Annotated in this window: 46 protein-coding genes and 1 pseudogene (1 of these 47 only partly in view); 31 read left to right on the forward strand and 16 right to left on the reverse strand. The window is 57.5% G+C overall.

Features of this window, described 5'->3' with window-relative positions:
• Positions 1-1,391, reverse strand: a 1,391-nt coding sequence (locus UW3_RS26900; protein WP_010222695.1) for an MFS transporter, incomplete at its 3' end; no start/stop codon positions are given.
• 100 nt (positions 1,392-1,491) lie between these two features.
• Positions 1,492-3,141 (reverse strand): GMC family oxidoreductase, encoded by a 1,650-nt coding sequence (locus UW3_RS0111920; protein WP_010222696.1) that lies wholly within the window; start codon positions 3,139-3,141, stop codon positions 1,492-1,494.
• Positions 3,142-3,278: 137 nt separating this feature from the next.
• Between UW3_RS0111920 and UW3_RS0111925 the strand changes: the two genes are divergently transcribed.
• The gene (locus tag UW3_RS0111925; protein ID WP_010222697.1) at positions 3,279-4,166 is read left to right on the forward strand and encodes a LysR family transcriptional regulator; all 888 of its coding nucleotides are present in this window, start codon (positions 3,279-3,281) and stop codon (positions 4,164-4,166) included.
• A gap of 4 nt (positions 4,167-4,170) precedes the next feature.
• On the opposite strand, the gene UW3_RS0111930 is transcribed toward UW3_RS0111925, so the two are convergent.
• Genes UW3_RS0111930 through UW3_RS0111940 form a run of 3 tightly spaced genes read right to left on the reverse strand, consistent with a single transcriptional unit; the run spans position 4,171 to position 7,184 of the window.
• A complete protein-coding gene (locus UW3_RS0111930; protein WP_010222698.1) occupies positions 4,171-4,989 on the reverse strand; it encodes a sulfite exporter TauE/SafE family protein in 819 nt (272 codons plus the stop codon).
• Positions 4,986-6,263: an NAD(P)/FAD-dependent oxidoreductase gene (locus UW3_RS0111935; protein ID WP_010222699.1), complete on the reverse strand. Its 1,278-nt coding sequence runs from the start codon at positions 6,261-6,263 to the stop codon at positions 4,986-4,988. The genes UW3_RS0111930 and UW3_RS0111935 overlap by 4 nt, the downstream gene beginning before the upstream one ends.
• Positions 6,264-6,299: 36 nt before the next feature.
• A complete protein-coding gene (locus tag UW3_RS0111940) occupies positions 6,300-7,184 on the reverse strand; it encodes an MBL fold metallo-hydrolase (RefSeq protein ID WP_010222700.1) in 885 nt (294 codons plus the stop codon).
• 254 nt (positions 7,185-7,438) lie between these two features.
• Here UW3_RS0111940 and UW3_RS0111945 point away from each other — a divergent pair, with 254 nt between their 5' ends.
• From UW3_RS0111945 to UW3_RS0111955, 3 genes are all read left to right on the forward strand, one after another.
• Positions 7,439-8,752: a sigma-54 interaction domain-containing protein gene (locus UW3_RS0111945; protein ID WP_010222701.1), complete on the forward strand. Its 1,314-nt coding sequence runs from the start codon at positions 7,439-7,441 to the stop codon at positions 8,750-8,752.
• Between the two features lie 155 nt (positions 8,753-8,907).
• A complete protein-coding gene (locus UW3_RS0111950) occupies positions 8,908-10,431 on the forward strand; it encodes a DUF3300 domain-containing protein (RefSeq protein ID WP_010222702.1) in 1,524 nt (507 codons plus the stop codon).
• Between the two features lie 14 nt (positions 10,432-10,445).
• Complete coding sequence (locus UW3_RS0111955) at positions 10,446-11,336, forward strand: DUF2950 domain-containing protein (protein ID WP_010222703.1); 891 nt, start codon at positions 10,446-10,448, stop codon at positions 11,334-11,336.
• Positions 11,337-11,424: 88 nt separating this feature from the next.
• Here UW3_RS0111955 and gyrB read toward each other — a convergent pair whose 3' ends face one another.
• Genes gyrB through dnaA form a run of 4 tightly spaced genes read right to left on the reverse strand, consistent with a single transcriptional unit; the run spans position 11,425 to position 17,631 of the window.
• On the reverse strand, positions 11,425-13,842 hold the full coding sequence (gene gyrB, locus UW3_RS0111960) for a DNA topoisomerase (ATP-hydrolyzing) subunit B (RefSeq protein WP_010222706.1): 2,418 nt from the start codon (positions 13,840-13,842) through the stop codon (positions 11,425-11,427).
• Between the two features lie 4 nt (positions 13,843-13,846).
• Positions 13,847-14,950: a DNA replication/repair protein RecF gene (recF, locus tag UW3_RS0111965; protein WP_010222707.1), complete on the reverse strand. Its 1,104-nt coding sequence runs from the start codon at positions 14,948-14,950 to the stop codon at positions 13,847-13,849.
• Positions 14,951-14,969: 19 nt separating this feature from the next.
• On the reverse strand, positions 14,970-16,073 hold the full coding sequence (gene dnaN / locus UW3_RS0111970; protein ID WP_010222708.1) for a DNA polymerase III subunit beta: 1,104 nt from the start codon (positions 16,071-16,073) through the stop codon (positions 14,970-14,972).
• A gap of 40 nt (positions 16,074-16,113) precedes the next feature.
• Positions 16,114-17,631: a chromosomal replication initiator protein DnaA gene (dnaA, locus tag UW3_RS0111975; RefSeq protein ID WP_010222709.1), complete on the reverse strand. Its 1,518-nt coding sequence runs from the start codon at positions 17,629-17,631 to the stop codon at positions 16,114-16,116.
• A 592-nt stretch (positions 17,632-18,223) separates the two neighbouring features.
• Between dnaA and rpmH the strand changes: the two genes are divergently transcribed.
• The 22 genes from rpmH to UW3_RS30225 all read left to right on the forward strand — a co-directional run bounded on the left by rpmH (position 18,224) and on the right by UW3_RS30225 (position 40,102).
• Positions 18,224-18,358 carry a 50S ribosomal protein L34 gene (rpmH, locus tag UW3_RS28190; RefSeq protein WP_002551315.1) on the forward strand — a complete coding sequence of 45 codons (135 nt, stop codon included), beginning with the start codon at positions 18,224-18,226 and terminating at the stop codon, positions 18,356-18,358.
• A 13-nt stretch (positions 18,359-18,371) separates the two neighbouring features.
• Positions 18,372-18,776 carry a ribonuclease P protein component gene (rnpA, locus tag UW3_RS0111980; RefSeq protein WP_010222710.1) on the forward strand — a complete coding sequence of 135 codons (405 nt, stop codon included), beginning with the start codon at positions 18,372-18,374 and terminating at the stop codon, positions 18,774-18,776.
• A complete protein-coding gene (gene yidD, locus UW3_RS28195; RefSeq protein ID WP_010222711.1) occupies positions 18,769-19,014 on the forward strand; it encodes a membrane protein insertion efficiency factor YidD in 246 nt (81 codons plus the stop codon). Before rnpA ends, yidD begins: the two co-directional genes overlap by 8 nt.
• Positions 19,015-19,016: 2 nt before the next feature.
• Entirely contained in the window at positions 19,017-20,699 is a 1,683-nt protein-coding gene (gene yidC, locus UW3_RS0111985; RefSeq protein WP_010222712.1) for a membrane protein insertase YidC, read from the forward strand.
• A gap of 83 nt (positions 20,700-20,782) precedes the next feature.
• Positions 20,783-22,153: a tRNA uridine-5-carboxymethylaminomethyl(34) synthesis GTPase MnmE gene (gene mnmE, locus UW3_RS0111990; protein WP_010222713.1), complete on the forward strand. Its 1,371-nt coding sequence runs from the start codon at positions 20,783-20,785 to the stop codon at positions 22,151-22,153.
• A 517-nt stretch (positions 22,154-22,670) separates the two neighbouring features.
• Complete coding sequence (gene mnmG / locus UW3_RS0111995; protein ID WP_010222714.1) at positions 22,671-24,563, forward strand: tRNA uridine-5-carboxymethylaminomethyl(34) synthesis enzyme MnmG; 1,893 nt, start codon at positions 22,671-22,673, stop codon at positions 24,561-24,563.
• On the forward strand, positions 24,560-25,204 hold the full coding sequence (rsmG, locus tag UW3_RS0112000; protein ID WP_010222716.1) for a 16S rRNA (guanine(527)-N(7))-methyltransferase RsmG: 645 nt from the start codon (positions 24,560-24,562) through the stop codon (positions 25,202-25,204). The genes mnmG and rsmG overlap by 4 nt, the downstream gene beginning before the upstream one ends.
• A gap of 18 nt (positions 25,205-25,222) precedes the next feature.
• Positions 25,223-26,014 carry a ParA family protein gene (locus UW3_RS0112005; protein WP_010222720.1) on the forward strand — a complete coding sequence of 264 codons (792 nt, stop codon included), beginning with the start codon at positions 25,223-25,225 and terminating at the stop codon, positions 26,012-26,014.
• 9 nt (positions 26,015-26,023) lie between these two features.
• Entirely contained in the window at positions 26,024-26,896 is an 873-nt protein-coding gene (locus UW3_RS0112010; protein WP_010222721.1) for a ParB/RepB/Spo0J family partition protein, read from the forward strand.
• A gap of 149 nt (positions 26,897-27,045) precedes the next feature.
• Complete coding sequence (locus UW3_RS0112015) at positions 27,046-27,453, forward strand: F0F1 ATP synthase subunit I (protein WP_010222722.1); 408 nt, start codon at positions 27,046-27,048, stop codon at positions 27,451-27,453.
• Positions 27,454-27,469: 16 nt separating this feature from the next.
• The gene (gene atpB / locus UW3_RS0112020) at positions 27,470-28,339 is read left to right on the forward strand and encodes a F0F1 ATP synthase subunit A (protein ID WP_010222723.1); all 870 of its coding nucleotides are present in this window, start codon (positions 27,470-27,472) and stop codon (positions 28,337-28,339) included.
• Positions 28,340-28,482: 143 nt separating this feature from the next.
• Entirely contained in the window at positions 28,483-28,740 is a 258-nt protein-coding gene (gene atpE / locus UW3_RS28200; RefSeq protein WP_003097235.1) for a F0F1 ATP synthase subunit C, read from the forward strand.
• 57 nt (positions 28,741-28,797) lie between these two features.
• Entirely contained in the window at positions 28,798-29,268 is a 471-nt protein-coding gene (locus UW3_RS0112030) for a F0F1 ATP synthase subunit B (RefSeq protein WP_010222733.1), read from the forward strand.
• A 12-nt stretch (positions 29,269-29,280) separates the two neighbouring features.
• On the forward strand, positions 29,281-29,817 hold the full coding sequence (locus UW3_RS0112035; RefSeq protein WP_010222734.1) for a F0F1 ATP synthase subunit delta: 537 nt from the start codon (positions 29,281-29,283) through the stop codon (positions 29,815-29,817).
• A gap of 21 nt (positions 29,818-29,838) precedes the next feature.
• Positions 29,839-31,383: a F0F1 ATP synthase subunit alpha gene (gene atpA, locus UW3_RS0112040; RefSeq protein WP_010222735.1), complete on the forward strand. Its 1,545-nt coding sequence runs from the start codon at positions 29,839-29,841 to the stop codon at positions 31,381-31,383.
• A 50-nt stretch (positions 31,384-31,433) separates the two neighbouring features.
• The gene (atpG, locus tag UW3_RS0112045; RefSeq protein ID WP_010222736.1) at positions 31,434-32,294 is read left to right on the forward strand and encodes a F0F1 ATP synthase subunit gamma; all 861 of its coding nucleotides are present in this window, start codon (positions 31,434-31,436) and stop codon (positions 32,292-32,294) included.
• 27 nt (positions 32,295-32,321) lie between these two features.
• Entirely contained in the window at positions 32,322-33,698 is a 1,377-nt protein-coding gene (atpD, locus tag UW3_RS0112050; RefSeq protein ID WP_010222737.1) for a F0F1 ATP synthase subunit beta, read from the forward strand.
• Between the two features lie 44 nt (positions 33,699-33,742).
• The gene (locus tag UW3_RS0112055; protein WP_010222738.1) at positions 33,743-34,162 is read left to right on the forward strand and encodes a F0F1 ATP synthase subunit epsilon; all 420 of its coding nucleotides are present in this window, start codon (positions 33,743-33,745) and stop codon (positions 34,160-34,162) included.
• Between the two features lie 123 nt (positions 34,163-34,285).
• Positions 34,286-35,653 carry a bifunctional UDP-N-acetylglucosamine diphosphorylase/glucosamine-1-phosphate N-acetyltransferase GlmU gene (glmU, locus tag UW3_RS0112060; RefSeq protein ID WP_010222739.1) on the forward strand — a complete coding sequence of 456 codons (1,368 nt, stop codon included), beginning with the start codon at positions 34,286-34,288 and terminating at the stop codon, positions 35,651-35,653.
• Between the two features lie 187 nt (positions 35,654-35,840).
• Positions 35,841-36,620: a DeoR/GlpR family DNA-binding transcription regulator gene (locus UW3_RS0112065; RefSeq protein WP_010222740.1), complete on the forward strand. Its 780-nt coding sequence runs from the start codon at positions 35,841-35,843 to the stop codon at positions 36,618-36,620.
• Positions 36,620-38,455 (forward strand): glutamine--fructose-6-phosphate transaminase (isomerizing), encoded by a 1,836-nt coding sequence (gene glmS, locus UW3_RS0112070; RefSeq protein WP_010222741.1) that lies wholly within the window; start codon positions 36,620-36,622, stop codon positions 38,453-38,455. The genes UW3_RS0112065 and glmS overlap by 1 nt, the downstream gene beginning before the upstream one ends.
• 1,383 nt (positions 38,456-39,838) lie before the next feature.
• Positions 39,839-40,102, forward strand: a complete 264-nt coding sequence (locus UW3_RS30225) for an antitoxin Xre/MbcA/ParS toxin-binding domain-containing protein (RefSeq protein ID WP_026001289.1) — start codon at positions 39,839-39,841, stop codon at positions 40,100-40,102.
• Between the two features lie 294 nt (positions 40,103-40,396).
• Here UW3_RS30225 and UW3_RS28205 read toward each other — a convergent pair whose 3' ends face one another.
• Positions 40,397-41,992, reverse strand: coding sequence for a TnsD family Tn7-like transposition protein (locus UW3_RS28205; RefSeq protein ID WP_081492789.1), 1,596 nt, complete (start codon positions 41,990-41,992; stop codon positions 40,397-40,399).
• A 678-nt stretch (positions 41,993-42,670) separates the two neighbouring features.
• Here UW3_RS28205 and UW3_RS0112080 point away from each other — a divergent pair.
• Genes UW3_RS0112080 through UW3_RS0112090 form a run of 3 tightly spaced genes read left to right on the forward strand, consistent with a single transcriptional unit; the run spans position 42,671 to position 46,982 of the window.
• The gene (locus tag UW3_RS0112080; RefSeq protein ID WP_010222742.1) at positions 42,671-43,630 is read left to right on the forward strand and encodes a PDDEXK family nuclease; all 960 of its coding nucleotides are present in this window, start codon (positions 42,671-42,673) and stop codon (positions 43,628-43,630) included.
• Positions 43,627-45,639, forward strand: a complete 2,013-nt coding sequence (locus tag UW3_RS29475) for a hypothetical protein (RefSeq protein WP_010222743.1) — start codon at positions 43,627-43,629, stop codon at positions 45,637-45,639. The genes UW3_RS0112080 and UW3_RS29475 overlap by 4 nt, the downstream gene beginning before the upstream one ends.
• Positions 45,636-46,982: a TniB family NTP-binding protein gene (locus tag UW3_RS0112090; protein ID WP_010222744.1), complete on the forward strand. Its 1,347-nt coding sequence runs from the start codon at positions 45,636-45,638 to the stop codon at positions 46,980-46,982. The genes UW3_RS29475 and UW3_RS0112090 overlap by 4 nt, the downstream gene beginning before the upstream one ends.
• Before the next feature lie 23 nt (positions 46,983-47,005).
• Here the strand turns inward: UW3_RS0112090 and UW3_RS0112095 are convergent.
• From UW3_RS0112095 to UW3_RS0112110, 4 genes and pseudogenes are all read right to left on the reverse strand, one after another.
• Positions 47,006-47,312, reverse strand: a pseudogene (locus tag UW3_RS0112095) (hypothetical protein).
• Between the two features lie 42 nt (positions 47,313-47,354).
• Positions 47,355-47,585 carry a type II toxin-antitoxin system Phd/YefM family antitoxin gene (locus tag UW3_RS26910; protein WP_050990009.1) on the reverse strand — a complete coding sequence of 77 codons (231 nt, stop codon included), beginning with the start codon at positions 47,583-47,585 and terminating at the stop codon, positions 47,355-47,357.
• A gap of 248 nt (positions 47,586-47,833) precedes the next feature.
• Positions 47,834-49,090 carry a hypothetical protein gene (locus UW3_RS0112105; RefSeq protein ID WP_010222747.1) on the reverse strand — a complete coding sequence of 419 codons (1,257 nt, stop codon included), beginning with the start codon at positions 49,088-49,090 and terminating at the stop codon, positions 47,834-47,836.
• Between the two features lie 3 nt (positions 49,091-49,093).
• Complete coding sequence (locus UW3_RS0112110) at positions 49,094-50,227, reverse strand: nucleoid-associated protein (protein ID WP_010222748.1); 1,134 nt, start codon at positions 50,225-50,227, stop codon at positions 49,094-49,096.
• Positions 50,228-50,779: 552 nt separating this feature from the next.
• On the opposite strand from UW3_RS0112110, the gene UW3_RS0112120 reads away from it, so the two are divergent.
• Both UW3_RS0112120 and UW3_RS0112125 read left to right on the forward strand, forming a co-directional pair.
• Positions 50,780-51,961 (forward strand): Fic family protein, encoded by a 1,182-nt coding sequence (locus UW3_RS0112120; protein WP_010222749.1) that lies wholly within the window; start codon positions 50,780-50,782, stop codon positions 51,959-51,961.
• Positions 51,962-52,233: 272 nt separating this feature from the next.
• Entirely contained in the window at positions 52,234-53,352 is a 1,119-nt protein-coding gene (locus UW3_RS0112125) for a hypothetical protein (RefSeq protein ID WP_010222750.1), read from the forward strand.
• A 463-nt stretch (positions 53,353-53,815) separates the two neighbouring features.
• Here the strand turns inward: UW3_RS0112125 and UW3_RS0112130 are convergent, their stop codons facing one another.
• Both UW3_RS0112130 and UW3_RS0112135 read right to left on the reverse strand, forming a co-directional pair.
• Entirely contained in the window at positions 53,816-56,896 is a 3,081-nt protein-coding gene (locus UW3_RS0112130) for an AAA family ATPase (RefSeq protein ID WP_010222751.1), read from the reverse strand.
• Positions 56,893-57,671 carry the final stretch of a hypothetical protein gene (locus UW3_RS0112135; RefSeq protein WP_237716748.1) on the reverse strand. The gene runs 1,042 nt beyond the window's last position, so 779 of the gene's 1,821 nt are visible here — the last part of the coding sequence; the start codon falls outside the window, past its right edge; it ends in the stop codon at positions 56,893-56,895. Before UW3_RS0112135 ends, UW3_RS0112130 begins: the two co-directional genes overlap by 4 nt.

A 57,671-nucleotide genomic window follows, 5' to 3' on the forward strand; every position in this document is an offset into this window, starting at 1 on the left:
CCCGCCGCCAGCGGGCCGTAGGTCATGGTCGCGATCAGGATCATCGCCACGATCAGCACCACCACCATCGGCTGGTTGACGCTGGCAGGATCCGCCTTGGCCGGGTAGCCGGCCTTGTCGATGGCCGCGCGCATGGCCGCTTCGTCGAAGCCGCTGATTTTCCGCTCGCCAATGCTCACCACTACCTCGGTGCCGGCAGCCGCCTCAGCCGAGCTGTAAGGCAGGCCCTGTTTGACCAGGAAGGTCTTGACCTTGTCGCACGGGCTGTCAAAACGCGCCTTGCCCACCGGGTCGAACTGGAAGGTGCAGCCCTGCGGGTCGGCCATCACCACGATCGGCGCCTGACGGCTGGCGGCGTCGATCTGCGGGTTGGCGTAGTGGCTCAGGGCCTTGAACAGCGGGAAGTACAGCACCGTGGCCAGCAGCAGGCCAAGCATCAGGATCGGCTTGCGCCCAACCCGGTCCGACAGCCAGCCGAAGAACACGAAGAACGGCGCGCCGATCACCACGCTGATGATCAGCAGGGTGTTGGCCTGGGCCGGGTCCATCTTGAGCATCTGGGTAAGGAAGAACAGCACATAGAACTGTGCGGTGTAGAAGGTCACCGCCTGGCCGGCGTTGATACTGAACAGTGCCGTGAGCACCACCTTGAGGTTGGGCCAGGAGCCGAACGACTCGCGGATTGGCGCTTTACTGGCCTTGCCCTGGGCCTTCATTTTTACGAAGGCTGGCGACTCATGCATGCTCATGCGGATCCAGGTGGAAATCCCCAGCAGCACGATCGACAGCAGGAACGGCAGGCGCCAGCCCCAGACTTCGAACTGGTCACCACTGATGTAGCGGCTACCGAGTACCACCAGCAACGACAACAGCAAGCCGAGGGTTGCGGTGGACTGGATAAAACCGGTGTGGAAACCGCGTTTGCCGGGCGGTGCATGTTCGGCAACATAAGTGGCCGCGCCACCGTACTCACCGCCCAGAGCCAGGCCCTGCAGCATGCGCAACCCCACCAGGATGATCGGTGCGGCAATGCCGATGCTGGCGTAGGTCGGCAACAGGCCAACGGCAAAGGTCGACAGGCCCATCAGCACGATGGTCACCAGGAAGGTGTACTTGCGCCCGATCATGTCGCCCAGGCGGCCGAACACCAGCGCGCCGAAGGGCCGCACCAGAAAACCGGCGGCGAAGGCCATCAAGGCGAAGATAAAGGCAGTGGTGTCGTTCACCCCGGCAAAAAACTGCTTGCTGATGACCGCCGCCAGCGCCCCATAAAGAAAAAAGTCATACCACTCGAAAACCGTCCCGAGGGATGACGCGAAAATGATCTTGCGTTCTTCCCGGCGGCTGTTGCTCACCGTTGCAGCGCCCTGCTCTTGAATGTAATCCGACATCGTTGCTGTCCTCGGCCTGCAGGCCCCAGTGATTATTCTTGTTGTTCCACTGTCGACGCCGGCAGACTGCGTCCGGCGTCGTTGTTGCTACGCACCCTGGTCAGGGCGTCGGTACTGCGGTGTTTTCGTCGATGCTGGTTGTGGATAACGTCCCCTGGCGAATCAGTTGCGCGGCCTTTTCGGCAATCATCAGGGTAGGGGAGCAGGTATTGCCAGAGACGATTTGCGGCATGATCGAGGCATCGGCGATGCGCAGCCCCGGCACACCGTGCACGCGCAGCTGATTGTCGACCACATCCAGTGGCCCGTTGCCCATGCGGCAGGTGCCCACAGGGTGGAAGATCGTAGTGCCGATCTGCCCGGCGGCTTCATGCAATTGCTCTTCGCTTTGCAGGTCCGGGCCCGGCAGGTATTCGCGCGGGCTGAAGGCAGCCAGGGCAGGGGCCTGAACGATCTTGCGGGTCAGGCGAATGGCCTGGGCGGCAACGCGCAGGTCTTCAGGCTCGCTCAGGTAGTTGGGATCGATCAGCGGCGCATCGTCCGGGTTGGCCGAACGGATATCGATACGCCCGCGGCTGGCCGGGCGCAGGTTGCACACCGAAGCGGTAAAAGCCGGGAAGCGGTGCAGTGGCTCGCCGAAGCGTTCCAGCGACAAGGGCTGCACGTGGTATTGCAGGTTGGCTGAAGCCTGTTCCAGCCCGGAACGAACAAAAGCGCCCAATTGGCTCGGCGCCATCGCCAGCGGTCCACTGCGGTCGTACAGGTAACGCAGGCCCATGCCAAGCTTGCCCCAGGGGCTGTTGGCGACCTGGTTGAGGGTTCGCGCCTGGGTAACCTGATAGATCAAACGCAATTGCAGATGGTCCTGCAGGTTGCCACCAACGCCGGGCAGCTCGTGACGAACAGTTATCCCCAGGCTCTCGAGCAAGCCGCGCGGGCCGATGCCGGAGCGCTGCAGGATCCCGGGCGAACCCACGGAGCCTGCACACAGGATAATCTCCCGGCGTGCGCTGAAGTGCTGCCAATTGCCCTGCCAGCGGGCACGTACCGCGCACGCGCGGCCATCTTCCAGCAACACCTGATCAACCAGCACATCGGTCAGCACGGTCAGGTTGGGACGATTGCGGATCGGGCGCAGAAAGGCTTTGGCCGAGTTCCAGCGAATGCCGGCGCGCTGGTTGACCTGAAAGTATCCACAGCCCTGGTTATCCCCGGTGTTGAAGTCAGCAACGCTGGCAATGCCGCTCTGCGCCGCCGCTTCGCGGAACGCATCGAGGATCGGCCAGGCGTAGCGCTGTTGCTCGACCCGCCACTCGCCTTGATTGCCATGCGCTTCGCTGGCGCCGCCGAAGTGGTGCTCGCTGGCCTTGAACAGTGGCAGCACGTCCTTCCAGGCCCAACCGGCATTGCCCTGCTCGGCCCAGCGATCGTAATCGCCAGCCTGGCCGCGCATGTAGATCATGCCGTTGATGGAGGAACAGCCCCCGAGCACCTTGCCTCGCGGATAACCCAGGGTGCGGCCATTGAGGCCGGGTTGCACTTCGGTCTTGAAGCACCAGTCGGTACGCGGATTGCCGATGCAGTAGAGGTAGCCCACCGGAATGTGAATCCAGGGGTAGTTGTCGCGCCCACCGGCTTCGAGCAGCAGCACCCGGCAGCCTGGGTCGGCAGATAAGCGGTTGGCCAATAGGCATCCGGCAGGGCCGGCACCCACCACCACATAGTCGTAGACAGGATCGGCTGATGGCATGGGCAACCTCGCGCCTGATTATTATTCTTGTCCCAGCCCATGTTATTGATTAATTTCGGGATGAAAACGTTAGATTTCACTCAAGTGCTGTGCGTTTTAACACAACGTCCGTGAACACCTGATTCACAAGGAAAAGCATGTTCGACTGGAATGATCTGCGGTTTTTTCTCGAGTTGCAGCGTAGCGGCCGCCTGCTGACCGCGGCCAAACGCCTCAACACCACCCACAGCACCGTGGCCCGGCACATCGACAATATCGAGCAGAGCCTGGGCACCGCGCTGTTCGTTCAACATGCCCAGGGCTACGAATTGACGCCGTCCGGGCAGGCCCTGCTCAAGCACGCCGAAGCGATGGAAAACGTCGCCCTGCTGGCCCAGGAAGAGATCACCCAGGCCATCACCCCGCTGGGCAAGATTCGCCTGGGGGTGACCGAAGGCATCGGCATCATGTTCTTCACCCCGCGCATGGGCAGCCTGTTCGAACGCTATCCGGGCCTTGAGGTAGAGCTGGTGGCGGTGCCGCGCTTTGTCAGCATTCTCAACCGCGAAGCGGAGATCAGCATCCACCTGGAGCGGCCGAACGCCGACCTGTTGATAACTCGCAAACTCACCGACTACCGCCTGGCGCTGTACGCCAGCCCCGAATACCTGGCCCAGGCGCCGGCCCTCAATTACCGTGAAGACCTGGCCAAGCACAGCTGGATCGGCTACGTCGACGACCTGCTGTTCAGCCAGGAATTACTGTTTTTGAACAGCTTCTGCCGCGCACCCAATGTGGTGTTTCGCAGCACCAGCGTGATCGCCCAGCAACAGGCCGCTCGCGCCGGCCTGGGCATCGCCGTGCTACCCAACTACATGGCCCGCCACGATCCGGCGTTGGTGCGGGTATTGCCCAGCGAAACCATCCAGCGCAGCTACTGGATCTGTACCCGCCGCGAGCTGCACAAATCAGTACGCCTGCGCGTGGTCTGGGATTTTCTCCTGGCCCTGTGCGCGCAGGAGCAGGATGCCTTGCTGGCGGAGTAGGGCGTCAGCTGCCCAAGGTTTTGACCGCCAGCAGCAAGGCTGCGCAGATCCCCACACCTGCAAACATTTGCTGCAAGCGCGGCCCGGCCAGCTTGCTGGCGAGCTGACGCGCCAGCAGCAGCCCGAGCACCGCGCCGCCGGCAAACGGCGCGCCCACCGCCCAATGCATGACGCCGCCGACTGTCGCGCTGACCACACTGCCAGTCGACACCAGGGCGATCACCGCCAGCGAAGTGGCAACGATGCTCTTCATGTCAAGGTTGGTGTAGCGGCTCAGCGCCGGGATGATCACGAAGCCACCACCGACACCGAGCAATCCCGAAAGCAAACCCGACAGTACACCGGTAAAGGCCAGGGCGCGGGCACAGGGCAGGGTCCAGCGCAGTCGCCCCTGCAAGGGGTTGAGCACGCAGGGCATGACGTGGCGCGGGCCCAGTGGCGGCTCGCCGCGAAGCTCCCGGCGAGCCTTGAGCAGCATGCGCGCACAGGCATAGACCAGCACCAGGGCAAAGCTCAGGGCCAATGGCCCGTTCGGCAGACGATGGGCAAGCATCAGCCCGAAGGGTGCGATAGCGATGCCAATCAACGCCACGAACAGCGCCGCGCGATAACGCACCAGGCCCTGGCGCAATCCCAGCAGGGCACCTACCGCCGCCGCCATGCCGACGGCCAGCAAGCCGACTGGCGCCGCCTCGACCATCGACAACCCCAAGCCAAACACCAGCAAGGGCACGGCCAGAATGCCGCCGCCAGCGCCGGTCAGCGCCAGCACCGCACCAATAATCGCCCCTAAACCTGCCGCCAGAAATTGATGCTCGATCACCGCAGGCCCTCGGCGGCAACCCGGGGTTTGGCCAGCCATTCGCGGCCCTTGAGCATGCAGCGCCAGTACAACGGCGGCAGGATCTGCGCCTTCAGCAGCCAGGCCAGGCGCGTCGGCCGGCGGCCGTCGAGCAGCCAGCGCGGGAAGCTCGGCGCCAGCTTGCCGCCGTAGGTGAACTCGGCGAGGACGATCTTGCCGCGCTCGACGGTCAGCGGGCAGGAGCCATAGCCATCATAGTGGGCGAGGTTGGGCAGGCGCCCCAGCGCCACCAGCACGTTGTTGGCCACCACCGGCGCCTGTTTGCGCGCCGCCGCCGCAGTCTTGGCGTTGCTGGTATTGATGCCATCACCCAGGGCGTGGATGTTGCTGTAGCGTTTGTGGCGCAAGGTAGCCGGGTCGACATCGAGCCAACCGGCCTGGTCAGCCAGCGGGCTGTTGCGGATGAAATCAGGCGCAACCTGCGGCGGCACCACATGCAGCATATCGAAGGGTTGAACCCGGGTCTCGCTGCTCCCATCGGGCAGGGTGCGCACAAAGGTGGCCCGCTTGCCCGGGCCATCGACAGCCACCAGGCGATGGGCGTACTGCAGGTCTACCGCGTACTTATCGATGTACTCCATCAATGCCGGAACGTAGTCGGGCACCCCGAACAGCACGCCCCCGGCATTGAAGAACTGCGCCTGAATGTTGCCCAGACGACCATTGCGCAACCAGTGATCGCAAGACAGGTACAAGGCCTTTTGCGGCGCGCCGGCACACTTGATCGGCATCGGCGGCTGAGTGAACAGCGCCTGGCCCTCACGCAGGTTCTGCACCAGTTGCCAGGTATAGGGGGCCAGGTCGTAGCGGTAGTTGGAGGTCACGCCATTGCGCCCGAGGGTTTCCCTCAGGCCTTCGATGGCATCCCAGTCGAGCTTCAACCCTGGGCAGACCACCAACTGCTCGTAACTGAGCAGCCGGCCGTCATCAAGAGTGACCGTTTGTGCCTGCGGGTCAAAGGTCTCGACCCGTGCCTTGATCCACTGCACGCCACCGGGAATGGTCGAGGCCATGGTGCGTGCCGTCGAAGGCGCCTGGAAGATCCCGGCGCCCACCATGGTCCAGCCGGGTTGGTAGTAGTGCACATCGGCAGGGTCGATGATCGCGACATCCAGCGAAGGGTCGCGACAGATCAGGCTGGAGGCGGCGGCGATACCAGCGGCACCGGCACCGACGATCAGCACTTTATGGTGGTCGCCTTTCGGCACCTCGGCAGGGGAGGGTTGAGCATGCATGGCAGGGTCCTTCTAATAATAATTCTGGGGTGAAGCTCAGAGCACGTTGAGCGGGATCTTCAGGTAGCGCACTCCGTTCTCTTCAGGCTCGGGCAACTGGCCACTGCGCATGTTGATTTGCACCGAGGGCAGGATCAGTACCGGCATCTCCAGGGTGGCGTCGCGGGCTTCGCGCATGGCGACGAAGCTGTCTTCGCTGATACCTTCATGGATGTGGATATTGCTGGCGCGCTGTTCGGCGACCGTGGTCATGTAACGTAGTTCGCGGCCACCCGGCAGGTAGTCGTGGCACATGAACAGGCGCGTCTCGGCGGGCAGGGCAAGGATGCGCTGGATCGAGCGGTACAGGGTACGTGCGCTGGCACCGGGAAAGTCGCAACGGGCGGTGCCGTAATCGGGCATGAACAAGGTATCACCAACAAAGGCGATGCTCTGCCCGCCGACCTCCACCACATAAGTCATGCACGCCGGAGTATGCCCGGGCGTGTGCAAGGCACGCGCCTGAAGGTTACCGATGCCAAAGGGCTGCTCATCGTCGAACAGCACATCGAACTGACTGCCATCGCGAGCGAAGCGGCCATCGGCGTTGAACAACGCACCGAAGACCTTTTGCACCTGGGTGATCTGGCTACCGATGGCAATCTGGCCGCCCAGGATCTGCTTGAGGTAGGTCGCCGCAGACAGGTGATCAGCATGCACGTGGGTTTCCAGAATCCACTGAACCTTGCCGCCCAGTTCAGTCACCCGGCCAATCAGCTTGTCGGCCGAAGCACTGCTGGTGCGCCCTGATTTCGGATCGTAATCGAGCACACTGTCGATCAAGGCACAGTCGCCGCTGGTACGGTCCATCACCAGATAGCTGATGGTCGAAGTCACACTGTCGAACAGTGCCTCCACATACAAATTGCCGCCGATGATCATTTACCACGCTCCGAATTCTTCGCAAGTGCCAACCACGCTTCAAGGCTGGCTGGCAGTGGAGAAGCTGTCATCAAGATATGTGCCACCGTATGGGTAGGCTGTTTCCCAATGGTTACGGCGATTTTCCGGGCGGCCTAAAACTCTGCGCTGCCAGACTGTCAGCATAGTTGGCAGTGACATGGCAGCACCTGACAGTTTTTGGCAGTCCTTGGCACCTTCAGTTAAGCTCTGCCCGAGCTTGCCCAGGTGTCGTCATGACCTTCTCTCCCGCTGTTGCTGCCGATCCTGCCGTGCAGGCATTGGTGTCCTACCTCGAACACGATGCCCAGCCGACCATCGTGCTGGACACCGACTACAACATCCTTGCCGCCAACGGCGCCTACCGACGCCAGTTCGGCATTGACGGTCAGCCACCCATTGGCGCCAAGTGCCATCGGGTCTCCCATCACTACGCTGTCCCTTGCGACCAGGCCGGTGAACACTGCCCGATGCGCAAGGCCTGGGACAGCCGGGTGCCTGAGCGTGTGTTGCATGTGCACCACACCCCTCGCGGGCCGGAACATGTGGATGTCGAGTTGCGTCCGATCCTCGACGAACAGGGTGAGGTGGTGGCTTTTGTCGAGCGGCTGACCAGCATCACCGTCGCCTCGGCTCAGCCCCAACAACACGGCTTGGTCGGGCGCTCGCCGGCGTTCCAGGACGCACTGGCCAGCCTGCAGCGTGCGGCACCTGCGCAAATCCCGGTATTGCTCCAGGGCGAATCCGGCACCGGCAAGGAGCTGTTTGCCCGCGCCCTGCACTTGGGCAGTCCGAGAGCCAGCGGCCCGCTAGTGGTGGTTGATTGCACCGGCCTGACCGAGTCGTTGTTCGAGAGCGAGCTGTTCGGCTACGAGAAGGGCGCCTTTACCGGCGCCCACCAGCGCAAGATCGGCCTGGCGGAAGCCGCCCATGGCGGCACCTTGTTCCTTGATGAAATCGGCGAAGTGCCGTTGGCGATGCAGGTCAAACTGCTGCGCCTGATCGAGTCCGGCAGCTTTCGTCCGGTTGGCAGCCTGCGCACGGTTCACTCAGATTTCCGGCTGGTCTCGGCTACCCACAAACCCCTCAAGGAAATGGCAGCGGCGGGCACCTTCCGTGAAGACCTGTACTACCGTATCAGCGGCTTTCCGATTCGCTTGCCTGCATTACGCGAGCGGGTCGATGATCTGCCGTTGTTGATCGAGAGTTTGTTGCAACGGATGGCGGGTGCGTCGGCCCCGCAGCTCGACCCACAGGCGATGAAACGGCTGAGCTTGTACGCCTATCCCGGCAACATTCGCGAGCTGCGTAATATCCTCGAGCGGGCACGGCTGTTCGCCGACGACGGACTGATTCGTGCCGAACATCTGCCTGCGGAGCTCGGTTCGGGACTTGAGCCGATGCCAAGCATGAGCCGTCGATCCAAAGACAACCTCGGGCAGTTGGCCCAGGCCCTAGACAGCTTCAATGGATCGCGCAGTGAGCTGGCGCGTCATCTGGGGATGAGTGAACGCACCTTGTACCGACGCCTGCGCGCATTGGGCCTTTGAGCCCGGCGCAGAAACAACAAACCCCGGCTTTTTCTTCTACGCTGAAACTGCTCACCCGCTGCGGAGAGCGTTCCATGCATCGATTGCCGAGTCGGTAACCAGGTGCCAGGGCGCCTGACGTTCCGCTCTGTCTTTTCTGCCACAGGAGCATCGTCATGTCTGCCTGCCTTCACAGGGCGATTCTGCTCACCATCGCCATGCTCGCGCTTTTTGGCTGTTCCGAAGAGGATGCGCAACCTAAGGCAAGCGCCACGGCGCCGGCAACGGCTGTACCGGCTGTATCGGCTGTACCGGCTGTATCGGCCGCTCCGACGGCGCCAAGCGAGGCGGTATTCAGCACCGAACAGCTTGATCAAATGCTTGCACCGTTGGCGTTGTATCCGGACGCTTTACTGGCTCAGGTGCTGATGGCCACCACCTATCCAGGCAATGTCGCCGACGCGGTTGTCTGGTCCAAGGCGCATCCGAACGTCAGCGGTGATGCCGCCGTCAAGCAGGTCGCCGACCAACCTTGGGACCCTAGCGTGCAATCGTTGGTGGCGTTTCCGCAGGTGCTGGCCACACTTGCCCAGGACCCGGTCTGGGTGCAACGCGTCGGTGATGCCTTTCTCGCCCAGCCCGATGCGGTGATGAACTCGGTGCAGCGCCTGCGCGCCAAGGCCAAGGCTGCTGGCCACCTGGAGTCCAACGATCAGCAGACCGTTATCGTGCAACCGGCAAGCGCCCCTGCTGGCGGCACGACCACGGTGGTGCAAGGTGCCGCGCCGGCACAGACTATCGTTATCCAGCCGACCAACCCGCAGGTTGTATACGTCCCAAGCTACAACCCCTCTGTGGTGTACGGCAGTTGGTCCTCACCATCCTATCCACCAGCGTATTATCCGCCACCACCGGGGTATGCCATCGGCACGGCGTTAGCGACCGGCCTGGCTTTCGGTGCTGGCGTAGCGATCGTCAATTCGTTGTGGGGGGATTGCGACTGGGACGATCATGACGTCGATATCAACGTCAATCGCTACAACAATATCAACAACGTCAACCGCAGGCTCGATGCCAACCAGAACAACTGGCGCCATAATCCTGCGTATCGCGACGGCGTCCCGTACCGCGACCAAGCCAGTCGAGCCCAGTTCGACCGACGCTTACCCGGCAGTGCAGAGCGCACAGCCTACCGCGGTGACACGCCGGCCCGGGTCGAAGATCGCGCGCGAGCACGTGAAACCCTGGCACAGCGCGGCATCGAAGCACCGGCAACCAGTAACCTTGAAGCCCGCCAACGGGTGCAGAGTGCCGACCGCGAGCGCGCCCAACAGAGCCTGGAAAAGCAGGGCATCAAGCCGTCCGGCAATGCACGCGAGCGCGCCCAGGTTGCCGATCGCCAACTGAAGAGTGACGGTCAGGCCCGTCAGCGTGCGCAGGCGCCCCAGAAGAACCGCCAGCCTCAGCAGACGGGGCGCAACCAACAAGTACGTCAGCAAGTCCGCCAGCAACATGTTAGCGCCCAGGCGCCCCGCAACAATGCGTTGGCCGGTGTGCGCAACCCTTCGCAGTCACGCATCGCGAGCAATCGTGGCCAGGTCAGCCAACGGAGCGCCAGCCGACCGTCCGCAGCGTCTGCGGGCCACCAGGTACAACGACCCGCGCGGATGCAACCCAGCGGTGGCGGCCGTCGCCGTTGAGAGGAGAGTCAGTCATGAATGCTGCTAGTCGAATTGCGCTGGTTCTGCTGCTGTTCTGGACGTCCAGCAGTTTCGCTCAGAAACACTTCCCAAACCCGCAGGCCGCCGGCGAAGCACTGGTGCAGGCGCTTGGTAGCGAGAAGGCCGATAGCCAACAGTTGGCGAACTTGCTTGGCAACGACTGGAAGAGCTATATCCCGACCAAGAACATCGATCGTAAAGATGTTGATGCCTTTCTCGCCCTCTACAAGGAAAAACATCAGGTTCAGTCCGACAGCCCGAAGCGCGTACATCTGGTTGTCGGCGACACGCCCTGGATATTCCCAATTCCCATCAGACACAGTACTGGCGGCTGGGCATTCGACACCAAAGCCGGCGCCGAGGAAATCCGTCAGCGCCGCATCGGACGCAACGAATTGGCGACAATGCAAGCGGCGCGTGCCTATCACGACGCGCAGATGGATTACGCCGAGATTGATCGCAATGGTGATGGGGTCCTCGAATACGCACAGAAGCTCATCAGTAGCGACGGGCAGTTCGACGGCCTGTACTGGCCGGAAGAGGAAGGCGTCGAAGAAAGTCCGCTCGGACCGCTTTTCGGTGATACCACGACTGGTGATGACTGGCACGGCTATCACTATCGTATCCTCACTGCCCAAGGCCCTTCGGCGCCGGGCGGCGCCTATGACTACAAGATCGGCGATCGCATGACGCGCGGTTTTGCCGTTATTGCCTGGCCGGCGGACTACGGGGACACTGGCGTGATGAGTTTCATGATCAGCCACGACGGCGAACTGTTCGAGAAAGACCTCGGCCGTGACAGCGCCAAGCAAGCTGCTGCGATTACGCGTTTCGACCCCGACAGCAGTTGGAGCGAAGTAAAGGAAGAGGAAGAGGCGCGCTGAACCGAGCAGCTCAACACATGGAAGCCAACGCAACAAAAAGCCCGCGTGAGCGGGCTTGATGATGTTGCTTTTTTGAACCTACACCTGATCAGAAGTCCAGGTTAGACACTGCCAGCGCGTTGCTCTCGATGAACTCACGACGTGGCTCAACGGCGTCGCCCATCAGGGTGTTGAAGATCTGATCGGCAGCGATCGCGTCTTCGATGGTCACCTTGAGCATACGGCGCACCGTTGGGTCCATGGTGGTTTCCCACAGCTGATCAGGGTTCATCTCACCCAGACCTTTGTATCGCTGGATGGTGTGGCGCTTGGTGCTTTCGGTCATCAGCCAGTCCAGTGCTTCCTTGAACTCGGTGATGGCTTTTTTGCGCTCGCCGCGTTGCACGTAGGCGCCTTCACCCAGCAGGGTGCTCAGCTGTGCACCGAGGGCGGTGACGGTGCGGTAGTCGTTGCTGCCGAAGAAGTCACGGTTGAAGGTGACATAGCTGGCCAGGCCGTGGGAGGTGATTTCCACTTCCGGCAACCAGACGTTGCGCTCTTTGTCTTCGCGCAGGCTGGCCTTGTACAGCAGACCGGACTTCTCGCTGGTACGCAGGCGCTCTTCGAACTTGCCCAGCCATTCCTGCATGGCAGCGTGGTCGCCCAACTGCTCCAGCGATACCGCCGGCAGGTAGACGAAGTGCTCGGTCAGCTCCTGCGGGTACAGGCGCGACAGACGCTTGAGGGTCTTCATCACGGTACGGAATTCGTTGACCAGACGCTCCAGCTCGACGCCGGAAACAGGTGGTGCGGATTCGTCCAGGTGCAGGCTGGCATCTTCCAGAGCCGACTGAGTCATGTACTCTTCCATGGCGTCGTCGTCTTTGATGTACTGCTCTTGCTTGCCTTTCTTGACCTTGTACAGCGGCGGCTGAGCGATGTAGATGTAACCACGCTCGACCAGCTCCGGCAGCTGACGGAAAAAGAAGGTCAGCAGCAGGGTGCGGATGTGCGAACCGTCGACGTCAGCATCGGTCATGATGATGATGTTGTGATAGCGCAGCTTGTCGATGTTGTACTCTTCGCGGCCGATACCACAGCCCAGCGCAGTGATCAGGGTGCCCACTTCCTGGGACGAGATCATCTTGTCGAAGCGTGCTTTCTCGACGTTGAGGATCTTGCCCTTGAGCGGCAGGATCGCCTGGGTCTTGCGGTTACGGCCTTGCTTGGCCGAGCCACCCGCGGAGTCACCCTCCACCAGGTACAGTTCGGAAAGAGCAGGGTCCTTCTCCTGGCAGTCCGCCAGCTTGCCAGGCAGGCCGGCGATATCCAGCGCACCTTTGCGGCGAGTCATTTCCCGCGCTTTACGTGCAGCTTCACGGGCACGAGCGGCGTCGATCATCTTGCCGACAACCGCCTTGGCTTCGTTCGGGTTCTCCAGCAGGAAGTCGGAGAAGTATTTGCCCATCTCCTGTTCCACGGCAGTTTTCACTTCCGAGGACACCAGCTTGTCTTTGGTCTGCGAGCTGAACTTCGGATCCGGCACCTTCACCGAGATGATCGCGGTCAGACCTTCACGGGCGTCGTCGCCAGTGGTCGAAACCTTGTTCTTCTTGGCCAGGCCTTCTTGCTCGATGTAGTTGTTCAGGTTACGGGTCAACGCCGAGCGGAAACCGACCAGGTGGGTACCACCGTCGCGCTGCGGAATGTTGTTGGTGAAGCACAACAGGTTCTCGTTGAAGCTGTCGTTCCACTGCAGGGCAATTTCCACGCCCACGCCGTCTTCACGCTGAACATTGAAATGGAACACCTGGTTGACCGGCGTCTTGTTGGTGTTCAGGTACTCAACGAAGGCACGCAGACCGCCTTCGTACTTGAAGTACTCTTCCTTGCCCGAACGCTCGTCTTTCAGCAGGATGCCAACGCCGGAGTTGAGGAAGGACAGTTCACGAATCCGCTTGGCCAGGATGTCCCAGCTGAAGTGGATGTTCTTGAAGGTTTCAGCCGACGGCTTGAAGTGGATGTGGGTACCGGTGGTTTCACTTTCGCCAACGATCTTCATCGGCGCTTGTGGAACACCGTGGACGTAGGTCTGTTCCCAGATCTTGCCACTGCGGCGAACGGTGAGGATCAACTGCTCGGAAAGGGCGTTAACCACCGACACACCTACACCGTGCAGACCGCCGGATACCTTGTAGGAGTTGTCATCGAATTTACCGCCGGCGTGGAGGACGGTCATGATGACCTCAGCGGCGGAAACGCCTTCCTCTTTATGCACGTCAACCGGAATGCCGCGACCGTTGTCGCGAACACTGATGGATTCGTCCGGGTGAATAATTACGGTGATGTCATCGCAGTGGCCGGCGAGTGCCTCGTCGATCGAGTTATCGACCACCTCGAACACCATGTGGTGCAGGCCGCTACCATCATCGGTGTCGCCAATGTACATACCGGGACGCTTGCGCACGGCATCTAGCCCTTTCAGCACCTTGATGCTGGAGGAGTCGTACGTTTGATTTTCGCTCATGCCTTCACTCCCGATGGTCGTGGGTCTGGGTGATACGGCCCTGTTCCACGTGGAACAAAGCAACTGGCGTTTCCGTCTGCCAGCCTTCCCTCAATAATTCTTGATCTACACAGGTGATAAACACCTGGCAGCGTAAGTCTTCCAACAAGCGACAAAGTGCGCGGCGGTGCTGGTCGTCGAGCTCCGACGGCAAGTCATCCACCAGATAAATACATTGGCCGCGACGCGCCTGGCTAACCAAATGGCCTTGGGCGATACGCAATGCACAGACCACCAGCTTCTGCTGGCCGCGAGACAAAATGTCGGCCGCGTTATGGGCGCCGAGTCTCAGGCGCAGGTCCGCGCGTTGTGGGCCGGCCTGGGTATGGCCCATGTGCTGATCACGTTGCAGGGAGGAGGCGAGCACTTCACTGAGTTCGCGATCCTTGTCCCAGCCACGGTAATAGCTCAGGGTCAGCCCTTCGAGCTCGACCAAATCGCTCAGGGTTTGCTCAAAGACGGGCTTCAAGGCCTTGATGTAATTGCGACGGTATTCATCTATTTCCGCGCTGGCCAGGCACAGTTCCCGGTCCCAGGCCGCTTGCGAAACAGCGTCAAGTGTACCATGCCGCAACCATGAGTTCCGCTGCCGCAAAGCCTTCTGCAGGCGTTGCCATGTGGCCATGAAGCGGGGTTCCACGTGGAACACCCCCCAATCGAGGAACTGCCGGCGTATTTTCGGCGCACCTTCAAGCAGGCGAAAACTGTCCGGGTTGATCAGCTGCAGGGGCAGAATCTCTGCCAATTGCGCAGCGCTACGGGCGTTCTGCCCGTCAATGCGGATAGTGAATTCGCCTTGCCGATCCCGCGAAATCCCCAGGTTGCTCGACCCGCCTTCGCTTAACTCGACCTGGCCGAACACGGTACAAGCCAGCTGCTCGTACTGAATGACCGGGGTAAGCCGAGTGCTGCGGAAGGAACGGGCGAGGCCCAACAGATGAACAGCTTCCAGCACGCTGGTTTTACCGCTGCCGTTGGCGCCGTACAGAATGTTTATGCGGGGGGAGGGGGAGAAGGTCACCGGGTGCAGGTTACGCACCGCGGTGACAGAAACGCGACTGAGGGACATCTAGAGTCTGCTGGACAAATTACAGACGCATCGGCATGACAACGTAAGCGGAGTCGTCGTTGTCAGCTTCCTGCAGCAGGGCACTGCTGTTGGAGTCCGACAGGATCAGACGAACCTGCTCAGTGGTCATGACACCCAGTACGTCCAGCAAGTAGCTGACGTTAAAGCCGATTTCCAGCGAGCTACCGTTGTACTCGACGCTGATTTCTTCTTCCGCTTCTTCCTGCTCAGGGTTGTTGGCTTGGATCTTCAGCTGGGCATTGGCCAGTTGCAGACGGATGCCGCGGTACTTCTCGTTGGACAGGATCGCGGTGCGGCTGAAGGCTTCGCGCAGCGCCTGACGATCGCCGACCACCAGCTTGTCACCCCCCTTGGGCAGTACACGCTCGTAGTCCGGGAACTTGCCATCGACCAGCTTGGAGGTGAAGGTGAATTCACCGGTGGTGGCACGAATGTGGTGCTGACCCAGGACGATGCTGACCATGCCGTCCGGCTCGGTGAGCAGACGCGCCAGCTCAAGGATGCCTTTGCGCGGTACGATGACCTGGTGGCGATCAGCCTGGCCGATATCGGCACGCATCGAGCACATGGCCAGACGGTGGCCATCGGTGGCGACGGCGCGCAGGGTGTCAGTGGACACTTCCAGCAGCATGCCGTTGAGGTAGTAGCGCACGTCCTGCTGGGCCATGGCGAAGCTGGTGCGCTCGATCAGGCGACGCAGACGGCTTTGCTCCAGGTTGCAGGTCAGCGAGCCCGGGCCTTCTTCCACTGTCGGGAAGTCGTTGGCCGGCAGGGTCGACAGGGTGAAGCGGCTGCGGCCTGCCTTTACCACCAACTTTTGCTCATCGAGCTTGATGTCGATCAGCGCATCGTTCGGCAGGCTTTTGCAGATATCCATCAGCTTGCGTGCAGGAACAGTGATCTCGCCAGGCTCGGCCGGCTCTTCCAGTTGCACGCGGCCAACCAGTTCCACTTCCAGGTCAGTACCGGTCAGCGACAATTGCTGACCCTGTACCACCAGCAGTACGTTGGACAGTACCGGCAAGGTCTGGCGGCGCTCGACGACGCCTGCGACCAGTTGCAGGGGTTTCAACAGGGCTTCGCGTTGAATGGTGAAATGCATGGTCTAGTCCCTTGCCTTTAATAAGCTGCGCTGACGTTCATCAAGTCGTCAGAGTCCGCAGCAGGTTCTTGTAGTCCTCGCGGATATCCGCGTCGGATTCCTTGAGTTCGTTGATCTTGCGGCACGCATGCAACACGGTGGTGTGATCGCGGCCGCCGAATACGTCGCCGATTTCCGGCAGGCTGTGGTTGGTCAGCTCTTTGGACAAGGCCATGGCGACCTGCCGCGGACGGGCTACCGAACGGGAACGACGTTTGGACAACAGATCGGAGATCTTGATCTTGTAGTACTCGGCAACGGTGCGCTGGATGTTATCCACACTCACCAGTTTGTCCTGCAGTGCCAGAAGATCCTTGAGCGACTCGCGAATCAGCTCGATGGTGATGTCGCGGCCCATGAAGTGCGAGTGAGCGATCACCCGTTTCAGGGCGCCTTCGAGTTCGCGTACGTTGGAACGAATCCGTTGGGCAATGAAGAAAGCAGCATCATGCGGCAGGTCGACCTTGGCCTGATCGGCCTTCTTCATCAGGATCGCTACCCGGGTTTCGAGCTCCGGGGGTTCTACCGCAACGGTCAGGCCCCAGCCGAAACGCGACTTCAGGCGCTCTTCCAACCCTTCGATTTCCTTCGGATAACGGTCGCTGGTCAGAATGACCTGCTGACCGCCTTCGAGCAGGGCGTTGAAGGTGTGGAAAAACTCTTCCTGGGAACGCTCTTTGCGGGCGAAGAACTGAATGTCATCGATCAGCAGCGCATCGACCGAACGGTAGAAGCGCTTGAACTCATTGATTGCATTAAGTTGCAGCGCCTTGACCATGTCGGCGACAAAACGCTCGGAGTGCAGGTACACCACCTTGGCATTCGGATTCTTCTTGAGCAGGTGGTTACCCACAGCGTGCATCAAGTGAGTTTTACCCAGGCCCACGCCGCCGTACAGGAACAACGGGTTGTAGCCATGCTTGGGGTTGTCGGCAACCTGCCAGGCCGCAGCGCGGGCCAGCTGGTTGGACTTACCTTCGACGAAGTTCTCGAAGGTAAAGGTGCGGTTCAGGTAGCTGGTGTGCTTGAGCGCACCCTCAACCTGCACAGTGCGTTGTTCGGTGCGACCGCTTGGCGCCGGGGCGGCATTGGCCTCGCCCATGGAATCGAAGCTGTCTCGCGAAGGCGCGTCCTCGACTTCAACCGTCGCGGCAGGGGCAGCAACAGGAGCGGCGACTGGTTCGTTGACCACCGCCGTTTGCGCCGCCTGGGCCTGGGATGCAGCCACGGCAGCGGCGAGCGGTGCATTGGGCGCGGCGCGCGGTGCCGAACTGCGTCTGCTGCCTATTAATAAGGAAAGCGCAGGTGCAATACCGTTGCCGTGTTCACCCAGCAGCTCGAGCAGACGGCTCAGGTACTTTTCATTGACCCAGTCGAGAACGAAACGGTTGGGCGCATAGACGCGCAACTCGTCGCCTTCGGCTTCGACCTGTAGCGGACGGATCCAGGTGTTGAATTGCTGGGCAGGCAGTTCATCGCGCAGAAGCTCCACGCACTGCTGCCAAAGTTCCACTGACACGGATATCCCCTGAGTTGAAAGCCGGTGAGGCAAAAACAAGCGCCCATTGTACCCAGCGCCAGCGCAGTTATCCACATGCAGGTGCGTCGAGGATGGCGATAAATCAGCACTTTAGTGACCAAAATGTCGTTTCGGACATGTGAATAAGCCCTGTGGATAACCGCACCTGAGGTCTTTGCACAACTGGGGGTCGAAATCGGTGGATAACCTGCCTGTGGATAACTGTCCATTTGATCCACAGCTTTTCCGAGGCTACACCACAGTCAGAACACCTCTTCTCGACAAGGTTTCTTTCCTCTGTACATAAGGTATTTAAAGGTCTGTAGCTTGTTATCCACAGAAATCTTCCACATAAGCTTTATAAGATTCACTAAAAAGCTTTAAATAAGTCCTCTCTTTTTTTCTATGTTTAAGTGATCCGTTGCTCGGGGTCTGTCAGGGCAAACCAGGTGAGCCACCGAATGAGGCCGATTTTCCGTCTATAAGGAAAAGCTGGTTGGAAATTGACCTACGGCCCTGCTTTCTCTAGAATCGCCGGTCTCTTAAAACGGGGGCCATTCCGGCCCGTTGTCGACGAACCAGGTAACACGCCATGAAACGTACTTTCCAACCAAGCACCATCAAGCGCGCTCGCACTCACGGTTTCCGTGCCCGTATGGCCACCAAGAACGGTCGTGCCGTTCTGTCGCGTCGCCGTGCCAAAGGCCGTAAGCGCCTGGCAGTTTGATTTTTCGGCACTGGTGGTGAGTCAGGACTTCAGTCGGGAAAAGCGTCTGCTTATTCCCCGACACTTCAAAGCGGTCTTCGACTCCCCAACCGGCAAGGTTCCAGGGAAATGCCTGCTGATCCTTGCTCGCGAGAACGGTCTTGATCATCCCCGCCTGGGGCTAGTGATCGGGAAAAAGAGCGTCAAGCTCTCCGTTCAACGCAATCGCCTGAAACGCCTGATGCGCGATTCGTTTCGCCTGAACCAGCATTCACTTGCCGGTTGGGATATCGTGATCGTCGCGCGCAAAGGGTTGGGCGAGATTGAAAACCCAGAATTGCACCAACATTTTGGCAAGCTCTGGAAGCGCCTTGCACGCAGTCGGCCCGCTCCAGTGGTTAACACCGACTCTGTGGGGGTAGACAGTCAAGATGCGTAAACTGGCGCTCGTTCCGATCCAGTTTTACCGTTATGCCATTAGTCCTCTGATGGCCAGTCACTGTCGTTTCTACCCCAGTTGCTCCTGCTACGCGATCGAAGCCATCGAAACACATGGCCTATTGCGCGGTGGGTGGCTTACCGTTCGTCGCCTGGGGCGTTGTCATCCGTGGAATGCCGGTGGTTTTGACCCGGTTCCACCTGCCTCCTCTTCCCGTACTTCTTCGATAGCCGAGTAATCATGGATATTAAACGCACGATCCTGATCGTCGCCCTGGCAATCGTGTCCTACGTCATGGTCCTTAACTGGAACCAGGACTATGGCCAGGCTGCCCTGCCGACTCAGAATACTGCTGCCAGCAACGTTGCCCCGGCCCTGCCGGACACCGCGCAGGCCGGTAACACTGGCGCCAGCGCCGATGTACCGAGCGCCAACGCTGAATCCAGCCCCGCAGAACTTGCCCCGGTAGTGGTTAGCAAGGATCTGATTCGGGTCAAGACTGATGTCCTCGATCTGGCTATCGATCCAAACGGTGGTGACGTCGCCCAGCTGATGCTGCCGAAGTACCCACGCCGTCAGGACCATCCGGACATTCCGTTCCAGTTGTTCGACAACGGTGGTGAGCGTACTTACCTGGCACAGAGCGGTCTGACTGGCGTCAACGGTCCGGATGCCCGTTCGTCTGGTCGTCCGCTGTATGCCGCTGATCAGAAAAGTTATCAACTGGCCGATGGTCAGGACCAACTGGTCGTCGACCTGAAGTTCAGCGATGCCGGCGTCAACTACATCAAGCGCTTCAGCTTCAAGCGCGGTGAGTACGACCTGACCGTCACTTACCTGATCGACAACCAGAGCGCACAGCCCTGGACCGGTAACCTGTTCGCGCAGCTCAAGCGCGATGCCAGCTCGGATCCTTCCTCGAGCACCGCAACCGGTACCGCGACCTACCTCGGTGCAGCCCTGTGGACAAGTTCGGAACCCTACAAAAAGGTGTCGATGAAAGACATCGACAAGGGAAATCTGAAAGAAAATGTTTCCGGCGGCTGGGTAGCCTGGCTGCAGCACTACTTTGTAACTGCCTGGATTCCAAACAAGTCTGAAAACAACATCGTTCAGACCCGTAAGGACAGCCAAGGCAACTACATCATCGGTTTCACCGGTCCGGCGCTGAACGTTGCCGCTGGCGGTAAAGGCGAAACCAGCACCACGCTGTACGCAGGTCCGAAGATCCAGGAGAAGCTCAAAGAGTTGTCCCCAGGTCTGGAACTGACCGTCGACTACGGCATCCTGTGGTTCATTGCCCAGCCAATCTTCTGGCTGCTGCAACATATCCACAGCCTGCTCGGCAACTGGGGCTGGTCGATCATCGTCCTGACCATGCTGATCAAGGCGCTGTTCTTCCCGCTGTCGGCTGCCAGCTACCGTTCCATGGCGCGCATGCGTGCCGTTGCACCGAAACTGGCTGCACTGAAAGAACAACATGGCGACGACCGGCAGAAAATGTCGCAAGCCATGATGGAGCTGTACAAGAAAGAGAAGATCAACCCACTGGGCGGCTGCCTGCCGATCCTGGTGCAGATGCCGGTCTTCCTCTCGCTGTACTGGGTTCTGCTGGAAAGCGTCGAGATGCGTCAGGCGCCATGGATGTTCTGGATCACTGACTTGTCGATCAAGGATCCGTTCTTCATCCTGCCGATCATCATGGGCGCGACCATGTTCATCCAGCAGCAGCTGAACCCGACTCCGCCGGATCCGATGCAGGCCAAGGTGATGAAGCTGATGCCAATCATCTTCACCTTCTTCTTCCTGTGGTTCCCGGCAGGTCTGGTGCTGTACTGGGTTGTGAACAACTGCCTGTCGATCGCACAGCAGTGGTACATCACTCGCAGCATCGAAAAGGCTACCAAGAAAGCCGCTGCTTGACGGGTTAGCCAGCTAACCTGTGGATAAACGCCCCCTCGTGGGGCGTTTTGCTATCTGTCGTTTTTGTCGTGAGGCCCTCGAGCATGAACACTGTGCGTGAAACCATTGCCGCCATCGCTACCGCCCAGGGACGTGGGGGCGTGGGGATCGTGCGGCTATCCGGCCCCCTGGCCCAACAAGCCGGGCTGGCCATCTGTGGAAAAGCACTGACACCGCGGCACGCCCATTACGGAGCGTTCCGCGCTGAAGATGGCCTGGTGCTGGATGAAGGCATTGCGCTGTTTTTCCCTGGGCCCAACTCCTTTACCGGCGAAGACGTGCTTGAGCTGCAGGGCCACGGCGGCCCGGTAGTCCTCGATATGTTGCTGCAGCGCTGTGTACAACTGGGTTGCCGCCTGGCGCGCCCGGGTGAATTCAGTGAGCGGGCATTCCTCAACGACAAGCTCGACCTGGCCCAGGCCGAGGCGATCGCCGACCTGATCGAAGCCAGTTCTGCACAAGCTGCGCGCAATGCCTTGCGCTCGCTGCAGGGCGAATTTTCCCGCCGTGTGGATAACCTCACCGAGAAGTTGATCAGTCTGCGCATCTACGTGGAAGCTGCAATCGATTTCCCCGAAGAAGAAATCGACTTTCTTGCTGACGGTCACGTGCTGAGCATGCTCGATGAGGTGCGCAACAATTTATCCACAGTGCAGCGCGAAGCCGGGCAGGGCGCCTTGCTGCGCGACGGCATGACGGTGGTGATCGCTGGTCGGCCGAATGCCGGCAAGTCGAGCCTGCTTAACGTTCTGGCCGGCCGCGAGGCGGCGATTGTCACCGATATCGCCGGCACCACCCGGGACATCCTGCGCGAACATATCCACATCGACGGCATGCCGCTGCACGTTGTCGACACGGCTGGATTGCGCGATACCGATGACCATGTGGAAAAGATCGGCGTGGAACGCGCACTCAAGGCCATCAACGAAGCCGATCGGGTGCTGTTGGTGGTCGACTCGACTGCACCGGAAGCCAGTGATCCGTTTGCCCTGTGGCCGGAATTTCTCGACCTGCGTCCGGATCCGGCCAAGGTTACGCTGATTCGCAACAAGGCAGATTTGAGTGGCGAAGCCATCGCCATGGAACAGAGTGAAGATGGCCACGTCACCATTACCCTCAGTGCCAAGGACACCGACATGGGGCTTGAGCTGCTGCGCGAGCACCTGAAGGCCTGCATGGGTTATGAACAGACTGCTGAAAGCAGCTTCAGCGCCCGCAGGCGCCACCTGGAGGCATTGCGTCAGGCCGGTGCGCACCTGGAGCATGGACATGCGCAACTGACCCTCGCCGGTGCCGGTGAGCTGCTGGCAGAAGATTTGCGCCAGGCGCAACACGCCCTGGGCGAGATTACCGGTGCATTCAGTTCCGACGATCTGCTCGGACGCATCTTCTCCAGCTTCTGCATCGGCAAGTAAGCGTCCTTATCCACAGTCGGGTCTGCAACGGACCCGACTGCAGCAGCCTTTTTCTCCAATCCCTTCTCCCGGTCAGGACAGCCACAGTGCTCGTGCTGCGCTGACTCCTGCGCGTCTATCCACATTCTGGTGAAATAAGCCCTGTGGAAAACCCACCTTCAGCTCCGTTGATAACTGGCCCTCAAGGCTGAAGATAACTCCCCTTGTGGGTAACTGGCCATTTCATCCACAGGCTTAAAGCGCTTATCCAGAACGCTCATCCCCGGTAGGCCACAGGGTTTTGAATCTCTGTACATAAGGTAAATAAAGGCCTGTAGAACCTTATCCACAGAAAGGTGCCTGACTAAGAATAAACATAAAAACAAAGCTTTAATAAATTTCTCTCTTTTAATTTCTATTACCTGCCATTCATCCACAGCCTGGTTAAATTTTGTGCAAAAGGTTCCTTTAGAGGGGGGTAAGTCCCTATACTTGTGCGTTATCCCTATCTATTCCCGAAACAGGCACGAGGTGCGTGGTGGATTTCCCTTCCCGTTTTGAAGTGATCGTCATCGGCGGCGGCCATGCCGGTACCGAGGCTGCGCTTGCGTCTGCACGCATGGGGGTGAAAACCCTGCTGCTGACCCACAACGTGGAAACCCTCGGTCATATGAGTTGCAACCCGGCCATCGGTGGCATCGGCAAGAGCCACCTGGTCAAGGAAATCGATGCGCTCGGCGGTGCAATGGCACTGGCCACTGACAAGAGCGGTATCCAATTCCGTGTATTGAACAACCGCAAAGGTCCGGCGGTGCGCGCTACTCGCGCCCAGGCCGACCGCGCCATCTACAAATCGGTGGTGCGCGAGATTCTCGAGAACCAGCCCAACCTGTGGATATTCCAGCAGTCGTGCGACGACCTGATCGTCGAGCAGGACCAGGTACGCGGCGTGGTAACGCAAATGGGTCTGCGTTTTCTCGCCGACTCCGTGGTACTGACCACCGGGACCTTCCTCGGCGGACTTATCCACATCGGTTTGCAGAATTACTCCGGTGGCCGTGCCGGCGATCCGCCGTCGATTGCCCTGGCGCGCCGCCTGCGTGAACTGCCGCTGCGCGTTGGCCGCCTGAAAACCGGTACACCGCCACGCATCGACGGGCGCTCGGTGGATTTCTCAGTGATGACCGAGCAACCGGGCGACACGCCGATCCCGGTGATGTCGTTCATGGGGTCCAAGGAACAACACCCGCGTCAGGTCAGTTGCTGGATTACCCACACCAACGCCCGTACCCACGAGATCATTGCCTCGAACCTCGATCGTTCGCCGATGTACTCCGGGGTGATCGAAGGCATCGGCCCGCGCTACTGCCCGTCGATCGAAGACAAGATCCACCGCTTTGCCGACAAGGAAAGCCACCAGGTATTCATCGAGCCAGAAGGCCTGAACACCCACGAGCTGTACCCGAACGGCATTTCCACGTCGTTACCGTTCGATGTGCAGTTGCAGATCGTGCGATCGATCCGCGGCATGGAAAACGCCCACATCGTGCGCCCGGGCTACGCCATCGAGTACGACTACTTCGATCCGCGCGACCTCAAGTACAGCCTGGAAACCAAGGTGATTGGCGGCCTGTTCTTTGCCGGCCAGATCAACGGCACCACGGGCTACGAAGAAGCCGGTGCTCAGGGCCTGCTCGCCGGTACCAACGCCGCACTGCGCGCGCAGGGCCGTGAAAGCTGGTGCCCGCGTCGCGACGAAGCGTACATCGGCGTGCTGGTCGACGACCTGATTACCCTGGGGACCCAGGAGCCGTACCGCATGTTCACCTCGCGGGCCGAGTACCGCCTGATCCTGCGCGAAGACAACGCCGACCTGCGCCTGACCGAAAAAGGTCGCGAACTGGGCCTGGTCGATGACCAGCGTTGGGCCGCGTTCAGCGCCAAGCGCGAAGGCATCGCCCTGGAAGAACAGCGTCTGAAGTCCACCTGGGTACGCCCGGATACCGCGCAAGGTCAGGCCATTGCTGAAAAATTCGGTACGCCGTTGAGCCATGAATACAACCTGCTCAACCTGCTGACCCGCCCGGAAATCGATTACGCCGGGCTGATGGCAGTGACCGGCGGCGCCGAGATCGACCCGCAAGTGGCCGAGCAGGTCGAGATCAAAACCAAATACGCCGGTTACATCGACCGGCAACAGGAAGAAATCGCCCGGCTGCGCGCCAGCGAAGACACCCGCCTGCCCGACGATATCGATTACAGCGGTATTTCCGGGCTGTCCAAGGAAATCCAGAGCAAACTCGGCCAGACCCGGCCCGAGACCCTGGGCCAGGCTTCGCGTATCCCCGGTGTGACCCCGGCGGCGATTTCCCTGTTGCTGATTCATCTGAAAAAACGCGGCGCAGGCCGCGAGTTGGAGCAAAGCGCTTGAGTTCTCAGGTCACCCCTCAACATGCCGAAGAGTTGTCCACAGGCGCCCGCCAGCTCGGTGTCGAGCTGAGCGAGGTCCAGCATGCACAACTGCTGGCCTACCTGGCCTTGCTGATCAAGTGGAACAAGGCCTACAACCTGACCGCCGTGCGCAATCCGGACGAGATGGTGTCCCGGCACTTGCTCGACAGCCTCAGCGTCATGCCGTTTATCCACAGCGAGCGCTGGCTGGATGTCGGCAGCGGCGGTGGCATGCCGGGTATTCCTTTGGCTATCCTGCATCCGGACAAGCACGTCACGGTGCTCGACAGCAACGGCAAGAAAACTCGCTTCCTGACCCAGGTAAAGCTTGAGCTCAAACTGGATAACCTCACAGTTATCCACAAGCGGGTCGAGGAGTTCCAGCCGGAGCTGCCTTTCACCGGAATTGTTTCCCGTGCTTTCAGCAGCATGGAGAACTTCACCAACTGGACGCGCCACCTCGGTGACGCCCAGACGCAGTGGCTGGCAATGAAAGGGCTGCATCCTGCCGATGAGCTGGTAGCATTGCCGGCAGATTTCAGAGTGGATAGCGAGCAGGCCTTGACCGTTCCGGGTTGCCAAGGCCAACGCCATCTGCTGATACTGCGCCGCACGGCATGACTGGGAACACAAGCAAGAATGGCTAAGGTATTCGCAATCGCGAACCAGAAAGGTGGTGTGGGCAAAACCACCACCTGTATCAATCTCGCAGCATCGCTGGTGGCAACCAAGCGCCGCGTGCTGCTGATCGATCTCGATCCACAGGGCAACGCCACCATGGGTAGCGGTGTGGATAAACACGTCCTGGAACATTCGGTCTATGACCTGTTGATCGGCGAATGCGACCTGGCCCAGGCCATGCACTTCTCCGAGCATGGCGGCTATCAGCTGCTGCCGGCCAACCGCGACCTGACCGCCGCCGAAGTGGTCCTGCTGGAAATGCAGATGAAGGAGAGCCGCCTGCGCACCGCGCTGGCGCCGATCCGCGAGAATTACGACTACATCCTGATCGACTGCCCGCCGTCGCTGTCGATGCTGACGCTCAACGCCCTGGTCGCCGCCGATGGCGTGATCATTCCGATGCAATGTGAATACTTTGCCCTGGAAGGTTTGAGCGACCTTGTGGATAACATCAAGCGGATCGGCGAGCGGTTGAACCCGCAGCTCAAGGTCGAAGGCCTGCTGCGGACCATGTACGACCCGCGCCTGAGCCTGATCAACGATGTTTCCGCACAGCTCAAGGAACACTTCGGCGACCAGCTGTACGACACCGTGATTCCACGCAACATCCGCCTGGCCGAGGCCCCGAGCTTCGGCATGCCGGCCCTGGCCTACGACAAGCAATCGCGTGGCGCCCTGGCGTACCTGGCCCTGGCCGGGGAACTGGTTCGTCGCCAACGTCGTCAAACCCGCACTGCACAGACAACTTAAGGAATCCGCATGGCCGTTAAGAAACGGGGTCTCGGACGTGGGTTGGATGCACTGCTCAGTGGTCCGACCGTCAGCGCACTCGAAGAGCAGGCTGTCCAGGTCGACCAAAAGGAACTGCAACACCTGCCGCTCGACCTGATCCAGCGCGGCAAGTACCAGCCGCGCCGGGACATGGACCCGCAGGCACTGGAAGAACTCGCCCACTCGATCAAGAGCCAGGGCGTGATGCAGCCGATCGTGGTGCGCCCGATCGCTGACAACAAATTCGAGATCATCGCCGGTGAACGCCGCTGGCGCGCCAGCCAGCAGGCCGGCATGGACACCATCCCGGCCATGGTCCGCGATGTGCCGGATGAAGCGGCCATCGCCATGGCCCTGATCGAGAACATCCAGCGCGAAGACCTCAACCCGGTGGAAGAGGCCATTGCCCTGCAGCGTCTGCAGCAGGAGTTCCAGCTGACCCAGCAACAGGTCGCCGACGCTGTGGGCAAGTCGCGGGTTACCGTGGCCAACCTGCTGCGCCTGATCTCGTTGCCGGAAGTGATCAAGACCATGTTGTCCCACGGCGACCTGGAAATGGGTCACGCCCGGGCATTGCTCGGATTGCCGGATGAACAGCAGGTCGACGGGGCGCGTCACGTTGTCGCACGTGGCCTGACCGTGCGCCAGACCGAGGCACTGGTACGCCAGTGGCTCAACGGCAAACCCGAGCCTGCGGAACCTGCCAAGCCGGACCCGGACATCACCCGCCTTGAACAGCGTTTGGCAGAGCGTCTGGGCTCTGCCGTACAGATCCGCCACGGCAACAAGGGCAAAGGCCAGTTAGTTATCCGTTACAACTCACTAGATGAGTTGCAAGGTGTCCTTGCTCACATCCGCTGAAACAATTCCTTTTGTAGCGCGTAGTCGGAAATCACTACCCGGCAGTTGAATAGGGGTTAAACCGCCCCTATACTCTGCGCGCATTTTGTCGGCACAAATTATGCCAAGTCATAGCTGACTGGTTGGTCGACTTTCGAGGAGCAGTTGTGATGGAAACCCGCACGCCAAACCGCTTGCCTTTCCATCGCTGGGCGGTTTTTCCGGTACTGTTGGCTCAATGTGTCGTGTTTCTGCTGGCAACTTTGGCGTTGTGGCAGTGGCATGGGGCGGTCAGTGGATATTCGGCACTCTGCGGGGGGCTGATTGCCTGGCTGCCGAATGTGTATTTCGCCTGGAAGGCTTTTCGTTACACGGGAGCCAGGGCAGCGCAGGCCATCGTCAAGTCGTTTTACGCGGGCGAGGCAGGCAAATTGATTTTGACGGCAGTGCTTTTTGCACTGACGTTCGCAGGAGTGAAGCCATTGGCGCCGTTAGCAGTCTTCGGTGTCTTTCTGCTGACCCAGTTGGTCAGCTGGTTCGCGCCCCTGCTGATGAATATAAGACTTTCGAGACCTTAGGGCGTTTGAGGCAACCATGGCAGCAGAAACCGCTTCGGGCTATATCCAGCACCACTTGCAGAACCTGACCTTCGGTCAACTACCAGACGGCGGTTGGGGTTTTGCCCATTCCGCAGCAGAAGCCAAGGCAATGGGCTTCTGGGCTTTCCACCTGGACACCCTGGGTTGGTCGGTCGCACTGGGTCTGCTTTTCGTATTCCTGTTCCGCATGGCAGCCAAGAAGGCGACTTCCGGCCAGCCTGGCGGCCTGCAGAACTTCGTAGAAGTGCTGGTTGAGTTCGTCGACGGCAGCGTCAAGGACAGCTTCCACGGCCGCAGCCCGGTGATCGCCCCACTGGCGCTGACCATTTTCGTCTGGGTCTTCCTGATGAACGCCATCGACCTGATCCCGGTCGACTGGATTCCTCAGCTGGCCATCCTGATCTCCGGTGATCCGCACATTCCGTTCCGTGCCGTTTCGACCACCGACCCGAACGCGACCCTGGCCATGGCCTTCAGCGTGTTCGCCCTGATCATTTTCTACAGCATCAAGGTCAAGGGTATCGGCGGTTTCCTCGGCGAACTGACCCTGCACCCGTTCGGCAGCAAGAACATCTTCGTTCAGATCCTGCTGATTCCGGTCAACTTCCTGCTCGAATTCGTCACCCTGATTGCCAAGCCAATCTCGCTGGCCCTGCGTCTGTTCGGCAACATGTACGCCGGCGAGCTGGTGTTCATCCTGATTGCCGTGATGTTCGGCAGCGGCCTGCTCTGGCTCAGCGGCCTGGGCGTGGTGCTGCAATGGGCGTGGGCTGTGTTCCACATCCTGATCATCACCCTGCAAGCGTTCATCTTCATGATGCTTACCATCGTCTACCTGTCGATGGCTCACGAAGATAACCATTAAGACCGCCTGGCGTGTCTGATGACCCTTTTGCCGGTACGGGGAAGGGTCGAAAAAGTCCGCAAGGGCAGCTGTACCAAACGATTTTGTTTTACCGCTTCAAACTAAAAAACCTAACCAATACGACGTAAAAGTCGGGAGGAAAGATGGAAACTGTAGTTGGTCTTACCGCTATCGCTGTTGCTCTGCTGATCGGCCTGGGTGCTCTGGGTACCGCCATTGGTTTCGGCCTGCTGGGCGGCAAGTTCCTGGAAGGCGCTGCTCGTCAGCCAGAGATGGTTCCAATGCTGCAAGTTAAAATGTTCATCGTTGCCGGTCTGCTCGACGCCGTAACCATGATCGGTGTTGGTATCGCTCTGTTCTTCACCTTCGCTAATCCCTTCGTTGGTCAAATCGCCGGCTAATCACTCGAATTCTCGAGTGGTTTGGTGTGATGGACAAAGAACGAGCGAGGTGTTGGCGTGAACATTAATGCAACCCTGATTGGTCAGTCCGTTGCGTTCTTCATTTTTGTGCTGTTCTGCATGAAGTTCGTGTGGCCTCCGGTCATCGCGGCATTGCAAGAACGTCAGAAGAAGATCGCGGATGGACTGGACGCTGCCAACCGAGCAGCTCGCGACCTGGAGTTGGCCCAAGACAAAGCGGGTCAGCAACTGCGCGAAGCAAAAGCTCAGGCAGCCGAAATCATTGAGCAAGCCAAGAAGCGCGGTGCTCAGATCGTCGAGGAAGCCCGTGATCAGGCCCGCGTCGAAGCTGACCGTGTGAAGGCTCAGGCTCAGGCCGAGATCGAACAGGAAATTAACGGTGTCAAAGACGCCCTGCGTGCCCAAGTGGGTCTGCTGGCTGTCGGCGGTGCTGAAAAGATCCTTGGCGCCACAATCGATCAAAACGCGCATGCGGAGCTGGTTAATAAACTGGCCGCTGAAATTTAAGCGAGGGCGATCATGGCAGAACTGACCACGTTGGCCCGACCTTACGCTAAGGCGGCCTTTGAGCACGCCCAGGCCCATCAGCAACTGGCCAATTGGTCAGCCATGCTCGGCCTGGCTGCTGCAGTGTCGGAAGACGACACGATGCAGCGCCTGCTCAAGGCCCCGCGACTGACGAGCGCAGAAAAGGCCGCCGCGTTTATTGACGTGTGCGGTGACAAGTTCGATGCACAGGCACAGAATTTCATTCATGTTGCCGCGGAAAACGACCGTCTCCAGCTGTTGCCGGAGATTTCGGTTTTGTTCGACCAGTACAAGGCTGAACAAGAGAAATCCGTGGACGTGGAAGTCACCAGTGCTTTTGCGTTGAACCAAGAACAGCAAGACAAACTCGCCAAGGTTCTCAGTGCACGGCTCAGCCGGGAAGTGCGCCTGCATGCGACGGAGGACGCCTCCCTTATCGGTGGTGTCGTGATCCGCGCCGGCGACCTGGTAATCGATGGCTCGGTTCGCGGCAAAATCGCGAAACTGGCCGAAGCATTGAAATCTTGAGTTTGAAGGGGCAGCAGAGCAATGCAGCAACTCAATCCTTCCGAAATTAGTGAAATCATCAAGGGTCGCATCGAGAAACTCGACGTGACCTCCCAAGCCCGCAACGAGGGTACCGTCGTCAGCGTTTCTGACGGTATCGTGCGGATTCACGGTCTGGCCGACGTCATGTACGGCGAAATGATCGAGTTTCCAGGTGGCGTGTTCGGTATGGCCCTCAACCTGGAGCAAGACTCCGTTGGTGCGGTAATCCTGGGCGCCTACGACACCCTCGCTGAAGGCATGAGCGCCAAGTGCACCGGCCGCATCCTCGAAGTTCCAGTTGGTAAGGAACTGCTGGGTCGCGTAGTCGACGCACTGGGTAACCCAATCGACGGCAAAGGCCCACTGGGCAACACCGAGACCGACGCGGTCGAGAAAGTTGCTCCGGGCGTGATCTGGCGTAAGTCGGTAGACCAGCCTGTACAGACTGGCTACAAATCTGTCGACGCCATGATCCCGGTCGGCCGTGGCCAGCGTGAGCTGATCATCGGTGACCGTCAGATCGGTAAGACCGCCATGGCGATCGACGCCATCATCAACCAGAAAGACTCCGGTATTTTCTGTGTTTATGTTGCTGTCGGCCAGAAGCGTTCCACCGTAGCCAACATCGTTCGCAAGCTGGAAGAAAACGGCGCCCTGGCCAACACCATCGTGGTTGTTGCCAGCGCTTCGGAATCCGCCGCACTGCAATTCCTGGCGCCATACGCCGGTTGCACCATGGGCGAGTTCTTCCGTGACCGCGGTGAAGACGCGCTGATCGTATACGATGACCTGTCCAAGCAGGCCGTTGCCTACCGTCAGATCTCCCTGCTGCTGCGCCGTCCACCAGGACGTGAAGCGTACCCAGGTGACGTGTTCTATCTCCACTCCCGTCTGCTGGAGCGTGCATCGCGCGTTTCCGAAGAGTACGTCGAGAAGTTCACCAACGGTGCTGTAACTGGCAAGACCGGTTCCCTGACTGCACTGCCGATCATCGAAACCCAGGCTGGCGACGTTTCCGCGTTCGTTCCGACCAACGTGATTTCCATCACCGACGGTCAGATCTTCCTGGAATCGGCCATGTTCAACTCGGGCATCCGCCCTGCAGTGAACGCCGGTGTTTCGGTATCCCGTGTGGGTGGTGCCGCTCAGACCAAGATCATCAAGAAGCTCTCCGGTGGTATCCGTACCGCTCTGGCTCAGTACCGTGAACTGGCGGCATTCGCCCAGTTCGCTTCTGACCTGGACGAAGCCACCCGTAAGCAACTCGAGCACGGTCAACGTGTTACCGAGCTGATGAAGCAGAAGCAATACGCTCCAATGTCCATCGCGGACATGGCGCTGTCGCTGTATGCCGCTGAGCGTGGGTTCCTGACCGACGTTGAAATCGCCAAGATCGGTAGCTTCGAACAAGCGCTGATCGCTTACTTCAACCGTGATCACGCCGAACTGATGGCGAAGATCAACGTGAAGGGTGACTTCAACGACGAAATCGACGCTGGCATCAAAGCCGGTATCGAGAAGTTCAAGGCCACCCAAACCTGGTAAGCCGCAGCGGGGGCTTTGCGGCCCCCGCTTGCTAACCTGATAGGTGTTACATGGCAGGCGCAAAAGAGATTCGCAGTAAGATTGCGAGCATCAAAAGCACGCAAAAAATTACCAGCGCCATGGAAAAAGTGGCGGTCAGTAAAATGCGCAAGGCACAAATGCGCATGGCTGCTAGCCGTCCTTACGCGGAGCGTATCCGCCAGGTTATCGGTCATCTGGCCAACGCCAACCCGGAATACCGCCACCCCTTCATGATCGAACGCGAAGTAAAGCGCGTCGGTTATGTCGTCGTGAGCAGTGACCGTGGTCTGTGCGGTGGCTTGAACACCAACCTGTTCAAGGCCCTGGTCAAGGACATGGCGGTCAACCGCGAGCAAGGTATCGAGATCGATCTTTGCGTGGTTGGCAGCAAGGGTGCGGCGTTTTTCCGCAGCTTCGGCGGTAACGTCGTCGCCGCGATCAGCCACCTGGGCGAAGAGCCGTCGATCAACGATCTGATCGGCAGCGTCAAGGTCATGCTGGACGCTTACCTGGATGGTCGTATCGATCGTCTGTCCGTGGTATCGAACAAGTTCATCAATACCATGACGCAAACGCCAACGGTCGAGCAGTTGATTCCGTTGGTTGCAACCCCGGATCAAGAACTCAAGCACCACTGGGACTACCTCTACGAACCTGACGCCAAAGAGCTGCTGGACGGCCTGATGGTGCGTTACGTGGAGTCGCAGGTCTACCAGGCGGTGGTCGAGAACAACGCAGCTGAACAAGCTGCCCGGATGATCGCGATGAAGAACGCCACCGACAACGCCGGTGACCTGATCAGCGAATTGCAGCTGATCTACAACAAGGCGCGTCAGGCTGCGATCACCCAAGAGATCTCGGAAATCGTCGGCGGCGCTGCCGCGGTTTAACGGTTCAAATATTCAGAGGATCCAGCTATGAGTAGCGGACGTATCGTTCAAATCATCGGCGCCGTCATCGACGTGGAATTCCCACGTGACGCCGTGCCGAGTGTTTACAACGCGCTGAAAGTACAAGGCGCGGAAACCACCCTGGAAGTTCAGCAGCAGCTGGGCGACGGCGTGGTTCGTACCATTGCGATGGGCTCGACCGAAGGCTTGAAGCGCGGTCTGGACGTTGCAGACACCGGCGCAGCCATCTCCGTACCAGTCGGTAAAGCGACCCTGGGCCGGATCATGGACGTACTGGGTAACCCGATCGACGAAGCTGGCCCGATCGGTGAAGAAGAGCGCTGGGGTATCCACCGTGACGCTCCTTCGTTCGCTGACCAGGCAGGCGGCAACGACCTGCTGGAAACCGGCATCAAGGTTATCGACCTGGTTTGCCCGTTTGCCAAGGGTGGTAAAGTTGGTCTGTTCGGTGGTGCCGGTGTAGGCAAAACCGTAAACATGATGGAACTGATCCGTAACATCGCCATCGAGCACAGCGGTTATTCCGTGTTCGCCGGTGTGGGTGAGCGTACTCGTGAGGGTAACGACTTCTACCACGAGATGAAGGATTCCAACGTACTGGACAAGGTTGCTCTGGTATACGGCCAAATGAACGAGCCACCAGGAAACCGTCTGCGCGTAGCGCTGACCGGCCTGACCATGGCTGAGAAGTTCCGTGACGAAGGTAACGACGTTCTGCTGTTCGTCGACAACATCTATCGTTACACCCTGGCCGGTACCGAAGTATCCGCACTGCTGGGCCGTATGCCTTCGGCAGTAGGTTACCAGCCGACCCTGGCTGAAGAGATGGGCGTTCTGCAAGAGCGTATCACTTCGACCAAGGAAGGTTCGATCACCTCGATCCAGGCCGTATACGTACCTGCGGACGACCTGACCGACCCGTCGCCAGCAACCACCTTCGCCCACTTGGACGCCACCGTCGTACTGTCCCGTGACATCGCCTCCCTGGGTATCTACCCAGCGGTCGATCCACTGGACTCGACTTCGCGCCAGCTGGACCCGAACGTGATCGGCACCGAGCACTACGAGACCGCTCGTGGCGTTCAGTACGTACTGCAGCGTTACAAAGAGCTGAAGGACATCATTGCGATTCTGGGTATGGACGAACTGTCCGAAACCGACAAGCAACTGGTTGCCCGTGCTCGTAAGATCCAGCGCTTCCTGTCCCAGCCGTTCTTCGTGGCAGAAGTCTTCACTGGTTCTCCAGGCAAATACGTTTCCCTGAAAGACACCATTGCTGGCTTCAGCGGTATCCTCAAAGGTGACTACGACCACCTGCCAGAACAAGCGTTCTACATGGTCGGCAGCATCGACGAAGCGATCGAGAAAGCCAAGAAACTGTAATCCCGGCGCCCCGCAAGGGGCGCTAATCAGGTTGAGGCAAGCAGATGGCTATGACAGTCCATTGCGATATCGTCAGCGCGGAAGGGGAAATTTTCTCCGGTCTGGTCGAGATGGTGGTTGCGCACGGTAACCTGGGTGATCTTGGTATCGCTCCAGGCCACGCGCCGCTGATCACTAATCTGAAGCCAGGTCCGATCACGCTGACCAAGCAGGGTGGCGCCCATGAGGTGTTCTACATCTCTGGTGGTTTCCTCGAGGTCCAGCCGAACATGGTCAAGGTGCTTGCCGATACCGTGCAACGTGCCAGCGACCTGGACGAAGCTCAGGCTCAGGAAGCCCTCAAGGCTGCCGAAAACGCCCTGAACGAAAAAGGCGCGGAGTTCGATTACGGCGCCGCTGCCGCACGTCTGGCCGAGGCCGCAGCCCAGCTGCGTACCGTCCAGCAAATCCGCAGAATGAAGTAATACGGCGCTCGCCGGTCACTTCTGTTGCGATTGAGTTAAAGGGTAGCCTCGGCTACCCTTTTTCTTTTTCCGAATGTCTTCTACTGGTCACAGCGCTGACCTTCCAGGATTGGTAGCCAGTCAATGTCTCTCGATATCGTTATTCTTGCCGCCGGCCAAGGCACCCGCATGCGCTCGGCGCTGCCCAAGGTGCTGCATCCGGTCGCCGGCGACTCCATGCTCGGCCATGTTATCCACAGCGCCCGCCAGCTTCAGCCGCAGGGCATTCATGTGGTGATCGGGCACGGTGCGGAGCTGGTACGTGAACGACTGGCCGCCGATGACCTGAACTTCGTCCTGCAGGACAAGCAGCTGGGTACCGGTCATGCCGTGGCCCAAGCTCTGCCGGCGCTGAGTGCCGATACCGCATTGATCCTCTACGGCGATGTCCCGCTGATCGAAGTCGACACCCTCAAGCGTCTGCTGGCCAAGGTCACCCCGCAACAGCTCGGCCTGCTGACCGTGACCCTCGACGATCCAACCGGTTACGGCCGCATCGTTCGCGACGCCCAGGGCCAGGTGGCGGCGATCGTCGAGCACAAGGATGCCAGCGACGCGCAGAAAGCCATCCAGGAAGGCAACACTGGCATCCTCGCGGTCCCGGGCGCGCGCCTGGCTGACTGGCTGGGCCGTTTGTCCAACAACAATGCCCAGGGCGAGTACTACCTCACTGACGTGATCGCCATGGCCGTGGCCGATGGCCTGGTGGTCGCCACCGAGCAGCCGCTGGACCCGATGGAAGTGCAGGGCGCCAATGACCGTCGCCAGCTGGCCGAGCTTGAGCGTCACTACCAACTGCGCGAAGGCCGCCGGCTGATGGCCCAGGGTGTGACCCTGCGTGATCCAGCGCGCTTCGATGTGCGTGGCGAGGTGACCGTTGGTCGCGACGTACTCATTGATATTAACGTGATCCTCGAAGGCCGCGTGGTCATTGAAGACGAGGTGGTCATCGGCCCGAACTGCGTGATCAAGAACAGTACCTTGCGCAAAGGCGTGGTGGTCAAGGCTAACAGCCATCTGGAAGGCGCCATCATGGGCGAAGGCAGCGATGCCGGCCCGTTTGCCCGCCTGCGCCCTGGCAGTGTGCTCGAGGCTCGCGCCCATGTGGGTAACTTTGTCGAGCTGAAGAACGCCCACCTCGGTGAGGGTGCCAAAGCTGGCCACCTGACCTACCTGGGCGATGCCGAAGTCGGTGCGCGTACCAACATCGGTGCCGGCACCATCACCTGCAACTACGATGGCGCCAACAAGTTCAAGACGGTACTCGGCGAGGACGTGTTCATCGGCTCGAACAACTCCCTGGTCGCGCCTGTGGATATCCTCGACGGCGCCACCACCGCAGCCGGTTCGACCATCACCCAGAACGTCGAAGCGGCGCAGTTGGCCGTTGGTCGGGCGCGCCAACGCAACATCGATGGCTGGAAGCGGCCGGAGAAGATCAACAAGAGCTGAGTTACCCACAGCTGAGCAAAAGGCCGACTGGATTGTGCATAAGTCGGCCTTTTTGCATTCTGTGGATAAATACTCTATGTGGTTCGAGTTATTCACAGCACGTTTTTTACGCCACTGTCCTTGACGTACAAGCCGCTATAGGTTTTGATTGGCACCACTAACTTTCGAAACGAAACTTAAAGGCGCCATGTCGAAACGTAACACCCCCCAACGACGCCATAACATCCTGGCTTTGCTCAATGAGCAGGGCGAGGTGAGCGTCGACGCCCTGGCCAAGCGTTTCGAAACCTCGGAAGTGACCATTCGCAAGGACCTGGCGGCGCTCGAAGCCAACGGCCTGTTGTTGCGCCGCTATGGTGGTGCCGTCACCCTGCCGCAGGAACTGTTCACCGATCAGGGCCAGCCAGTCTCCCTCTATAAGCAGGCCATCGCCAAGGCTGCTGTGGGACGTATCCGCGAACACGCACGAATCATCATCGACAGCGGCAGCACCACCGCCGCGATGATCCCGGAGCTGGGTCATCAACCCGGCCTGGTGGTCATGACCAACTCGTTGAATGTGGCACGTGCCCTCAGCGAGCTGGAACACGAGCCGGTACTGTTGATGACCGGAGGCACCTGGGACCCGCATTCGGAATCGTTCCAGGGCCAGGTAGCCGAGCAGGTACTACGCTCGTACGACTTCGACCAACTGTTCATTGGCGCCGACGGCATCGACCTGGCGCGCGGCACCACCACGTTCAACGAACTGCTGGGCCTGAGCCGGGTGATGGCTGACGTCGCCCGGGAAGTGATCGTCATGGTCGAGTCCGACAAGGTCGGGCGCAAGATCCCCAACCTTGAGCTGCCTTGGGGCAGCGTCAACACCCTTATTACTGATGATCGCCTGCCCACCGAGGCACGCGAACAGATTGAAGCCCGCGGCATCAACGTGATTTGCGCCGCTATCACCCAGGAGCATGACTAATGTGTGGAATCGTTGGTGCCGTCGCCGAACGTAACATCACAACCATTCTGATCGAAGGCCTCAAGCGCCTCGAGTACCGCGGCTATGACAGCGCCGGTCTGGCGGTCTTCACCCAGCAGGGCAACCTCGAGCGCCGCCGCCGTATCGGCAAGGTCAGCGAGCTGGAAACTGCCGTCGCCGCTGAACCACTGGCCGGCAACCTGGGCATCGCCCACACCCGTTGGGCCACCCACGGTGCGCCAACCGAGCACAATGCCCACCCGCATTTTTCCGGTCATGAACTGGCAGTGGTGCACAACGGCATCATCGAGAACCACGAAGAACTGCGAGAGAAGCTCAAGGGCCTGGGTTATAGCTTCAGTTCCGAGACCGACACCGAAGTGATCGTCCACTTGCTGGACCACACCCTGAAAACCTTGCCGGACCTGGCCGATGCTCTCAAGGCTGCGGTCAAGCAACTGCACGGCGCCTATGGCCTGGCCGTGATCAGCGCCAAACAGCCTGATCGTCTGCTGGCCGCTCGCAGCGGTAGCCCGCTGGTTATCGGCCTGGGCCATGGCGAGAACTTCCTGGCCTCGGACCAATTGGCCCTGCGTCAGGTCACTGACCGCTTCATGTACCTGGAAGAGGGCGACATCGCCGAAATCCGCCGCGACCAGGTCACTATCTGGGACGTAGCCGGTACTCAGGTCCAGCGCGAAACCGTGCAGTACCATGAAGGTGCCGAAGCCGCTGACAAGGGCGCCTATCGCCACTTCATGCTCAAGGAAATCCACGAGCAGCCTACCGTGGTGCAACGCACCCTGGAAGGCCGCCTGGGCAAGGACCACGTCATGGTTCAGGCCTTCGGCCCGCAAGCTGCCGAGTTGTTCGCCAAGGTGCGCAATGTGCAGATCGTTGCCTGCGGCACCAGCTATCACGCCGGCATGGTTGCCCGTTACTGGCTGGAGAGCCTGGCCGGTATTCCTTGCCAGGTCGAAGTCGCCAGCGAGTTCCGCTACCGCAAGGTGGTGGTGCAGCCCGATACCCTGTTCGTCTCGATCTCCCAGTCGGGTGAAACCGCCGACACCCTGGCAGCCCTGCGTAACGCCAAGGAACTGGGCTTCCTCGGCAGCCTGGCGATCTGTAACGTCGGCATCAGCTCGCTGGTACGCGAGTCGGACCTGACCCTGCTGACCCAGGCCGGCCCGGAAATCGGCGTGGCCTCGACCAAGGCCTTCACCACCCAGCTGGTATCGCTGATGCTGCTGACCCTGTCCCTGGGCCAGGTGCGCGGCACCTTGGCCGCCGGTGTCGAGGCCGAGCTGGTCGAAGAGCTGCGTCGCCTGCCGACTCGCCTGGGCGAAGCCCTGGCCATGGACGCGATCGTCGAGAAGACCGCTGAGCTGTTCGCCGACAAGCACCACACCCTGTTCCTCGGTCGTGGCGCGCAGTTCCCGGTAGCGATGGAAGGGGCGCTGAAACTCAAGGAGATCTCCTACATCCACGCCGAAGCCTACCCGGCGGGCGAGCTCAAGCATGGCCCGCTGGCGTTGGTTGACAGCGACATGCCAGTGGTCACCGTGGCGCCAAACAACGAGCTGCTGGAAAAGCTCAAGTCCAACCTGCAGGAAGTTCGCGCCCGTGGCGGCGAACTGATCGTCTTCGCCGACGAAGCTGCCGGCATGAGCAACGGCGAAGGCACTCACGTGATCGCCGTGCCGCACATCATCGATGCCCTTGCGCCGATCCTCTACACCATCCCGCTGCAACTGCTGTCGTACTACGTCGCGGTGCTCAAGGGCACCGACGTCGACCAACCGCGCAACCTGGCGAAATCGGTGACTGTTGAGTAACGATCGCGGTTGTTAAGCCCAGAACTGGTTTTAGAGAATAAAAACTGTCGCGAGAGAATAAAAACTGTCGCAGGAGCTCTGGGAGGCCTTTCCTTCCACCTCCTGCGCCTTCTCTTGGCTGACACCGTTCGCAGGGCCTACACTGAAGACCCGCAATATGCTGCTGAAAATCCAGAGAGATGAATCCCTGCGCTCGTACGTGGAGCGCAATAAATATGTCGACCCCGATAGTCCCTTCGTAGAGCTTCTAAAAGGACGTTATTGTTACTGGGGTAGCGATGAGGTAAACATCATTGCTAAATTTCTCGGCTGGGATGGATGCTATGGCTTCAATAAACTATTACATCACCACACTCATTCACCCTGGGTTAGAGTATTTAAGTCAAGTTCTAATCGCACCTACTCTGAATCGGAGTACGTCATGGATTCTTGGACGTATGATGACCTCACGATAGGTCGTTCATATTGCCCGTTATGCGTCAGGGATGACATAAAAGAATTTGGCTACTCTTATTGGAGGCGGCTTCATCATAAAGTTACGGTGTGCGCCAAGCACAACGTGATCTTGCTTTCGAACTGTCAGTTTTGCGGTAAGCCCTTTGCACGCGAAGGCCATGCTGTTCACGTCATGTGGAGCGGTTGCTCGGGCCGGCACCTAGGCGACGCAGAGACTGAGGTGAACGCTGACCCTGCCGCTCTGCGCCTGGCGAAATTTTACCGTGAGTTGTGCGCCCTACCTCATCATGTGTCCAGGGATGTGGCATTACTCGTTACAAAGGAGAGGCTGACGAAACTAATCGAAGCAGCCGCTCCAGACATTCTTGTATTTGAGCCAATGTGGGGGCTTGGGTACTACATCTCTAGGGAAGGCGAGGCAAAAGAAACACATTCAGGCTATGATAAAATCACGTTCTGGATTGAGTTAGTTGCGCTAACTTATGAGAGCTTCGACGAGTTTTTGAAAGACTGTGCGTTGCATGAGCCCAATCCCGAACCGATAGACTCTTGTTGGAACGCGTACAATGTCCCAAGTACTGGGTCACGGGTGTACATTCAAGAGGACTATAATTTTGGAGTGGCTGTCTGGTCAGATACTGATCCCTTAAAGGACTTTAACAATCCCCTAAACATGGCGCTCCGGCTTTATAACCGTCCTGTAACATACCCCTGTTGCAACCTACCCATTCCGCTGCGGCCTAAGGGGCACCAACTACAGCCGAATCGGGTAGGTGAAGCACTTCCTAAGGTCCCCAGGCTTGGAGGCGCCAGGTGGGCGTCTCCGCCCTCGACGTGAACCTACCAGTCATCCCCCTCTCACGATGCGCACCTCTCATAGGAGTAAGGTAAGCTTCACCCGAGGGCACAGCTGGTACAGGTGGCCATATGCTTGCGATTGATTTGCTCGGCCCTTCACCTTCAGGACGTCCCCGCTGCTGGAGCGGCCAGTACCGTTGCTTCCTCGCTCGCTGGGACCAAGTTCAGAGTCTCGCGGCTTACGTTCTGGGCAATGACCGCTTAGCTGATGAATGGCTAATACGGCCGGCGATCGGCCTAGAAAGACGCACTCCCTGTAGCCTTCTCGTCGATGCGCAGGGCTATCGCCAGGTCTGCCAATACCTCATGAGGATCGAGTACGGCATTTACTGACGCGATGGGTAATGTGTGCTTGGCGGGAGCTTCGTCGCGTGGCGTTTGCTGCTAGCCGCATGGGCGTACTGACAGGCATCCTCTCTATTTGGCGCTGGACCCACCTAGTTGCCACCAGACGGTGGTGTCTGCTGCGTTAATACAGTTGGCTGCTCTGATTAATTGCATACATCTAAAATGTATTGCGCAACATTCTGTACCGTCAGGAGGCTATCATCTTCTCAGTGATGGACTGTCATACATGTACGTGGCCTTGTCGATACTTAGTATTACTAGAAAATCAATAAAAACAAACTAATGAGGAATTTCGGAGAGAAGTCTTCTCGTTTTTGAGTAGTGCGACTTCTGCTCAAGCGAACAGAAGAGGCTCGGCACCAGCTGATACAGGTCACGCTTGCGAATTTTTTTGAAACCGCTAGCGGACGTTTCTAGCATTTGCTTGATCAGCACGCACAAGTTTTCATCGCGGGCATCCCAATCAACGGCTACATGGTTTCCGCTTCTGCCACTTGGAAGTGCGCTCGTTTGTGACATTAACCATGTGCGATCGTTTCGATAGAGCCAGGCATATACTTTGGGAACTAATTTTTTAATTTTGTTTGCGCTAGCATTGGGCATTTGATTAACGGTTGAGCACCATACTTCCCGCTGTTCCGCACATTTTTCGAGGTAACGATTGTTAATAAACTGTTGGCAGCATAATGGATTTAAGCGAAGCAGCCGATTCACTGTGCTGATAGATACCTCAAAGCGTGAGCAGACCTCTTTCTTACTGGCGCCAGTTAACATCGCATTCAAGATTTTATCTTTTAATTCATTACGTATTTTCTTAGGTCTTGGGGCGCCGGTTTGCCGTTCTGCCTGAGGAAGCTGCTCATCGACAGTTTGTGCCAGTACCAACTTTTGACAATGGCTATCATCTAAAACGTGCAAGTCTTTCGCGGCCTGTTGATAGGCGTCCACGAATGACTCTAGGCGTCCGAATAGCCACGAAATCAGAGTCAAATGCTTCAGTGGATGGCAGTAACCACGCGGCTTGCGTGTCATTTGAGAAATGAACCCTATTGCACACCGCCGAGAGCACGGTAAGGCGGTGAAGGGTGGGTACGGTTGGAGCTCTGAGCAACGTTGAGCAAAGCAGTCAGCAGCGGCTTCGCGCGCTTGCTGTGAGGCCCCCAGCTTACTGAAAGCTTCTTTGTAGACCAGGGCAACAGTATTGGGATCAAACCGAGTCGTGATGCCCATTTTGCATAGTGCAATGGCTGACTTAGACATTGTCTGGAGTGCTGTACTTGTTGCAGGGCTCAGGGCCGTTTGGCTAGTCGAAACGAGGGCGTTTTCATCTGGAAGCAGCCACTGATAGCCCCTTGACCATTGTCTATTTTCTGTTGACTCCAATAGGAGAAAACCATGTATAGGACATGTAGTTACACCGGGAATTTGATGAGATAGGTGCCAGTACGTGGAGCCGTACGCAGATGTGTCAGCCGTCATGCATTTCAAGCAGGCCTTTAACGGATGTGCTCCACCGAACCTACCAGTGACAAGCCCAAGTTTATATTTTAGTGATCCCAGTTGGGGGCCGCTCAGTGCTAGCTTGAGTTTTTGGATATTTTCAGGTGACTGGAATGGAAAGAATATAGGGGAGATAGTGTGTTCACAGATGATATTATCTGGGCTACCCCAGCACGACCTTGCCCTCTCGTTCAATAAGTTTAGGTTTTTAGGAAAGTCGTGTGCGAACGCCGTTGCGCTGTCTCCGAAAAGAAAATTCAGCGTCTCTTCTTGTGATTGGCTGCCCATAAAAATATGTTGCCGGCTACAAAGACTGTAAAAGCATTCGTCCTGTAACCAATGCAGATAAGGAGGCTGCTTGCTGGTGAGGTTCATGTTGGTGATCCTCAAAAACCTAAAATAATCCCTAACTTTTACATTTGGAAAGTTCTATCCGTTATTAGTCAAAAGCTTGTTAGGTTATTCGGCTAATAGCCGGGTACGCATGCAGGCGCAGCCTTCCCTCCTCCAGCACCCCGGGTAGGGGACCGGAATCTTGTGTGCGCTTTGTGTAGGCGGAAATTTGTTTGCGGGAGATCTTGAGGAGTTTGCTATCGTTGGTGCGCAAACTTGTTGTCAGCCAGGAATTTCCGGCGTTAACATATTCTTTCGACCAAACTCATGGCGAAGAACGCGCCACCCGCTGATGGCCTTGACCAAGGCTCGCGAGGTGCTCGGATTCGCAACTGGCGGATACGCCTAAGGTAGACCTATCGAAAGAATTTCAGATGACAGCTAGCCATACGAGAGAGCTGGAAGTCAGTTAGACAAGGGCCCAAGTGCGACCTTGGGCCCCTGTGGATAAGTCAGAAATGCTGCCTGACTTCTCCATTGTCTATCCCATGCATGTGAGACGTCAAGTCTTGCACGGCTTCGCTCATCCACAAGAATCTGCGCGTTATCCACAGTCTGACGCGTGGTTACCTGCCCGCAGGATAAGGGTTTCGCCAGCGTGCCTGTTGTTATCCCCAACAGGTACGGCCTGCGGAATCCTGATGAGATTGGAATGCTTGGATGAAACCGCAGGAAAGATTTGATCTCATCATGAGCCGCCAGAGTCGGTTCAAATGGGGTGGGGAGTATGTACCGTCCACGCTGGCGGTTCCCCGGGAGGCTCCAAAGGGGTCTCGAATCAGCAGGCTGCACAGTCAAAAGCTGAGACGTACGCTTCATCTCCTTTCTTGGCCGGAGAAAGTGTTCGCGCAATTAGCCCTCTACCATCCTGATCTGTTTGAGATGCACGAGCAGAAAATGCTCTGGCCCATCAATGCAGGCCATCCGTTACGAGGACACCCTTTGACGAAGGGGACCTTTCCGCCGCCTCTGCGCGGTACCGTCGATATCGCCGCAGAGATAGGTTTTAAGCATCATCAAATCGTAGTTGAAGATGAGAGTGGCAGACAGAGAGTGCCATACCCCTACCAAGGGGACCTTCTGTTGTACCTGCTGAATAGCCGAGGAGAACCTTACGCCGTCAACTGGACGGTCAAGGACCAGGCAGGAGCTTTCCGTGAGCGGCGAAGGACATCGCCGAAGACTCCTGTTCAGCAGCGGGGAGACCGTGAGCATGCCGAACTCAGGGGCGAGTTGGAGAGGCAATACTACGCGAGTGCCGACATCCGAACCGTTGAGGTTTCTCGCGACATGTTAACGCCCACGATCCAAGCGAACCTGGATCTCTTGTTTGGCATGCACGACCTGAATTCCTCTCTTGAGGCGACTTTGCTGGATGACTTCAGTAGCGCAGTGGCCGATGCCGTGCAGACTGGCAATCCTGTTGCCTACGTGGCGATCGAATACAGTGCTCGGTGGGGTTTGCGCGACCAATTCATCGCGAAAATCTATCAGGATATTTGGGATCGAAGACTCCTCGTCGACTTTAGCGAACCTATCCTGATTGATCGCCCGCTCGTTACTGGTGGATGCGATCTGCTTCAGGAATTCAGCTCATTTTTCGAAGAGACGGCATTGTGAGAGCCGGGTCGCGGGTCATCGCCCCGGAGGGTTTTCTCAACCTCACGCAAGGCACCGTCTACCACTTCCTGGCCAGTGATGGCTGGCGAAATCGAGTTCGCCTGATCGAGTTCAAAGACGATGGAAAACGGATAGAAACCCATCTGGTTCAACTGTCCCGGATCGATTTTGAAGAAGCGGTTGAGAATGGATGGCTACTGGAGGATGGCCAAGCGGATTCGACTCCACCCTGGCTGAAACCCGTCGAAGGTGTGGCTATCGACCATCTGGAGAACCGTCGGATCTCCCCCAAAGAGAGCTACGAGCAGAAGGTGAACAAGCGCTTTACTGCGATCTCAAGCTTGGTCAAAGGTCAAGCCGAGGTTTTTGCGAGCGATGACCCAGACGCTCTTATCAACGCTCACGCTAAGGCTCTGCGACCTCATCAGAATGCAGCCAGAATGAGGCTCTGGTTCTATTCCTATGTGGTGTTTGGCCAGAACAAATGGTCCCTGCTGCCCCCTCTTCACCGAATCGGGGCCTGGAATCGTGAAGGGCCTGGTCATAAAAAGAAGTTTGGCCGGCCCTCCCGCAAGGGGAAAAAGCATGGATATCGTTGTGACGGAATCATGCAGCAGAAGTTGCTGAATGGGTTCCTCGCTCATCAATCTCCTCATAAAACTCAAAACAAGATCTATAGGGAAATTCTCACCAAGGAGTTTGGTTGCGTCGTACTAAATCAACGCGGCGCGACGGTGGAATTTAGGCATCCTGAAGGCAAGCCGTTTCCTTCATTTGCCCAGTTTAGGTATTGGATATCCAAAATGATCAGCCCGAAGTCACTTCGTGCTGCTTTAAAAGGAGCGCATCGCGCCCGCGCTCAGTCCGGTTCGGAGGGAAGTTTCTCCGACAATCTCATCAATGTGAACCAGCGAATTGAGTTTGATGGCTACAATATTTCCGAGAAAATTTCTGGGTTGACTGAAGGTAGTGCTGTCGACAGCTTCTGTGTCGTTCGAGCTGTTTGTGCGCTGTCCGGGATGGTGCTGGGTATTGGCTTCTCGGAAGGCAAGGAAAATATGGCTGCTTATCGCATGGCCATCTACTCCATGGCGTGCGACAAGGTCAAATTCTGTGAGCAGTTCGGTGTTGAGATCAGAGCCGACCAATGGCCTAGTGCTGGCTTATCCGGCGGGCTGGTGCTGGATAGAGGCCCTGCTGCAGGATACCAGGCAGAACCAGAAATCAATTGGTTGAGGTCGGTAGAGCTAACACCTATTTACTCAGGTCAGTCCAAGGCAACTGTCGAGTCCTCTCACCCTAGAGACAAGCAGACGCCCGGGCAGCCGACCTATTTTCACAGCAGGCTGGATTTTGTTCAGATGGCCAAGCGCGAGATCGTGCAGGTTCTAAAGGACAATCATGCCTCTGACGCTGGAAAGCGTATGGACGAGGAGATGATTCTGGCTGGCATCAAGCCGACTCCACATGACATTTACACCTACTGGAGTATGCGTGGTCGAGATTCCTCGATCGGCGTTCCATTCGATACGGCTGTTAGACAGTTTCTTAATGTACGACCAGTTGCGATAAGAAAAGATGGCGTCTATTTGTACGGACGGAAATATAGATCCCGGGCGTTGGACGAAACGGGTGTGTTTGATCTAGTAGCTCGGCGAGGCGTCATAAACACTTCTGCATATGTTTTGGTCATGTGCGTTCGACACATATGGATTGAAGTCAAAGGGATCTTGTATGAGTTAGATTTTGTGAGGACGGCGCGTACTGCACTTGGCACTATCGATATTTCCCTGCGCGACCTTGAGGAAATTGACCAGATTCGTCGAGGTGGCGCTGCAGATCTTCGAGATGAGCGCCCTGCGCATGAACAATATTTCGAAGACATATTCAAACAAAATACAGGCGAAGACTGGGATGCTGGTGAGCGGAAAATAGGACGGCCCTCGAAAGGTGGTGCTGCCCTGCGCGACACTGCCGACTACAACCGCTTGAGAGGAGCTTCGAAATGAACAGAACCATCGAAACTCGTTTCGACGGTTTTATGGACATTGAAAGCATCCGGCGTAGGGTTATCGCTCGACCAGAGCCTGTACTGGATTTGGAGGCGTTTCATCCCCTAGTGGGTGCTGAGCTTCTCGCCGGAAGATTGAAGGAGATGTACCTCCCTAACGAGTTCTCTCTCAATTTCATTCATGAAATGATCGGCTTGGCGTACCTGCACAACCTCAAGGTTTTCAGCAGTGAAGCAGGGTACGCCGCAGGAGTCTTCAACCCTCCCGAGGTGGAAGTGTCACCGGTCTGCCTTACCGGCTTGGCGGGGGTGGGTAAGAGCCAGACTATCGCTGCTCTGCGAAGGGCTCTGCCGCCACCGGCAGAGCTCACTTGTGCCCTGTTTGAAGGCAGCATTGAGCTGACCTCCCTGTGGTACGCGAGCGCGCGCGGCAAAGCAGGTGGTCGGCAGCTACTCCTGGATTTCGTTCATGGCAGCGGCCATGACGGGCGCGGCGGCAATTCGGCGAAACTGCTCGTTGAGTCTCGCCGGCGAGCCTATCGAGACGGCGTCTCCATGGTTGTTCTGGATGAAACCCAGCACAACAATACCGGTATGGGCGCGTCCAGAGTGACTGACATCCTGCTGACAATGACTGCCATCGGACCGCCGATGATCTTTGTTTCCAACTACAGCCTTGTGCACAAGCTGCTTCGACGTAATAGTGAGGACAAGCAGAGGCTGCTTTCCGAACCACGGATCATGATGCCTGAGGATCCAAAGAGCCAGGATTGGGCTGAATATGTAGACGAGTGCATCAGGGTCAGCGGCGGCCGTGTAAAAGCAGGCAAAAATGAGTTTGTAGCTGAGCTATACCGTTCCACCTTCGGTATCAAGCGGCTCGCTGTGCACCTGCTGAAGCTTGCTTATATCGAATGTCGTGCTGCCGGCAGGACTCGGATTGAGGTCGAAGATCTGCACAAGGCCTACCGGTCCAGCGCATACACCAGTAATGCGATGGAAGTTGAAGAGCTGCAGCTGCAGGCCATCAACAATGGATCTCGCGGGGCGCATCTGGATCTGCGGTGCCCGTTCGACTTGCCCGTTCAGTATAAGTCGAACGTGGTGAGCTTCGCCCGGGCCGATCGTGATAAGCGGGTGCAAGAGAGGGTTTTCGGTTCGTCGGCTACCGAGGCGGAGCGCTCAGTGCTGAAACATATCGCCTTGCCAGAGGAGAAAATTCCAGCCAAAGCTAGACGGCGTACACCAGCCCCAAAGTCGACAGATGCAGACCTTACGCGCGCTTTCCATCAGTACATGGAGTTGCACTCACCATCATCAGACCCTAAAAAGCCGAAGTGAAAGACCCAACTCAAGGCTGCGAGTCAGCGACCATCACGGAAAAAGTCTTCCTTGGTAGCCCGCCCGGAATCATCGTAGGGCCGTTGCGGGTCATCCTCAAACATGTTTGCTGTGCGCCGCTCCTGCTTTAGGTAAGCGATGGTTGCGAAGAAACAGGTTTCGCACAGATGTACGCTCATAGCGTTCGCCGTCGTGCAGCGCACCATAGCCCCAATGCGCGTGGAGCATCCCATACTCTAAGTTGCCGCTTTCCAGACGGGCGGAGCAACCGCATACGTCACAACGCACATCGGTCACAGTTTCAGTTTCAATACGGCCAGTAATTTTCATTCCAACCAGGCCTCTGCCAACGTGCTTACAGTCAACTGTGGATTAAGGAAGGCTGGACCGAAGCTGAGCGATGGATTTCGTCAGACGCTGGGTATTGGCAGTCGAGCCCAGCAGATACATTGTCTCTTGGAACCCGTTGTAATCGATTAATGAGAGCATCACGACAGGCTTCCCGCGCTTGCGCACTATGATCGTCGGCTCGTGGTCACGACAAACGTCATCCATTGCTTGTTTCAGTCCCTCTTGAGCCTGCTTTACGGTAAGCACATGCATCACGAGCCCCTTGTTGAAAAGGAAGGCGACCAGGTGCCTGGAGACTTTAATAGACACCTACCTCGTAGAGACCACAGTAGGCTGTAGCTGGAACGACGTCGGGTAGATTTCCAAAGCGGTGATTAAAGTATGGGGCACCCTGCTAGCTAAGCTTAGCTTTCCGATCAACTGTGAGTGCCTGCGCCGGGGCCATGGCCTATCCCGTGTGTGCTGAACAGGATTCGTCGCCGCTGAGCTTGGGGGTACAACTAGGGCGCTAGAAAAATTGGGTCCACGTTCGATGCGGCAACAATCGACAGGACGGTTACGAGGGCCTTCTGAAACGCATCCCAATATTTCACAAGAGCAACCAGTACTGCCCCGGTCACTGGTAACCAAGATAGCGCTTTCAGAAGCCGAAACGTGTTTTCAAGCGTCTGTCCCTGCTTTTCAACTTGATCGATGGTGATTCGAAGCAACCCTTGAAGCTTGGGCGGGTAGGTTACTATTTTATCTTTGAAGTCATCGAAAACGACGTTGAAGCTGTGTAGCAAACGCTTCGTCTGCAGGGTTTGATTGTGCAAGATCGCGAGTAGGATCACTGAAACAACAGCCAAGCCAAGCACAAGAACGAAAGCTTCGAAAGGTGAGGAGCTGTTCTTCAAAGCAAGCAGGCCTGCAAGAGAAATTGGAAGCGCAAGCATCTTCCCGGCGATATCACCCAAGACACCACTCAGTTTGGTGCCGTAGTCTATTTCTGCCTGTGCCAGCTCGCGACGGACCTTCTCAAACGAGAACCCATAGACATACGTTTGCAGGTTTGCGCGATAGATCGAGAGGATTTCGTTCCACTCTCGGACCACAACCAGGAAAAGGTTTTTTTCGCTTTCAAACTTCTCAATCACGTTCGCGATCGCCATTCGGATCATCAGCTTGCGTTCGGAAAGATGGGCTTTGGTCTCGTTCTTACGGTTTAGGATTTGTTCGAGCAGGCTCATATGCCTGAGCTCATGCCCAAGCAGTTGATCGTCGACTTGGGTCGGGAGTAGGAAGGTTCTAGGCGGCTTTGCACCGTCAGGCGGCAGAGCGAAGAACAGATTATAGGAGTCTGGGCTGCTTTCCTTGTCCACGCCGATAGCCAGCATCGCCAAGAGCTCAATCAGTCTGCATATGCGCCTGAGCTCTTTGATCGGCTCTGGCTCGTTATCATCGAAATCAGCCCAAGCTAGATCAACGACATAGATGTTCTTCGGAAACAGTCCTTTGCCCAACGAGCCCGAACGCGCGAGCTCGCTAACACTGGTGTAAAACCGGCCAAATTCATTCGAGGGTAAGCGGAGCTCTATTTCGAGTAAACCATCATGCTCGTCCTGATGCTGAATTTTTCCGAATGCCGGCTGTAGGTCCTTACAGCTTTGCAAAGCAGCAATGATTGCGGGTGTTGGCGCCCCCTCGTAGGAGGCAACACCGCCCTCAATGAGAGGTGATCCCATCGCGCGGTACAGAGCTACAACATCGGAAAACATAAGCTATCCAGCCCTGGCCTGTAGCTCTTTTTCAATCACGTCGATCAACTCCTGAGTAAGGTTCGACAGAATCAGTTTTTTGCGAGGCTCATCGTAGTAAACATCAGCAGTCGCCTCCTGCCCCAACGCGCCACGTTCAAATTGGAGGGACCAGCTGGCGGCGTCACCTTTGATTCGCGTCTTCGCTTTCAGTGATTTCGGGTTGACGGTGAAGTCTTCTGGAACTCGATGTTTCTCGTCATTGAGGTAGTCTTTCAGTCCAGCGATCTCATCCACAAGCTCTGCAGGAACATGTTGAATTGCTGCATGGCAAATGGCGTCGAGACGTGCGGATTTGCCGTCCACCAGTCGGTCCTGAAGGTATTTGACGACTGCTTCTTTTGCTTTGTAGGCAAAAGGCTTGAGCGCTTTCTTGTCTCGGAAGAAACGATCAACGTAGTCAATGGCATTTTTGGTGGCGCGGCCGGATGCCACGCCTTTGGCACATCCCAGAGCGGAGATGAAATAATCAGAGGCCTGGCTGTCTCTCCCTCGGCTGATAAAACACAGGTAGGTCGAATCAACTTCCTCTGCGTCCTCATCCTCCTCCGCCGCTTCTGCGCCGGCACCTTGTGCAACTGCGGCAGTGACTGTGACGAAACTTCCTAAATTAATCCTCGCAGCTTGTTGAACCGTCTTTAGGTCTACCTCCTGAATTTCCTTCGGGACGTAGTTCTCGTCGAGCTGGATGCCGCCTCGTTCTTTTATGCTGGCAACCAGGAAGAAGTCCGATGCACCTGACGTATATTGCGCGCAGAGAATATGTCCGCCAGTAGCCAAGGTTCGGCTTCCCGCCTGGTGGACCAATTGGTCCATCGCAAGGTGAGTTAGCGCAACGAACTGGTCCGTATCATTTTGCTGATCGATGAAAGCGCCAAAGCGTTCAGGAAACGGTCCCTGACGGCCGTCGTTGGCGAATTGACCATAGACAACGCTGTTACCTTCCTTGCCAATGAGGCCATTGATGCCTTCGACAAGAAGCTTGAGAGCCGGGTTTTCAGTATTTAGCACCACATCCTTTTTCACCACCTCTGAAACATACTCGGTGTAGGCCAGCTTCTTGAAGCTGTGGATGATGGCAGTTTTCAGGGTGATCACAGGTCGATTTCCGTTCGGTAATATCAATATGAGATTACAAAAGTCTGGCCTACCTCAGCAAATCTACATTCGTCTGTGGGGGGGCCTATTCCGACGTGCAAAGGTGCATAGCTTGCGCTTTTTACTGTATGTACATCCAGTTTATTTGTCGAGTCTTTGATGTACATCGTCGTGATGCAACTGATCGGTGGAATGCTGCATATTTACGCTCCAGGTAAGGTGCTAAACAGCCAGTTTGGCTCAAACAATCCGTAGGAAGCCTATCTTCGTTCACTCGAAGCCCTAATGCCGGGTAACCCACCCAATCGTCTCTAACTGCCGGCCGGTGGCTGCCTGGGTGGACCTTGCAATGCTCAAATCCAAGGCCGACGCCGCCAGCTGCTTCACATAATTCTCGTGCTTATCCTCATGTCCGACCGCCGGCCATCCGGCGGTAATGCTCGTTTGGAACCAGAATGGTACAGTGTCGGCAAGAGAACCGGCAAAATTCAATGCTCGGAAATTCTATAAGCCTTGAAAAACAAGGCGTAACGCAAGGTGCACAACCGGCAAATGGCATTCACACCATATATTCCCCAGGACAAGGCCCCCGAGGATCTGCAGGACCAAGTCGTCCAGATCATGCGGCTTGACGCGGCCCTTCACGCGAAGATCCCAGGCCCGTTGCGCGTGCCGATGATGAATCTGCTGCGGGTGGTGAACTCGTACTACAGCAACAAGATCGAGGGTAACTCCACGGTACCGGCCGACATTCTTCGCGCCGAGGACGCTCCCCAGGAGATCAAGGGAGCCAAGGACCTGCAGGAGCACAAGCGCCACATTGAAGCCCAGCGCCGGCTCACCGATGACCCGATCGACAAGATCGACGTGTGCACGAAAGGCGCAATCTCACGCCTACACCGCGAGTTCTACGTCGGCGTGCCCGAGGAGATGCTGGATATCCAGCTGAACGAGAAAGGGGATACCGTGCGCATGGTCCCCGGCGAATTTCGGCAGTTCGGGGTTCGCGTCGGCCAGCACATCCCGCCGACCGTTGAGCAGATGCACACGCACCTCAACGACTTTGAGCGCGTGTACCGCCTGGACTGGATCCACGGTCTCTCGCGCTTCTTTGCCGCTGCAGCATCGCACCATCGGCTGATGTGGATTCATCCGTTCATGGACGGCAACGGCAGAACCGGCCGCCTGTTCACAGACCAGTACCTCAAGGCTGCCGGCTTTGGTGGCTATGGCCTGTGGTCTATGAGCCGTGGATTCGCCCGCAATGTCGCCACCTACTACGAGATGCTTGGAGCCGCCGATCACCCCCGCAAGGGCGAGCTAGACGGCCGTGGCGAGCTCTCGGATAGCGGCCTGCTGCGCTGGACCAGGTTTTTCGCGGAGACGGCCTTGGATCAGGTGCAATACTTCAGCACGCAGCTCGAACCGGAAAGGCTCAGTGAGCGGATCGACGTGTATTTTGAGATGCGGAGCCGTCGCGCGCTTTCGGACAGCAAAGGAGAAACCCTGCCTGAGCTCCGAATCGAGGCCCGGGATGTCTACAAGACGTTACTATACTTGGGCGACCAGCAGCGTGCCGATATCCAAGCCCGCTTGGGCGTCGGCGAGCGCACTACGCGCAGCCTGCTGAGCCAGATGGCCAAAGAGGGCTTGATTACCCTAGATGGCCGCAAGCCGGTATCCCTGAGCCTCTCCCGGCACTCGATCGAGTTTCTGTTCCCCTACCTCTGGTAACCCTGACGGCCCTAGGCGTAATCCGTGTGGGGCCGCGTATACATCAGGCAGGCCTGCCCCAACTGTCAGCAGCCGTTCTCCTGTGAAGGCTACAATCTGGGTGTGATGGGGCTAATGGGCTTAACGCAGAGTCCGGGATTAGTTGACCACTACATTTTTCATTCCGGGTGGCGATGGCGCTCGATATCAGAGAATGTTTGTCTTGTATGCATCACAACAAGTCTAGGAAAGTGTATACGTCGGGCAACATCGCGTAACGATAGGAGTATTACATGACTGACCTTGGTGGCATCACCCGGCAGTTTTCTATGGAAGGAGCTACCCATCTCTATTCCAGTTTTCCAACCATGCTCACACCGGCCGATCTATACCGCGTCAAAGACAATCCGGTGCATAAGGAAGCACTTTTAGGGTGCAACATTTACCTCATCGTTCGCCGCCCGCGGATTTACCTCAAGCCGGAAGGATTCGCCCTGAACGGTCGCACGGTTACCGGTGAGTTTTTGGTGCTGCGCGAACAAGGTATGACAGCGATTCCCTTCGTCTACGAGATCTGCCTGTCGTCGATCCCTGATGGCATTCCGATCGAAAATGTCGCGGTGGCTCTCAACGGTACGTCAATGATCATCGTCACACCCGCAGGTAAGCAGTTCATTGCTGTGAATGCCATTGTTGCTGCCGCGAGAAGCTTGCTGACACCACAAGACACCGATCTTGAAGTGCTCTATGTAGGGCAGGCTATTGGCCGAACTTCGTCTCGTAATGCTCTGGATCGCTTGCTGTCGCACAACAAGTTTCAGCAGATCCTTGCCGAAACCTCAACGCATTTTCCCGAGCGTGAGGTACTGCTGTTGCTATATCGATTCGAGCATGGCAAAACGATCATCAGTAATGGAGGCGATTTCAATGTGGAAGCCCAAGCGTCTGCTGAGCAGGATTCGGCTCACATGGATCGCCTGCGCAACGTCCGGTTGAGTAGAAAGGAAGTTGTATCACTAGCTGAAGCGGGATTGATTAACTACTTCAAGCCGTACTACAACACCCTGATCAAGACGAACAACTTTTCGTCGAAGGATAAGCTCAAAGTTTTAAAGCAGCTGTTGAAGAAGGGAATTGCTGGCTTGATGGTGGAACTCTGTTCTGTCAATTTGCGCTCGCGGATTGGTACAGTGGACGCAGTACCTATAGACCTTACAGAGATAATGCCTGTTGAGGTTCTAGACGGCCGAAATATTGATGAGGAGGACATCAAGGAACAATGGCAAGAGCAATTGAGGCAGATGGCGCATACGCACTACGCTAGATTTCCGCTTACCACCACGCAAGAAAGGAACACGTTCCTGCATGGTACGACATTCATCGGTCAGACTGAGGAACCGTGGAATTGGTAGCGTAGGACGTATCTAGGGGGCATTCAATGGCATGGCCGGGAAATCTATCATGCATACTTATGTGTAGCGAATTTTCCGACTTTATGTTGAAGCCATAAATTCGTATTTCAAGTAGCCGGTGCCGCAAAGGAACTCTTCTGCGTGCTGACGGTAAATGCATATCCGCCATGTTGGATCAGCAACAATCGACAGCCAACCATACTCCCTAGTATGCAAGATGGGGCAAAGTGAATCGCCCCTGGTTTCCTAGGGTCTGTATGAAATATCGCCGAGCGGCGCTCAGGCAAGGCGAAAACAGGCGAGGAAGCGGAGTTTACGTGTCGTAAATGAGCATTCCGAGCCTGCTTTCAACGCAGCATGAGCGTCGTGCAGGCATATTTCGTACAGACCCTAGACTCTCTCCAAGTTCAGGAATTAGCATTTCTCACCCGCGCAGAACACTGCGCATCTGCGCGGCACTGCCTTATGAGGTTCGCGACAAACGCAATTCCTTGAATTCTTCGCCCAAGAATCGAAACTTATGGCGGAAAAGGCCAGCAAGCTTGGTGTCTGCCGTAGCAAAGAAAATTTGCCTCGACCCGCTGATAGCAAGCTGGCGAAGATAGTCAAGGAAGGACAACATGTTTATATCGTCGATATGTGCAACTGGATCGTCAAACAGTAACAAAGGGGGGCCTGAGCGAAGACGGCCATTCATCGCCAGGAACAGAGACAGGGCGAATGCGGCACGCTGACCTGTGCTCATATGGTCGAGCTGAACCTCTGCACCCGTGCTTCTGCGGATGATGACAAGTTTTCCATGAGAGACTTGAATCTCAAACTCGTTAGGCATGTGGATGTTGGCAAAAGTACGAGCAATCTCTGCCGCGTTCTCGGCCAGGATCTGACTTGCAAGCTCGCCCCCCGAGCTTTGTTTGGCTAAGGTATCCAGCACCTGATCTGCCTCGCTTGCACGAGTGATCTTTGTGTTGCTGCCCTCGATCTTTTTGTCGAGATCTTCGATATTCTTGGCCTCGTCGTTGAGCGCCTTATTGTTGGCACCTTCCTGCGCCACGGCCGTGTCGACCTGGACGAGCAATTGTTGTGTAGCAGCGAGGTTCAGCGCGAGTTCCTCCGCTGTTGTCTCAGTGCTGATAGTCAGAATTGACGAGAGATTCTGGCGTGCCCCCAAGGCAGCTTCCGCATCTGATATCAGTTCTTTGACGGCTTTTGCGAGTCTGTCGGTGTCTCCTAACGCTTCGATCGAAAGGCGTTCGGCCATCGCATCGCATTCCCGCCTCACGACTTCCGTCTCCTTGATGGCGGTCTTTTCAGCGCTTTGGAATGTTTCCAACATCTCTTTGTGATTCGACTGGATTCGTTCCAAATCCTCGAGCGAAGAAAGTTCGGCCATCCCCGCGTTCAGCAACTTGCTAGCAAGATCGTTGGAAGAGAGCCCGTTGGATCGCAGATGCTGTGCCTGCGTGCGGAAAGCGTCCAGCTCCTGGCGATCAAGCTCGAACGCAGTTCGCTCTTGGTCAATCAGTTTAAGCGTCTGGGCGACCGTGACGGTTAAATCACTACTTCCAACAAACGAACGCAAGGGATGCAGGAGTGCCAACATGGCCTCAGCCTCCGCCATCGATTCATTGACAGACGAAATTTCCGCTTGGAGGAAGCTGGCTTGTTCAGACGCACCGCCCTCAACATCGGCCATCATCCGTGCAAGCAGCTGACCTTCTTCGAATTCGGTTCTGCATAAAGGGCAATGGTCGGGATCGGCCGAGCGCTGTAGTATGTCTTGGGCGGTGCCCAGTAGGCGTTGCCTTAGCACGGTCATCGTGCTCTGTGTCTTTTCTAGAGTCTCGAGTGAAGCTTGTGCAATTTCGAGCCGTCGCTGATGCGTGTCGATTTCCATTTCGACTGAGTCAATAGCGTCTGCGACAGACCGTTCCAAAAACTGTTGAATGGCGCTTCTATCGCCGACATCAGCGACTGTGCTCAACCTTGCCTTGCGCGAGCGAACTCGGTCTTGACAGTCAGTTGCCTGTTTTACAATTTGCGGGAAGTTGGTGCGCGCATAAGGAAGAAGCGCTTCTGCAGCAGCGCTTAGTGCCGCCGCTGATTGCGCCTCGCGACGTGCGTTGACCTGTGCTAACCGGCCGGCTTTGGCTCTCTGATCCAGAGCTACCGCTTTGCTCGCTTCCTCGTTCAGGCTGGTCAATAGCCGCAGCGCGGAATCGGGCTCGGCGTGAAGCATGTTGATCGACGCATGTCGAACCAGTGCGGTGGAAGAGATGGCCCTCTGGATTTGCTCTCGTAACGCTGCGAGTTGACCTTTTTCGTCTGGGACCCTATTCCATCCCTGACTTCTCAGCGCCGCGAGAAGTTCAAGAAACAAGCTGTCCGACAACTTTGGGGCAGCTTTGATAGCATCAAGACGCGCCAGGGCTGCCTCTTTCATTTGTTGATTGCTTGCGCTCTCGCGGCGTAGGTCCTTCAGCTCATCCTGTAGCTGCTTGAGAACGCGGCGTAGCCGGTCTGCCAGATTCTCTGCTGTCGCACCCAACATCAAACGCGTGACGTCCGTTCCAATTTGTTCTGAACTTGCCGATACGCTGAGATCTACTGCAGCATCGGTGTCTAGAAAGTTAAATTTCCCGAAACTGTCCTGTATGGTGACTGTCTTCAGATCAGTCTTGGCGTACCAGTGCGAGTGGCGGGCACGAAGCCGTGTGGCATCAGTGGTCGAAGACAGCTTGTGCTCGGCTCCAAGAAGATCCACGACAATCGATGTGCTACTGAGAAGCGGGGAGGATCGGCGATTTCTTCCGCAGTAGGCGTATTCAATTGCTTCAAGTAGAGAGGTCTTTCCAACCCCGTTGCTGCCGACAATCAAATTCACTCGACCTAGCGGATGTTCCTTTTCCTCCGGGTGAGTGCGGAAACCTTGAATGGTCAAGCGCTTGATGAAGCAGTTTGCGGCTTCCTGTTCGGCAGAGAGTAGAGCCACAGGAGATACTGGGCGCGACGCTCCATCCTTTATCCCCGCAACAATTCGCCGAACGGCATCCGGAACGGTGATGTCGCTATCCAGAATGAAGGCAAGGCCGTGCTGTTCGAGAATGTTTGACCATGTCGTCGCAAGGTCAACCGGCAGGGCTTTCGAAGGTACGGGCGCTGGTGCGTTGGCCAGCAATCCGGCGATCTCGCCTTCTCGTACAACCTGCTTGCGGGCATACTCCCGGTCCGACTCTATCTTGGCTTTGAGGTGACCGAACTCGCCCCTTTGGGCAGCTTCATCACTGGTGACGAAGTACAGGTAATGATTCCAGCGCAAATCAGTTGCGACGTCACTTGAGAAGTACATCGGCGAGAGGACTTCTTCCTGGTAGCTTTTCAACGACTCAGCAGTAGTTGCGAGCCTATCGTTCAGATCGAAGTAGCGAATCGCATAGTCGCGAGCGCCGAAGCGGTCAACGCCTCGAAAAACACCCCGGCTTACACTTTCAAGATCGGGATAGCGGTCCTTGAGCATCGCTTCAACGCGTTGCGCATTAATCATGATCTGTCCTCTGAAAAATCTACCGGTGATGCACTGGCCGGAACGTCGATGAGATTCATGCCTTCGGGGCCGCGTGCGCCAAAGCGGTTATTTCGTCGAAACACCACGCAAAGCCGATCTTGAGCGCGCACGATGATGTCACTCAGTTCCTCTGCGCTCTTACCTGCTGCGCAAGCCTCATTGATTACCTGGTTGGTGATAGCGGTCCTAAGCTTCTGGTGCATGGCTTCGACCGCTAAATTGTTCGCCTGGTCCGAAAGGTAGACGAGTGTTGCTGGGCCCCGCACGCCAGCGTTTGTTTCGACGTTGTGGTGGGGGGAGTTGCGTTTCCATGAAAACTTGAAGCCGTCCGCCAAATCCCGCACTGACGGTGGCCAGGGAACGTCGTTGTGTGCAAGTCCGATTGCATCATGAGCACGCTGCAATCTTTGCAGGCGGTATGACGATCCTGGCCGAGTGAGGTCAGCGTCTTGGTGGACCGTCACTCGACGTATCGATTCCTCGTCCTTGTCTAGATGAACCGCGTCAAGCTCTTTGACTGTGTACCAAGTCGCTGGAGTTCCACGGGGCCCCATGAGAATCTCGATAGCGCGCTCAACCGCAAGCGGGCTTTCCAGCGAGGCCTGCCGCAAATGTTGAGCAATTGCTTGATATTCCGCTAGGGCGCCGGAGAAACCATCGTCGGCAACCGCACCACTCTGCCAGCTGTAGTTGTCCTCTCTCCAGGACCAGCGCTCTTCCACTGCGACGAAGTTCTTCGGCGCCAGAGCTTGCT

This window comes from Pseudomonas donghuensis (genome assembly GCF_000259195.1).
Lineage (GTDB): Bacteria > Pseudomonadota > Gammaproteobacteria > Pseudomonadales > Pseudomonadaceae > Aquipseudomonas > Aquipseudomonas donghuensis.

What these genes read in the sequence shown, in the direction of transcription:
- UW3_RS0111920 (WP_010222696.1), bottom strand. Translation starts at nt 3,141, where the DNA reads ATGCCATCAGCCGATCCTGTCTACGACTATGTGGTGGTGGGTGCCGGC.
- UW3_RS0111925 (WP_010222697.1), top strand. Translation starts at nt 3,279, where the DNA reads ATGTTCGACTGGAATGATCTGCGGTTTTTTCTCGAGTTGCAGCGTAGC.
- UW3_RS0111935 (WP_010222699.1), bottom strand. Translation starts at nt 6,263, where the DNA reads ATGCATGCTCAACCCTCCCCTGCCGAGGTGCCGAAAGGCGACCACCAT.
- UW3_RS0111940 (WP_010222700.1), bottom strand. Translation starts at nt 7,184, where the DNA reads ATGATCATCGGCGGCAATTTGTATGTGGAGGCACTGTTCGACAGTGTG.
- UW3_RS0111945 (WP_010222701.1), top strand. Translation starts at nt 7,439, where the DNA reads ATGACCTTCTCTCCCGCTGTTGCTGCCGATCCTGCCGTGCAGGCATTG.
- UW3_RS0111950 (WP_010222702.1), top strand. Translation starts at nt 8,908, where the DNA reads ATGTCTGCCTGCCTTCACAGGGCGATTCTGCTCACCATCGCCATGCTC.
- UW3_RS0111955 (WP_010222703.1), top strand. Translation starts at nt 10,446, where the DNA reads ATGAATGCTGCTAGTCGAATTGCGCTGGTTCTGCTGCTGTTCTGGACG.
- gyrB (WP_010222706.1), bottom strand. Translation starts at nt 13,842, where the DNA reads ATGAGCGAAAATCAAACGTACGACTCCTCCAGCATCAAGGTGCTGAAA.
- recF (WP_010222707.1), bottom strand. Translation starts at nt 14,950, where the DNA reads ATGTCCCTCAGTCGCGTTTCTGTCACCGCGGTGCGTAACCTGCACCCG.
- dnaN (WP_010222708.1), bottom strand. Translation starts at nt 16,073, where the DNA reads ATGCATTTCACCATTCAACGCGAAGCCCTGTTGAAACCCCTGCAACTG.
- rpmH (WP_002551315.1), top strand. Translation starts at nt 18,224, where the DNA reads ATGAAACGTACTTTCCAACCAAGCACCATCAAGCGCGCTCGCACTCAC.
- yidD (WP_010222711.1), top strand. Translation starts at nt 18,769, where the DNA reads ATGCGTAAACTGGCGCTCGTTCCGATCCAGTTTTACCGTTATGCCATT.
- yidC (WP_010222712.1), top strand. Translation starts at nt 19,017, where the DNA reads ATGGATATTAAACGCACGATCCTGATCGTCGCCCTGGCAATCGTGTCC.
- mnmE (WP_010222713.1), top strand. Translation starts at nt 20,783, where the DNA reads ATGAACACTGTGCGTGAAACCATTGCCGCCATCGCTACCGCCCAGGGA.
- UW3_RS0112005 (WP_010222720.1), top strand. Translation starts at nt 25,223, where the DNA reads ATGGCTAAGGTATTCGCAATCGCGAACCAGAAAGGTGGTGTGGGCAAA.
- UW3_RS0112010 (WP_010222721.1), top strand. Translation starts at nt 26,024, where the DNA reads ATGGCCGTTAAGAAACGGGGTCTCGGACGTGGGTTGGATGCACTGCTC.
- UW3_RS0112015 (WP_010222722.1), top strand. Translation starts at nt 27,046, where the DNA reads ATGGAAACCCGCACGCCAAACCGCTTGCCTTTCCATCGCTGGGCGGTT.
- atpB (WP_010222723.1), top strand. Translation starts at nt 27,470, where the DNA reads ATGGCAGCAGAAACCGCTTCGGGCTATATCCAGCACCACTTGCAGAAC.
- atpE (WP_003097235.1), top strand. Translation starts at nt 28,483, where the DNA reads ATGGAAACTGTAGTTGGTCTTACCGCTATCGCTGTTGCTCTGCTGATC.
- UW3_RS0112035 (WP_010222734.1), top strand. Translation starts at nt 29,281, where the DNA reads ATGGCAGAACTGACCACGTTGGCCCGACCTTACGCTAAGGCGGCCTTT.
- atpA (WP_010222735.1), top strand. Translation starts at nt 29,839, where the DNA reads ATGCAGCAACTCAATCCTTCCGAAATTAGTGAAATCATCAAGGGTCGC.
- atpG (WP_010222736.1), top strand. Translation starts at nt 31,434, where the DNA reads ATGGCAGGCGCAAAAGAGATTCGCAGTAAGATTGCGAGCATCAAAAGC.
- atpD (WP_010222737.1), top strand. Translation starts at nt 32,322, where the DNA reads ATGAGTAGCGGACGTATCGTTCAAATCATCGGCGCCGTCATCGACGTG.
- UW3_RS0112055 (WP_010222738.1), top strand. Translation starts at nt 33,743, where the DNA reads ATGGCTATGACAGTCCATTGCGATATCGTCAGCGCGGAAGGGGAAATT.
- glmU (WP_010222739.1), top strand. Translation starts at nt 34,286, where the DNA reads ATGTCTCTCGATATCGTTATTCTTGCCGCCGGCCAAGGCACCCGCATG.
- UW3_RS0112065 (WP_010222740.1), top strand. Translation starts at nt 35,841, where the DNA reads ATGTCGAAACGTAACACCCCCCAACGACGCCATAACATCCTGGCTTTG.
- glmS (WP_010222741.1), top strand. Translation starts at nt 36,620, where the DNA reads ATGTGTGGAATCGTTGGTGCCGTCGCCGAACGTAACATCACAACCATT.
- UW3_RS30225 (WP_026001289.1), top strand. Translation starts at nt 39,839, where the DNA reads ATGCTTGCGATTGATTTGCTCGGCCCTTCACCTTCAGGACGTCCCCGC.
- UW3_RS28205 (WP_081492789.1), bottom strand. Translation starts at nt 41,992, where the DNA reads ATGAACCTCACCAGCAAGCAGCCTCCTTATCTGCATTGGTTACAGGAC.
- UW3_RS0112080 (WP_010222742.1), top strand. Translation starts at nt 42,671, where the DNA reads ATGAAACCGCAGGAAAGATTTGATCTCATCATGAGCCGCCAGAGTCGG.
- UW3_RS0112090 (WP_010222744.1), top strand. Translation starts at nt 45,636, where the DNA reads ATGAACAGAACCATCGAAACTCGTTTCGACGGTTTTATGGACATTGAA.
- UW3_RS26910 (WP_050990009.1), bottom strand. Translation starts at nt 47,585, where the DNA reads ATGCATGTGCTTACCGTAAAGCAGGCTCAAGAGGGACTGAAACAAGCA.
- UW3_RS0112105 (WP_010222747.1), bottom strand. Translation starts at nt 49,090, where the DNA reads ATGTTTTCCGATGTTGTAGCTCTGTACCGCGCGATGGGATCACCTCTC.
- UW3_RS0112120 (WP_010222749.1), top strand. Translation starts at nt 50,780, where the DNA reads ATGGCATTCACACCATATATTCCCCAGGACAAGGCCCCCGAGGATCTG.
- UW3_RS0112125 (WP_010222750.1), top strand. Translation starts at nt 52,234, where the DNA reads ATGACTGACCTTGGTGGCATCACCCGGCAGTTTTCTATGGAAGGAGCT.
- UW3_RS0112130 (WP_010222751.1), bottom strand. Translation starts at nt 56,896, where the DNA reads ATGATTAATGCGCAACGCGTTGAAGCGATGCTCAAGGACCGCTATCCC.